The 57671-nt window shown below is 72.4% G+C and carries 54 protein-coding genes, 1 tRNA gene, 1 pseudogene and 1 riboswitch (1 of these 57 running past the window's edge); of the genes and pseudogenes, 19 read left to right on the top strand and 37 right to left on the bottom strand.

The features are described from left to right. A protein-coding gene (locus KBX63_RS36095; RefSeq protein ID WP_305798348.1) for a LuxR C-terminal-related transcriptional regulator crosses the window boundary here: on the top strand, positions 1 to 2096 show its 3' portion. 652 nt of this gene lie to the left of the window's left edge; only the last 2096 of its 2748 coding nucleotides appear in the window; its start codon lies beyond the left edge, outside the window; the stop codon is at positions 2094 to 2096. A gap of 292 nt (positions 2097 to 2388) precedes the next feature. On the opposite strand, the gene KBX63_RS28595 is transcribed toward KBX63_RS36095, so the two are convergent. Then, positions 2389 to 2697, bottom strand: coding sequence for a hypothetical protein (locus KBX63_RS28595; protein WP_210916592.1), 309 nt, complete (start codon positions 2695 to 2697; stop codon positions 2389 to 2391). A 119-nt stretch (positions 2698 to 2816) separates the two neighbouring features. On the opposite strand from KBX63_RS28595, the gene KBX63_RS36090 reads away from it, so the two are divergent. Beyond that, entirely contained in the window at positions 2817 to 2945 is a 129-nt protein-coding gene (locus KBX63_RS36090; protein WP_256443186.1) for a hypothetical protein, read from the top strand. Between the two features lie 442 nt (positions 2946 to 3387). On the opposite strand, the gene KBX63_RS28590 is transcribed toward KBX63_RS36090, so the two are convergent. After that, positions 3388 to 4362: a helix-turn-helix domain-containing protein gene (locus KBX63_RS28590; protein ID WP_210916591.1), complete on the bottom strand. Its 975-nt coding sequence runs from the start codon at positions 4360 to 4362 to the stop codon at positions 3388 to 3390. 316 nt (positions 4363 to 4678) lie between these two features. Between KBX63_RS28590 and KBX63_RS28585 the strand changes: the two genes are divergently transcribed. The 4 genes and pseudogenes from KBX63_RS28585 (at position 4679) to KBX63_RS28570 (ending at position 13532) form a co-directional block, all read left to right on the top strand. After that, the gene (locus KBX63_RS28585) at positions 4679 to 7921 is read left to right on the top strand and encodes a S8 family serine peptidase (protein WP_210916590.1); all 3243 of its coding nucleotides are present in this window, start codon (positions 4679 to 4681) and stop codon (positions 7919 to 7921) included. A gap of 305 nt (positions 7922 to 8226) precedes the next feature. Then, positions 8227 to 11433 (top strand): S8 family serine peptidase, encoded by a 3207-nt coding sequence (locus KBX63_RS28580; protein WP_307871871.1) that lies wholly within the window; start codon positions 8227 to 8229, stop codon positions 11431 to 11433. Between the two features lie 133 nt (positions 11434 to 11566). Beyond that, a pseudogene (locus KBX63_RS28575) lies at positions 11567 to 11728 on the top strand (amino acid ABC transporter substrate-binding protein); the annotation flags it as partial. 478 nt (positions 11729 to 12206) lie between these two features. Further along, the gene (locus KBX63_RS28570) at positions 12207 to 13532 is read left to right on the top strand and encodes a DUF4041 domain-containing protein (protein WP_247663495.1); all 1326 of its coding nucleotides are present in this window, start codon (positions 12207 to 12209) and stop codon (positions 13530 to 13532) included. Between the two features lie 79 nt (positions 13533 to 13611). Here KBX63_RS28570 and KBX63_RS28565 read toward each other — a convergent pair whose 3' ends face one another. Further along, positions 13612 to 13776, bottom strand: coding sequence for a hypothetical protein (locus KBX63_RS28565; RefSeq protein ID WP_210916588.1), 165 nt, complete (start codon positions 13774 to 13776; stop codon positions 13612 to 13614). A gap of 112 nt (positions 13777 to 13888) precedes the next feature. On the opposite strand from KBX63_RS28565, the gene KBX63_RS28560 reads away from it, so the two are divergent. The 3 genes from KBX63_RS28560 (at position 13889) to KBX63_RS28550 (ending at position 15756) form a co-directional block, all read left to right on the top strand. Next, entirely contained in the window at positions 13889 to 14125 is a 237-nt protein-coding gene (locus KBX63_RS28560) for a hypothetical protein (RefSeq protein WP_210916587.1), read from the top strand. A gap of 240 nt (positions 14126 to 14365) precedes the next feature. Next, positions 14366 to 15394 (top strand): site-specific integrase, encoded by a 1029-nt coding sequence (locus KBX63_RS28555; RefSeq protein WP_210916586.1) that lies wholly within the window; start codon positions 14366 to 14368, stop codon positions 15392 to 15394. A gap of 200 nt (positions 15395 to 15594) precedes the next feature. Then, a complete protein-coding gene (locus KBX63_RS28550) occupies positions 15595 to 15756 on the top strand; it encodes a hypothetical protein (RefSeq protein ID WP_210916585.1) in 162 nt (53 codons plus the stop codon). A gap of 370 nt (positions 15757 to 16126) precedes the next feature. Here KBX63_RS28550 and KBX63_RS28545 read toward each other — a convergent pair whose 3' ends face one another. After that, positions 16127 to 16708, bottom strand: coding sequence for an AAA family ATPase (locus KBX63_RS28545; protein ID WP_210916584.1), 582 nt, complete (start codon positions 16706 to 16708; stop codon positions 16127 to 16129). 56 nt (positions 16709 to 16764) lie between these two features. On the opposite strand from KBX63_RS28545, the gene KBX63_RS28540 reads away from it, so the two are divergent. Further along, positions 16765 to 17769 carry a tyrosine-type recombinase/integrase gene (locus KBX63_RS28540; protein ID WP_210916583.1) on the top strand — a complete coding sequence of 335 codons (1005 nt, stop codon included), beginning with the start codon at positions 16765 to 16767 and terminating at the stop codon, positions 17767 to 17769. 6 nt (positions 17770 to 17775) lie between these two features. Here the strand turns inward: KBX63_RS28540 and KBX63_RS35610 are convergent, their stop codons facing one another. The 3 genes from KBX63_RS35610 to KBX63_RS28525 form a co-directional block, all read right to left on the bottom strand. Next, positions 17776 to 18432: a fasciclin domain-containing protein gene (locus KBX63_RS35610; RefSeq protein WP_210916581.1), complete on the bottom strand. Its 657-nt coding sequence runs from the start codon at positions 18430 to 18432 to the stop codon at positions 17776 to 17778. A gap of 97 nt (positions 18433 to 18529) precedes the next feature. Further along, positions 18530 to 20638, bottom strand: coding sequence for a M14 family zinc carboxypeptidase (locus KBX63_RS28530; RefSeq protein WP_210916580.1), 2109 nt, complete (start codon positions 20636 to 20638; stop codon positions 18530 to 18532). Positions 20639 to 20811: 173 nt separating this feature from the next. Then, entirely contained in the window at positions 20812 to 21591 is a 780-nt protein-coding gene (locus KBX63_RS28525) for an endonuclease/exonuclease/phosphatase family protein (RefSeq protein ID WP_210916579.1), read from the bottom strand. A 195-nt stretch (positions 21592 to 21786) separates the two neighbouring features. Here KBX63_RS28525 and KBX63_RS28520 point away from each other — a divergent pair, with 195 nt between their 5' ends. Then, entirely contained in the window at positions 21787 to 22560 is a 774-nt protein-coding gene (locus KBX63_RS28520; protein WP_210916577.1) for a sulfite exporter TauE/SafE family protein, read from the top strand. Positions 22561 to 22570: 10 nt separating this feature from the next. Continuing rightward, the gene (locus KBX63_RS28515) at positions 22571 to 23341 is read left to right on the top strand and encodes a GNAT family N-acetyltransferase (protein ID WP_210916574.1); all 771 of its coding nucleotides are present in this window, start codon (positions 22571 to 22573) and stop codon (positions 23339 to 23341) included. An 11-nt stretch (positions 23342 to 23352) separates the two neighbouring features. On the opposite strand, the gene def is transcribed toward KBX63_RS28515, so the two are convergent. Beyond that, the gene (gene def / locus KBX63_RS28510; RefSeq protein ID WP_210916571.1) at positions 23353 to 23862 is read right to left on the bottom strand and encodes a peptide deformylase; all 510 of its coding nucleotides are present in this window, start codon (positions 23860 to 23862) and stop codon (positions 23353 to 23355) included. 31 nt (positions 23863 to 23893) lie between these two features. Further along, a complete protein-coding gene (locus tag KBX63_RS28505; protein WP_210916569.1) occupies positions 23894 to 25087 on the bottom strand; it encodes a chorismate-binding protein in 1194 nt (397 codons plus the stop codon). Between the two features lie 123 nt (positions 25088 to 25210). On the opposite strand from KBX63_RS28505, the gene KBX63_RS28500 reads away from it, so the two are divergent. Continuing rightward, a complete protein-coding gene (locus tag KBX63_RS28500) occupies positions 25211 to 25411 on the top strand; it encodes a DUF5999 family protein (RefSeq protein ID WP_074310192.1) in 201 nt (66 codons plus the stop codon). A 123-nt stretch (positions 25412 to 25534) separates the two neighbouring features. On the opposite strand, the gene gcvP is transcribed toward KBX63_RS28500, so the two are convergent. The 3 genes from gcvP to KBX63_RS28485 all read right to left on the bottom strand — a co-directional run bounded on the left by gcvP (position 25535) and on the right by KBX63_RS28485 (position 30576). Further along, positions 25535 to 28357, bottom strand: coding sequence for an aminomethyl-transferring glycine dehydrogenase (gene gcvP / locus KBX63_RS28495; RefSeq protein WP_210916566.1), 2823 nt, complete (start codon positions 28355 to 28357; stop codon positions 25535 to 25537). 72 nt (positions 28358 to 28429) lie between these two features. Next, positions 28430 to 28528: riboswitch (glycine riboswitch) on the bottom strand. A 62-nt stretch (positions 28529 to 28590) separates the two neighbouring features. After that, positions 28591 to 29448, bottom strand: a complete 858-nt coding sequence (locus tag KBX63_RS28490) for an NAD-dependent protein deacetylase (protein ID WP_210916564.1) — start codon at positions 29446 to 29448, stop codon at positions 28591 to 28593. Between the two features lie 60 nt (positions 29449 to 29508). Then, the gene (locus tag KBX63_RS28485) at positions 29509 to 30576 is read right to left on the bottom strand and encodes a MerR family transcriptional regulator (RefSeq protein ID WP_210916561.1); all 1068 of its coding nucleotides are present in this window, start codon (positions 30574 to 30576) and stop codon (positions 29509 to 29511) included. Positions 30577 to 30705: 129 nt separating this feature from the next. Between KBX63_RS28485 and KBX63_RS28480 the strand changes: the two genes are divergently transcribed. Both KBX63_RS28480 and KBX63_RS28475 read left to right on the top strand, forming a co-directional pair. Beyond that, a complete protein-coding gene (locus tag KBX63_RS28480) occupies positions 30706 to 31395 on the top strand; it encodes an NAD(P)H-binding protein (RefSeq protein ID WP_210916557.1) in 690 nt (229 codons plus the stop codon). 39 nt (positions 31396 to 31434) lie between these two features. Beyond that, positions 31435 to 31713 (top strand): DUF1905 domain-containing protein, encoded by a 279-nt coding sequence (locus tag KBX63_RS28475; protein WP_210916556.1) that lies wholly within the window; start codon positions 31435 to 31437, stop codon positions 31711 to 31713. Positions 31714 to 31774: 61 nt separating this feature from the next. Here KBX63_RS28475 and KBX63_RS28470 read toward each other — a convergent pair whose 3' ends face one another. The 15 genes from KBX63_RS28470 to KBX63_RS28400 all read right to left on the bottom strand — a co-directional run bounded on the left by KBX63_RS28470 (position 31775) and on the right by KBX63_RS28400 (position 43561). Continuing rightward, positions 31775 to 32473, bottom strand: coding sequence for a DivIVA domain-containing protein (locus KBX63_RS28470; RefSeq protein WP_210916555.1), 699 nt, complete (start codon positions 32471 to 32473; stop codon positions 31775 to 31777). A gap of 108 nt (positions 32474 to 32581) precedes the next feature. Continuing rightward, positions 32582 to 33760 carry a globin domain-containing protein gene (locus KBX63_RS28465; protein ID WP_210916554.1) on the bottom strand — a complete coding sequence of 393 codons (1179 nt, stop codon included), beginning with the start codon at positions 33758 to 33760 and terminating at the stop codon, positions 32582 to 32584. Between the two features lie 2 nt (positions 33761 to 33762). Then, positions 33763 to 34161 (bottom strand): group 1 truncated hemoglobin, encoded by a 399-nt coding sequence (locus KBX63_RS28460; protein ID WP_210916553.1) that lies wholly within the window; start codon positions 34159 to 34161, stop codon positions 33763 to 33765. A gap of 363 nt (positions 34162 to 34524) precedes the next feature. Further along, positions 34525 to 35121: a MerR family transcriptional regulator gene (locus tag KBX63_RS28455; RefSeq protein WP_210916551.1), complete on the bottom strand. Its 597-nt coding sequence runs from the start codon at positions 35119 to 35121 to the stop codon at positions 34525 to 34527. 196 nt (positions 35122 to 35317) lie between these two features. After that, the gene (locus KBX63_RS28450; RefSeq protein WP_210916549.1) at positions 35318 to 35782 is read right to left on the bottom strand and encodes a bifunctional nuclease family protein; all 465 of its coding nucleotides are present in this window, start codon (positions 35780 to 35782) and stop codon (positions 35318 to 35320) included. A gap of 185 nt (positions 35783 to 35967) precedes the next feature. After that, positions 35968 to 36669 carry a MerR family transcriptional regulator gene (locus tag KBX63_RS28445; protein WP_210916625.1) on the bottom strand — a complete coding sequence of 234 codons (702 nt, stop codon included), beginning with the start codon at positions 36667 to 36669 and terminating at the stop codon, positions 35968 to 35970. 50 nt (positions 36670 to 36719) lie between these two features. Further along, entirely contained in the window at positions 36720 to 37172 is a 453-nt protein-coding gene (locus KBX63_RS28440) for an FHA domain-containing protein (protein WP_007071101.1), read from the bottom strand. A 214-nt stretch (positions 37173 to 37386) separates the two neighbouring features. Next, positions 37387 to 37767, bottom strand: coding sequence for a glycine cleavage system protein GcvH (gcvH, locus tag KBX63_RS28435; RefSeq protein WP_210916546.1), 381 nt, complete (start codon positions 37765 to 37767; stop codon positions 37387 to 37389). A 60-nt stretch (positions 37768 to 37827) separates the two neighbouring features. Next, complete coding sequence (locus KBX63_RS28430; protein WP_210916545.1) at positions 37828 to 38826, bottom strand: DUF881 domain-containing protein; 999 nt, start codon at positions 38824 to 38826, stop codon at positions 37828 to 37830. A gap of 11 nt (positions 38827 to 38837) precedes the next feature. Beyond that, positions 38838 to 39170, bottom strand: coding sequence for a small basic family protein (locus KBX63_RS28425; RefSeq protein WP_007460356.1), 333 nt, complete (start codon positions 39168 to 39170; stop codon positions 38838 to 38840). Further along, the gene (locus tag KBX63_RS28420; protein WP_210916544.1) at positions 39167 to 40108 is read right to left on the bottom strand and encodes a DUF881 domain-containing protein; all 942 of its coding nucleotides are present in this window, start codon (positions 40106 to 40108) and stop codon (positions 39167 to 39169) included. Before KBX63_RS28420 ends, KBX63_RS28425 begins: the two co-directional genes overlap by 4 nt. Further along, positions 40105 to 40737 carry a CDP-alcohol phosphatidyltransferase family protein gene (locus KBX63_RS28415; protein ID WP_210916543.1) on the bottom strand — a complete coding sequence of 211 codons (633 nt, stop codon included), beginning with the start codon at positions 40735 to 40737 and terminating at the stop codon, positions 40105 to 40107. Before KBX63_RS28415 ends, KBX63_RS28420 begins: the two co-directional genes overlap by 4 nt. 295 nt (positions 40738 to 41032) lie before the next feature. After that, the gene (locus KBX63_RS28410; protein WP_210916541.1) at positions 41033 to 41500 is read right to left on the bottom strand and encodes a MarR family transcriptional regulator; all 468 of its coding nucleotides are present in this window, start codon (positions 41498 to 41500) and stop codon (positions 41033 to 41035) included. 53 nt (positions 41501 to 41553) lie between these two features. Continuing rightward, entirely contained in the window at positions 41554 to 42732 is a 1179-nt protein-coding gene (locus KBX63_RS28405; RefSeq protein ID WP_210916538.1) for a PP2C family protein-serine/threonine phosphatase, read from the bottom strand. An 82-nt stretch (positions 42733 to 42814) separates the two neighbouring features. Then, positions 42815 to 43561, bottom strand: a complete 747-nt coding sequence (locus KBX63_RS28400) for an SAM-dependent methyltransferase (RefSeq protein ID WP_210916536.1) — start codon at positions 43559 to 43561, stop codon at positions 42815 to 42817. Between the two features lie 116 nt (positions 43562 to 43677). Between KBX63_RS28400 and KBX63_RS28395 the strand changes: the two genes are divergently transcribed. The 3 genes from KBX63_RS28395 (at position 43678) to KBX63_RS28385 (ending at position 45316) form a co-directional block, all read left to right on the top strand. Continuing rightward, complete coding sequence (locus tag KBX63_RS28395; RefSeq protein ID WP_210916533.1) at positions 43678 to 44559, top strand: universal stress protein; 882 nt, start codon at positions 43678 to 43680, stop codon at positions 44557 to 44559. A gap of 71 nt (positions 44560 to 44630) precedes the next feature. Beyond that, positions 44631 to 44843, top strand: a complete 213-nt coding sequence (locus KBX63_RS28390) for a hypothetical protein (protein ID WP_007460364.1) — start codon at positions 44631 to 44633, stop codon at positions 44841 to 44843. Then, positions 44840 to 45316, top strand: a complete 477-nt coding sequence (locus KBX63_RS28385) for a hypothetical protein (protein ID WP_210916531.1) — start codon at positions 44840 to 44842, stop codon at positions 45314 to 45316. The genes KBX63_RS28390 and KBX63_RS28385 overlap by 4 nt, the downstream gene beginning before the upstream one ends. On the opposite strand, the gene KBX63_RS28380 is transcribed toward KBX63_RS28385, so the two are convergent. Further along, on the bottom strand, positions 45313 to 45519 hold the full coding sequence (locus KBX63_RS28380) for a hypothetical protein (protein ID WP_210916530.1): 207 nt from the start codon (positions 45517 to 45519) through the stop codon (positions 45313 to 45315). The genes KBX63_RS28385 and KBX63_RS28380 overlap by 4 nt on opposite strands. A 133-nt stretch (positions 45520 to 45652) precedes the next feature. Here KBX63_RS28380 and KBX63_RS28375 point away from each other — a divergent pair, with 133 nt between their 5' ends. After that, positions 45653 to 46300 (top strand): hypothetical protein, encoded by a 648-nt coding sequence (locus KBX63_RS28375; RefSeq protein WP_210916529.1) that lies wholly within the window; start codon positions 45653 to 45655, stop codon positions 46298 to 46300. 5 nt (positions 46301 to 46305) lie between these two features. Here KBX63_RS28375 and KBX63_RS28370 read toward each other — a convergent pair whose 3' ends face one another. From KBX63_RS28370 to fdh, 9 genes are all read right to left on the bottom strand, one after another. Then, entirely contained in the window at positions 46306 to 46491 is a 186-nt protein-coding gene (locus KBX63_RS28370; RefSeq protein WP_089022156.1) for a hypothetical protein, read from the bottom strand. A gap of 91 nt (positions 46492 to 46582) precedes the next feature. Beyond that, positions 46583 to 47860: a hemolysin family protein gene (locus KBX63_RS28365; protein WP_210916528.1), complete on the bottom strand. Its 1278-nt coding sequence runs from the start codon at positions 47858 to 47860 to the stop codon at positions 46583 to 46585. An 84-nt stretch (positions 47861 to 47944) separates the two neighbouring features. After that, entirely contained in the window at positions 47945 to 48142 is a 198-nt protein-coding gene (locus tag KBX63_RS28360; RefSeq protein ID WP_089022155.1) for a hypothetical protein, read from the bottom strand. Between the two features lie 204 nt (positions 48143 to 48346). Then, positions 48347 to 50101 carry a selenocysteine-specific translation elongation factor gene (gene selB, locus KBX63_RS28355; protein WP_210916527.1) on the bottom strand — a complete coding sequence of 585 codons (1755 nt, stop codon included), beginning with the start codon at positions 50099 to 50101 and terminating at the stop codon, positions 48347 to 48349. Positions 50102 to 50103: 2 nt separating this feature from the next. After that, positions 50104 to 51408: an L-seryl-tRNA(Sec) selenium transferase gene (gene selA, locus KBX63_RS28350; RefSeq protein ID WP_210916524.1), complete on the bottom strand. Its 1305-nt coding sequence runs from the start codon at positions 51406 to 51408 to the stop codon at positions 50104 to 50106. A 22-nt stretch (positions 51409 to 51430) separates the two neighbouring features. After that, a tRNA-Sec gene (locus KBX63_RS28345) sits at positions 51431 to 51526 on the bottom strand. Positions 51527 to 51564: 38 nt separating this feature from the next. Continuing rightward, positions 51565 to 52737, bottom strand: a complete 1173-nt coding sequence (gene nrfD, locus KBX63_RS28340; RefSeq protein WP_210916522.1) for an NrfD/PsrC family molybdoenzyme membrane anchor subunit — start codon at positions 52735 to 52737, stop codon at positions 51565 to 51567. Next, positions 52734 to 53897 carry a 4Fe-4S dicluster domain-containing protein gene (locus KBX63_RS28335; RefSeq protein WP_210916623.1) on the bottom strand — a complete coding sequence of 388 codons (1164 nt, stop codon included), beginning with the start codon at positions 53895 to 53897 and terminating at the stop codon, positions 52734 to 52736. Before KBX63_RS28335 ends, nrfD begins: the two co-directional genes overlap by 4 nt. Continuing rightward, complete coding sequence (gene fdh, locus KBX63_RS28330; RefSeq protein ID WP_256443185.1) at positions 53890 to 57162, bottom strand: formate dehydrogenase; 3273 nt, start codon at positions 57160 to 57162, stop codon at positions 53890 to 53892. The genes KBX63_RS28335 and fdh overlap by 8 nt, the downstream gene beginning before the upstream one ends. Positions 57163 to 57671: the final 509 nt, after the last annotated feature.

The raw sequence follows: 57671 nt of genomic DNA, 5'->3' as shown, positions 1-57671 counted from the left end.
GCGTGCGGGGTGAACGTGCCGTACCGCTGGGCCCGCTGCCGCTGGCGTCCGACGCCGAGCGACTCTTCATCGACCGCGCCACCGCCGCGGACCCCGGGTTCGAGGCGGACCCCGTGCTGATCGCCAAGCTGTGCGCGCAACTGGACGGAATGCCGCTGGCCATCGAGTTGGCCGCGGCCCGCAGTGCCACCCTGGGCGAAGACGGATTGATGGCCGCGCTCGATGACCAGCTACGGCTGGTGGCCGGCGGTAGGGGTGCGGACGAGCGGCACCGCTCGCTGCGCGCGGTCATCGGCTGGAGCCACGACCTGCTCGATGACGAGGAACAGGCACTGTTCCGGCGGCTCGCCGTCTTCGCCGGCGCGTTCAACCTCACCGCCGCCGCCGCCGCGGTGAGCCCTGCCGGAAGCACCCGCGGTGCGGTTGCCGACGTGCTTGGCAGGCTGGCGGACAAGAGCCTGGTCAGCGTGCACCGTCGGGTCGGAGCGGCCCGGTGGCGACTGCTGCAGACGGTGCGCGCGTTCGCCATCGAACGGCTGGACATCTCGGGCGAGCGGCCGGAGATCCAGGACCGGCACCTGCGCTGGGCGGCGGACGTCGCCACCGAGCTGGAGACGAGGCTGGACGGCGACGAGTGGTACGAAGAGTTCGACGGCGTCGCCGACGACCTGAGAGCCGCCCTCGCCGTCGCCCCCGAAGGCCCCGGTGAGCTGCCGCACCGGCTGGCCCAGGCACTGGCACACCTCGCCTACACCCGGCGGTTCCTGATGGAATCGCTCGGCCACTACCGGACCTCCGCCGAACGGGCCCCCGCTCCGGGCGAGGCCGCAGCGGACCTGTACGCCGCCTCCGCCGTTTCCCATGCGATCGGCGACGACGGTCAGCGGCCCTTCGACCTGCTGCTCGCCGCCGCGCAGCGGGCCCGGGCGGCCGGGGATCGTGGGGCCACCGCCACCGCGCTGGCGCAGGCGGTCACCACCGCACGGCGGCACCCGGCAGGGTTCACCGCCGAGGTTCCGTACGAGCGCCTGCGTGACCTCCTCGACGAGGCGGCGTCGGCAGCCGACGGGTCGAACGACGCCGTGGTGGCGGCCCGCCTCGCCGAGGCGGCGGCCTGGGCCGCGACCTCCGACAGGTACGAGGCCGACCCGGCGCTCGCCGAGGCCGCCGTGGCAGCCGCCCGGGCGACCGGCGATCCGGTGCTGATCAGCGCGGCTCTGGACGCGATGGCCACCGCCGACATCGTGGCGGGGAGGGGCGCGGACGTTCGCCGGATCATGGACGAACGGTTGACCCTGCTGCCCGCGATGTCCCGGCACGACCCGAACGCCGCCCCGGAGATCGTCGACACGTACCGGATGGCCCACCTGGCTGCCCTCGGCGTCGGTGACCTGCCGGCCGCCCTGTCGATCGGCCAGCGGACCATGGACGACGACCTCGCCGGCAGCTCCTACCACTCGGCCGCCCTCCTGATCACGCCGCTGGTGCTCAGCGGACGCTTCGACGAGGCACTGCGGATGGCGGGCACCGCGTGGGAGGGCTGGCGGCGGGCCGGCCGTCCGCGCACCGGCACGATGTCGCCGCCGATGGCCGCGGTCGCCCTCGTCCACGGGCTGCGCGGCGACGACGACGCGTACGCGCTGTGGCGTTCCCGCGCGATCGAGGTCATCGGCGAGCTACCCCCGCACTCCACGTTCGTGTCGATGGTCGACGCGCGGCTCGCCGTCCACGCCGGGCGGGTCGAGGACGCTGCCGCGCTCGTCCGCCTGACGTTCAACGGCACCCGCAGCTGGTCCCCGCCCTACTCGCGGGCGGCGGGCGCCGAGCTGGCCGTCGTCGCCGGGCTTCCCGACGCGCCGGAGCTGCTGTCGGCCGCCGAGCGGCAGGAGAGCGCGTGGGCCGCCGCCTGCACCGCCCGGGCCCGAGGCCGCCTCGACGGCGACACCGCGGCCCTCACCGCCGCCGTGGCGGGGTGGGAGCACATCGGCGCCCGGTTCGAACGGGCATCCACGCTTCTGCTGCTGCCGGACCGTGCCGCCGAAGGCCGCCGGGAGCTCGGGGCCCTCGGCGTCGAGCTCCCGGCTCAACGAGTATGACAAGCGTCCCGTTCGGGCGCAGATCCGCGGGAACGAATGCCTGAGCAGGGCGTCATGCCGGTGTCGGGCTCCCACTCGGGGGAGGATCGCCACCGTGCTGATCACCCCACGGCGCGGCGTCGACCGACAGTCTGCAGGCCCGTCCCGATCCGGCGCTCGGCACCGATCCGGCATCCGGTGGCGAAGAGGCGTACGAGCAGGAAGCGAACAGCACCATGCAGCCGGGCTGGTTGTCTCTGGACCAACACAGCGAGGAAGTGCGCGACCAGGCGCGGGCTTCGATCGACGCGCTTCAGCCCGCGCTTCCCGAGGAGCTACGCGAGGCCGTCGTCGTCGCCGGGGTCACCTGCACGACCTCGGCAAAGCGCACCCCGCTTGGCAGGACGCGCTCTGCGCACTCGCGGACGACGGTGATCGCCAACGGGTCGAAGCCGGACGGCCGTGGGCCAAGTCCGGCAGCCCACGATCCCTGTGCTTCCCGCGCGGTCAGGCGTTCCGGCAGGAAATGGCCTCGCTGGTCCTGCTCGACGGGCCGCTGCGGAGCCTGCTCGATCAGGTGGTGGAGCCCGACCTCGTCCGCTACCTGGCGCTCGCCCACCACGGTCGGCTCCGTATCCAGGTTCGGGGTCCAGACGACACGGACGACAAGACCCTCCTCGGACTCCGCGACGGGGAGATGGCCGCTATCCCTCCGCTGGTCAGCCCGCGTCCGAGCTGACTGTGGAACTCGATCAGTTCAGCCTCGGCGGACGGCGGTCGTGGACGCGTACCGCACTGGCGCTGCGTGACCGGCTTGGGCCGTTCGTCCTGGCCTACAGCGAGTTGGCCTACCCACGCTGGTCGCAGTGAATCGCGGTCGGCAAGGTGATCGGCACAGGATGCTCTTCGACAAGGGGGGAAACCCGCCATGATCACTCGTCTGCTCCGTCGCTCGGCGTACGCCCTCGGCGCCCTCGCGCTCGCCGGCGTGCCGGTCGGCTCGCTCGGCACCGGCCCGCTGCACGCGATCTGCTGACGACGGCACCTCCAGAACCCGGGGGCCGGGGTGAGAGGAAGGGATCTCGCCCCGGCCCCCGCTTCCGTCTATCCCAACCGGCGCAGCCCGGTGACGCTGGCGGCCAGAGCCCAACTCCCGATCGCTGGCGACGAACTTCGTTAGAACGCCGAGTGGCTGTGGAGCAACCGGTTGGGCGAAGGCACGCCGCAGGAGATCTTCGACTTCCTGTACGCGCAGCCGCCGGACGCCGGCTGTTCAGTCCAACAGCCGGACGGCGGAGTCACCGCACGACACTCACGCCTCGGGCAACCAGCCACGCTCCCGGGCACGCCAGCCCAACTGCAGGCGCGACTGCGCCCCCGCCGTCTCCATCAGGTGCTGCACCCGGCGAACGACGGTGCGCCGGCTCATCCCGAGGCGCGCACCCGCCGTCTCGTCGGTCATCCCGGCAACCAGCAGCGACAGCAACTTGCGGTCCTCATCCGAGATCTCGCCCCGCGCGGTAACCTCACCGGCGCCCGACAGGCCCAAGGGACTCGCTGTCGACCACACGCCCTCGAAGAGTGCGACGAGCGCGTCGAGCAGCGCGCACGGGTGGACGAGCACCGCCGCATCCTGCGCCGCATCCGTCAATACCAGAGGGAGCAGGGCCAGCGTGCGATCTGCGACGGCGAGCTTTGTCGGCACGCTCGGCGCGAGGCGCGCTATCTCGCCATTGCGGACGTGCTCCCCGGCCGCCGCCAGGGCGGCCGGATCGGCGAGCGCGTCGATGGTGTAGACGACGCGGTAGGTGATTTCCCGCCCGCGCTCCATCTGTACGCGGTTGACTTGCTCGGCCGCGGCGTACGGCGGCGCGACCAGCATCCGCATCGTTGCCTTCGCGACACGCTGTACCCGGTCGAAGGCACGCTGCACGCTTGCTTGCCCTTGGACGATCTCGATGAGTTCACCGGTACGCCGTCCGGCGGTACGGTCGCGGGTCTGGGCCGCCAGCGCGTGCGCCGCCTCGCGGACCCGGTCCAGCTCGGCGTGCTGGCGCTGGATCAACTGCTCGATCGCCTCGTCTGGCGGAACCGGCACGACCAGGCCGTGCGGCGGTGGCGTGCGGTGCACCATTCCTTTGCGGTGCAGGCCGGCCACCGCCCGGTTGATCTGCGTGGTGGGCCGTCCGGTGCGTCTGGCCAGCTGATCCACGGTGGCGCTGCCCTGCCGCAGCAGCCCAAGGTAGGCCGACTCCTCGGCGGTGGTGAGTCCGGCGGGCTCGAGCATGCTGGGCCTCCCATCGAGCGGCGGTGTGGGACGGGACCGGTGGCGAGGCCGGCGGTTCCGGGACGTGTGATCGGCGGTGGCGCACCTGAGTCACGACTCATCTGCGCCCCTGAGTGATCTAGCCCCGGGTGGTGCCAAGTGTGACACTCGGCCGAGCTCGATTCCACGATCATCCGGGAGACCCGCGGTCGGGAGGAGGGCCCTGTCGTGAGGTCGCTACAGGGTCAAGAGCGGCCATTTGAAGAAAGGGTCCATGTCTGTGCATCCTTCCCGGCCACACCGGCGTACTGCCCTGACGGCGGTATCCGGTGCCCTCATGGTGGGGCTCGCGGCTCTGGCGGCCATGCCTCCGCCACCGGCGCTCGCCTCGCCGCAACCTGCCACCGAGCCTGGCCCCGCGCAGCAGCGCGCCGAACACCACACGATCACCCTTGTCACCGGCGATACAGTGGCCGTCACTCGTGGACCGAAGGGCATCATTTCCTACAGCGTCACCCCGGGCCCTGGCCGCCAGGACGTGACGTTCCTGACCCGATCGGCCAGCGACGGCGCCGTCTCGGTAATCCCCTCCGACGCGCTGAACCTGCTCTCCGCCAACCAACTGGACCCCCAACTGTTCGACCTGGGCGCGCTGATCGACAGCGCGCCCGACGACGGTGGCGAACTGCCGCTGATCGCCCAGTACGCCAAGGCGGCCACGGCCGGGCCCTCCAACCGGGTGGGGGGCGTGCTCGCCGACGGTGCCCGGACCACTCTCGCCCTGCCCCGGCTCGGGCTGAACGCGGTGCGCGTCCCCCCGAACAACACCGGACGCATGTGGCGTGCAGTCACCGGTGGAGAGAAAGCTGCTCAGCGTCTGCGCGGTGGCCTCGGCAAGCTCTGGCTGGACCGCAGGATGAAGGTCTCGCTGGAGCGCAGTGTGCCCCAGATCGGCGCCCCGACTGCCTGGCAGGCGGGGCTCACCGGGACCGGTGTCACCGTGGCCGTTCTTGACACTGGCTACGACATCAACCACCCCGACCTCAAGGACGTGGTCGTCGCGTCCGCCGACTTCGTCGGCGAGGGCACGGTAGACGACCACGTCGGGCACGGCACCCACGTGTCCTCGACCATCGCGGGCAGCGGAGTGGCCTCGAACGGGCTGCGCAAGGGCGTGGCGCCCGGCGCGAAGCTGGCCGAGGGCAAAGTTTGCTCCGAAGAAGGCTGCCCATGGTCGGCGATCCTCGCCGGGATGCACTGGGCGGCCAACGAGGTGCATGCGAAGGTCATCAACATGAGCCTCGGCGGGCTCGACTCCGCTGGTATCGACCCACTCGAGGCCGCGGTGAACGACCTGTCGGCCCAGACCGGAGCCCTCTTCGTCATTTCGGCGGGCAACAACGGCTGCAGGTATGGCGCCCGCCCGGTCGGCTCGCCCAGCACGGCTGACGCGGCGCTTAGCGTGGCCGCGGTCGACCGGACCGACTTCATCGCCGACTTCTCCAGCTGCGGTCCACGCATGCTCGACGACGCGCTGAAGCCGGAGATCAGTGCGCCAGGAGTGGGCATCGTCGCGGCCGTCCCCGGCGGGGGCTACGGATCCTTCAGCGGCACGTCCATGGCCGCCCCGCACGTCACCGGCGCGGCGGCGATCCTGGCCCAGCAGCATCCCGACTGGACCGGAGAGCAGCTGAAGGCCGGCCTGATGAGCAGCGCCTCCGAGCCCCGCTGGGAGAGCATGCCATCGCCCCGCTACGGGTCCGGCCGTGTCGACGTGGCGCGGACGGTCGCCGCTCAGGTCACGCCGAGCGTCGGTGGTCTGAACATCAACCAGCCCTGGCCGCGTCCCACAGCGGGCGTCACCCGCACGGTCAGCTATCGCAACGTCGGGACTGAGCCGGTCGTCCTCGATCTGGCCGTCTCGTCGATCGCGGCCGCGCTGGTCACGCTGAGCACCCAGCGGTTGACGGTGCCCGCCGGAGGCAGCGCCTCGGTGACGCTCACCGTCGGCAGCGAGGGCGAGGCAGAGGCGTACCACCTCGGCGCCCTCACCGCCACCGTCGACGGCGCCCCGGTGGCCCGGACCGCGCTGACCTACCACCAGGACGCGCGGTACGACGTGTCGGTGAAGCTGGTCAACCGGCTCGGCGCGCCCGCCGAGGGCAGTGTGGCTGCGGTGAACGGCGACACCGGCGCGGTGACGTACTTGACGGTCAATGGGGGCACGGCACGGGGGATGCTTCCCACCGGCCGGCACTACCTGCTGACCACGGTGTTCCCGGGCGGGCCGGAGGACATCGCCTTCACCTACGGGATCGTGCCGGTCACGGTCACCGACGATACGGCCGTCCTGCCGGTACGGGTCGACGCCCGCCGCGGCAGGCAGGTCCGGCTCGAGGTCTCCGACCGCTCGGCCGAGCATGTCGTCACGTCCGTGGACCTGACCCTCGACGTGGCCGGCACCCGGATAGCGCACGGCGGCTCCTTCGGCGTGCAGGGCGCGAGCTACGTGCTCCCGGTCGAGGATCCGGCCGTCACCTATGGCGCCCGGGCGGTCTTCGACAAGAAGGGTTCGAGCGAGCAGTCGCCGAGCCCCTACCACTACCGGATCGCCGACACCCGCGCCGGCATCCCCACCGACCCGGTACGCACCGCGGCCAGGGAGGACCTCGCCCGGGTCGTCATGGACTTCAAGGCTCCCGGCGTCGCCTCCAGCGGATCCGCCGCCGTCGGCATGATCACCGACGACAGCCTTCCCACGCTCACCATCGAAGGGCCGGTCGACTTCCCGTCGAAGGTGATCGACTACCGGGCGCCGGGGCGGTACGAGAGCGAGATCCGCATCGGCGACAACTGGATCACGGCACCGGCCCGAACCGTCAGCCTGGCTGAACCCGGCCGGGAGACCTGGAACAACGCGCTCCTCGGGCCGACGCTGGACAGCACCACCGGGCTGAACGGAGACGGCTTCATGTCGATCCCCGACATCCCGTGGTTCGTCGACGCCGAGACGCACGACTTCGCGTACACCCCCGCGTCCGGCACCCTGACGCTGAAGCGGGAGGGGGAGCAGGTCGCGCAGTGGCAGGCCGGCCAGTGGGGCTACGCCTACGGGCTGCCCGTGGAGAAGGCCACGTACACCCTGCAGGCGAGCGTCACCCGGTCGGTGCCGTTCTCCACCCTGTCCAGCCGGATCGACGCCGAGTGGCGGTTCACCACGGCAGGCACCACGGAGTGGCTGGCCAATCCACTCATGGTGCCCCGCCTGGCAGCCGTCGGCCTCGACGAGTACAACCGGGCCGCCGGGAAGGCACCCACCAAGGTGCTGATCGGCGTCAGCGGCCAACCCGCCGGCGGCATCCCGGCCACCCGGGTCACCCGGGTGGAGGCGTCCTTCGACGAGGGCCGCACCTGGAAGTCGCTGAAGGTCACCGCTGGGCCGGACGGGACGCTGGGCAAGGTGATGGTCCCCAACCCGCCCGCAGCGGGCCACGTCGCGCTGCGCGTCACGCTGACCGACCGGGACGGCAACCAGGTCACGCAGACCGTCCACCGCCCCTACGAGGTGCGGCCCCGGTAACCGAGCGAGGCCGGGCCCGAGCGGCTGCAGCCGCTCGGGCCCGGCCTTCTTTCCGACCCTTCCAAAATGGACGGCTGCACTGGTCCTGCCTTCGGCAGGCGCGGCCGCCCCTCAACCCCGGGAGCGACATGCCCAGACGAATTCGGTGGCTGTTGGCGACCATCACAGTGGTTGCGACGCTGTAAGCGGTCCCGGGAACCCCGGCGCTGGCCGACCCGACCCCAGACCTCACCACCCCGAACCCCGCCACCGCGGCCCCGGCCGGCAGCGGTGAGACGCACACCGTCACGCTGCTCACCGGCGACGTGGTGACCGTCGAGGCCACCGGGTCCGGCTGCCCCCGGGTCCGCGTGCAGCCCGTCGACCCGGCCGGTGTGATCCGGCGCAGCTGCGGCGCCGACGGGCACATGAAGGTCATCCCGGCCACGGTGGCGGCCCAGGTCGGCACCGTGCTCGACCCGGACCTGTTCGACGTGACCACGCTGATCGCGGACGGCTACGACGACGAGAGCACCACCGGGCTGCCGGTGATCGTGCAGCCCGCCGAGAACCAGCGGACGACGGCGCTCGCCGACGTCCGGCCACTGTCGAGCATCGGCGCGGTCGCCGGGGCCCTGCCGAAGCAGACCGCGGCCAACGCCAGGGCAGCCACCACCACCCTGCTCACCGGTGCGCGCAAGGTCTGGCTCGACCGGAAGGTGCACGCGACCGGGATCACCGCCGGCAACCACGGCGGCGAGAAGCCCGGCGGCTCCACCGGTCAACTCGACCACAACATCAGCCAGGTCTCCGCGCCCCAGGCGTGGCAGGCCGGCTACACCGGCAAGGGCACCCGGGTCGCCGTGCTCGACACCGGCGCCGACTTCAGCCACCCCGACCTGGCCGGCCAGGTCGTCGACCGCGCCGACTTCGTCACCCCGGGCGGCGACGCGGCCGACCACAACGGGCACGGCACCCACGTCGCGACCACCATCGCCGGCACCGGGGCCGCCTCGCACGGCCAGCGGCGCGGCATCGCGCCCGATGCGCGCCTGGTCATCGGGAAGGTCCTCGACGACTTCGGCTCCGGGTTCGACTCCGACATCATCACCGGCATGGAGTGGGCCGCAGCCCGCGCCGACGTGATCAACATGAGCCTGGGCGGCGCCATGCCGGACGACGGCACCGACCCGATGGCGGTCGCCGTCGACAACCTGACCGCGCAGACCGGCGCACTCTTCGTCATCGCCGCCGGCAACAGCGGCGGCGCGATCGCGTCCCCCGGCTCGGCCGGGCGCGCGCTGACCATCGGCGCGGTCGACTCCGACGACGAGCGGGCCGACTTCTCCAGCCGGGGACCGCTGATCAACACCTGGGCGGCGAAGCCGGAGCTGGTCGCCCCCGGCGTCGACATCGTCGCCGGCCGTGCCGCCGGTACCACCCTGGGCACGCCGTTCGACGAGCACCACACCACGCTCTCCGGCACCTCCATGGCCGCCCCGCACGCCGCGGGGGCCGCCGCGCTGCTCGCCCAGCGGCACCCCGACTGGACCGCGGACCGGCTCAAGGCCGGGCTCGTCGGCGCCACCGACCCGCTGCCCGACGCCGAGCCGTACACCGTCGGCGCCGGTCGGCTCAACGCGGCACGGGCACTCACCGGCCCGGTGAGCGACCAGCCGGTGGTCAACCTCGGCACCTTCAGCTACCCGCAGTCGGGAACCAGCGAGGTGCGGCTGAGCTGGACCGGCGACCGGACCCCGGCGACCGTCCCGCTCGACCTCGCCGTCACGGTCGCCAACCACGACGGGACCACCGCACCCCGCCGGGTCGCGAAGCTGTCGACCACCCGGGTGACGCTCAAGGGCGGCGTGCCCGGCACGGCGACGCTGCGGCTCGACCGCGCGGCGCTGGCGAACTCGCCCGGTTACTACCTCGCCACGGTCACCGCCCGCACGCCGAACCACGCGTTGGTCGCGACCACGCCGGTCGCCTTCTACGTGGAGCCGCGCAGCTACGACCTGACGATCCAGACCCGCCCCATACCGGACACCCCGGTGAACGGGTACAGCGCCGTCGGGGTGGAGGTGACCAACCTCGCCGACCCGCTGCTCTACGGCGGCGGGGCGTTCCTCACACCCGGCAAGTCGGCCACGCTGCGGGTCCCGGCCGGCCGTTACCAGGTCACCGCGGCGTTCACCACGTACAACGACGAGACCGGAGCGCAGACGGGCGCGTTCGTCGGGGACAGCGACATCGCCGTCGACGGCCCCCGGACGGTCATCCTCGACTCGACGCAGGCCAAGCCGTCCACCGCGACCGTGTCCGGGAAGCCCACCCAGGCCCTCGCGAGCGACTTCCTGTACGTGCAGACGGCAGGGAACGGTCTCTCCTGGTGGCAGGCCATCGCCGCGTGGGGCGACTCGGCCACCGTCGCGGTCGGCCCGGTGACGCTACCCGGCGTCGGGTCGCTGCGGATGTACGGCGGCTGGGGGCTGGACTCGCCGGCGGGTACGGCCGCGCCGTACCACTACGACCTGGCTCACGAGTACACCGAGGGAGTGCCGGCCGACCCCACCTACCGGGTCACCGCCGCCGAGCAGGCCCGGCTCGCCCGGATCGACCAGCGGTTCAACCAGCTGGACCTGGCCGGGATGGTGACCTCGATGCGCCGCGCCGGCTTCACCCTCGACGGGTTCTACCTGACTCAGAACCCCACCTACGACCTGCCGGCGACGCGTACCGACTACGTCTCGCCGGGGTTCCTCTGGCAGGACATCGGGACCTACGGCGGGCTCCCGGCCCAGGAGGCGCCCCGGGACTACGCCCCGGGTAGCCGGCAGACCAAGATCTGGGCGCGGCAGCCTCTGCGCTCCGACTGGTTCGACGACCCGGCCGGTGGGGAGTACAGCTGCGCCGGCGCGCCGTGGCGGACCAGCGGCAACCTGCACGTCGACCTGGCCATGCTCGTCGACCAGCACCAGCGGGCCGACTGCCTGCAGCCCGGCGCGGTCGGCATCACGCGAACGCTGGCGCTGTACCGGGACGGCCAGCTCGTCGACGAGCGCAACGCCGCCCGGACCGACTTCAGCGTGCCGGCGAAGGCGGCGGACTACCGGCTCACCTTCGACGTCGACACCAGCCGGATCCTGCCGTTCTCGACCCACGTCAACACCGCGTGGACCTTCCGGTCGGCCGGACCGGCCGGCACGGCGCGCAGCGCCCTGCCGCTCCTGTCGGTCGACTACGCCCTGCCACTGGACGCGGCGAACCATCCCACCGGTGGTCCGGCCACGTTCACGGTCCGGCAGGCCCAGGGGGCGCCGGCTCAGCGGGTGACGACGTTCCAGGCCTGGACCTCGACCGACGACGGCGTGACCTGGCAGCCGACCACGGTCGACCGGGACCGGGACGGCTACCACGCCGCGCTGCCGACCGTGACGGGCGGGCAGGCGGTCTCGTTGCGGGTGAAGGCCACCGCCGACGGCGGCAGCGGCATCGAGCAGACGATCATCCGGGCGTACTGCGCCGGCTGACCGTCCCGATCCGCCGTACCTCCACCGAGGCGCGGCCCGGTGCCGACCGGGTCGCGCCTCGGCGCGTTTCAGGCGGCTGGCTCAGGACGAGAGGGCCGCGTCGGCGAGGAACTCCCGCTCGGGTTGAAGCTGACTGACCTCCGACCCGGCGGAGGACGCTTTGGCTGTCGATTTCACGGCCGGCGCTGCGGAGATCAAGAGCTTCGGGGCGGACGCTGTGCTGATCATCGGCTTCAGCGAGTCAGCCACGGTGATCCGCGCGCTGGCGGACGCGGGCGTGCTGCTGCGGCATTGAGCCACTGAACCTCCAACGGAGAGCGGCCGCACCGGATGGCCGGAGCGATCCGCCTGGTCCCCCTGGCAGCAGAGAGGTCTCCAACTTCATCCGAAGATCCGTCTGCCAATGGAGGCTCGGATGAAGACCGAGGTTAGAATCGCCCCGGAATCCTCCGGAGGGGCGGGAGGCGGATGCGGGTCGTCGGGCGGCCGATTGACCAGTTCATCGAAGACCTCCACGCTTGATCAGTTCGCTTCCGTCCGGCCCCCCACGGGCCGGCGCGGTGGCTGACTGGTATGCGGCAGCCGGAGAGGACACACGACCCCCCATGGCGACGCGATACAACCCACCGCCGAACTGGCCCGCGCCCCCGGCCGGGTGGACGCCCCCGGCCGGCTGGACGCCGGACGCGGCGTGGGGCCCTCCGCCTCCTGGGTGGCAGCTCTGGGTCGACGAGGAGATCCCCCTGTTCGGGGCCCGCGGCAAGGCGCGAGAGTTGGCCGCCGAGAACGGTGAGCTGCAGAAGAAGCTGACCGCGTGGCATGCCGAGGCCACCAAGCTGCAGGGCCAGCTCAACCAGCGCCAGGGTGAGCTCACCCAGCTGCGAGGCGAGCACGACCGTCTGCAGTCCGAGATGCGGCGCCTGGGACAGATGGCGGCGTTCGAGCTGGAGCAGTACCGCGACCGGCTGACGCAGCAGACAGCCGAGCTCGAACAGCGAGTGGGCGCGCTGAGCCAGCAGGTGGTCGTCACCGAGGAGACCGTGCTGCTGCAGGAAGCCGGGGTGTACGAGTACCGGCACCCGCTGACCGACGCCGTCGCCTACCAGGGCAAGCTCGCGACCGTCCAGGACCGGATCAAGGCTATGGCCATGAAGGATGGCGGCGCCGTCCAGGCGGACACCCGCGTAACCATCTCCGGTTCCGAGGCCAAAGGACGGGCCATGGTCCGGGACTACTCGAAGCTCATCCTGCGCGCCTACAACGCCGAGGCCGACAACCTGGTTCGCGGCCTCAAGCCCTACAAGGTGGACTCGGCCATCGAGCGCCTGAACAAGGTGGCGGAAACGATCGCGCGGCTGGGCAAGTCGATGGACATCCGGATCTCCAACGACTACCACCGCCTGCGCAGGAAGGAGCTCGAGCTCACCGCGGACTACCTGGCGAAGGTTGCCGAGGAGAAAGAGCGGGAGCGGGAGGAGAAGGCGCGCCTGCGCGAGGAGCGGAAGATCCAGCAGGAGATCGAGCGCGAGCGCGCCCGCCTGGAGAAGGAGAGGCAGCACTACGCCAACGCGCTCGCCGCACTTCAGGCCAAGGGTGACGCCGAGGGCGCCGCCCAGATGCAGGAACGCCTCGCCGAGGTCGAGGCGGCGGTCGACGCCGTGGACTATCGGGCCGCGAACGTCCGCGCCGGGTACGTCTACGTGATCTCCAACATCGGGGCGTTCGGCGAGCATATGGTGAAGATCGGCATGACCCGGCGACTCGACCCGCTCGACCGGGTGCGAGAGCTCAGCGACGCCTCGGTCCCGTTCAACTTCGACGTGCATGCCCTGTTCTTCTCCGAGGACGCCGTCGGCATCGAGACCCAGATGCACACCCGCCTGGCGGACCGTCGCGTCAACCTCGTCAACCAACGCCGCGAGTTCTTTCACGTCGCCCCTCAGGAGGCCAAGACGCATTTGCTCGCGCTGACCGGCAACCTCCTGCAGTACGACGAGGTGCCTGAGGCCCTGGAGTACCGGCAGAGCCTCACCAGCGCGCGGGTGGAGCCGGTGAGCGGCACCACTAGCGCGGCAGCCGGCGACGGCCCCAACGCCTGACCGGCCAGCTTCGCCCGGCTCCACTAGCCGCCGCCCGCGCCCTGCCCGCCGGCCGTGCGTTGGCGGGCAGGGCGCGTGTCTACGGCTCCCCGAAGTAGCCCTCCTCCTCGCCGAGCAGCAGCGGCACGTCGTAGACCGACATGTCCGGCCGGGCCCGCGCGTACCGCACCCGGTGCCGCCACCGCCCGTGCTCGAACGCGACGTCGGCGTTGATCTCTGCCACCACCGTCGGTTCCATCTGCACGTACCGCAGCGGATCCGGCCGCTCCAGCTGCCCCGACCAGGACACGGACGGGCAGCAGCAGCCGCGGCGGCGACGTGAGCGCGAGTCGAAGGGTGGCGCGCGAGACGCCGAGGTGGAGGGCATCCGTGACTCTGCTGAGCGGGCCGTGCGGGCCGGTGAGCTGATCAACGTCCGGCATCAGTCGATTGGCTACCTATCCCGGATCCGGCGGGAGGCCATGGACGAGATGGTGGCCGCCGGGCTGAACCACAGCCAAATCGCTGACCGGACCGGCCTTACCCGGCAGCGAGTCGGGCAACTGCTCGCCGCGCCGCCGGCGGAGCCGATTCTGGTGCCCGAAGACGAGTGATCACGGAGGCGGCCAGTAGGGGAGCGGTGGACGGATCGTCGCCTCTCGCCGGCGACCGGCCGGCCGTCGCGGTGTTCGAGGTGCCGACCCCGCATCGGGTCGGCGCGCGGCTGCGCTACAACGGCGGGCCTCGACGAGATCTGGCTAGCGGTGCGCGTTTTGGCGTCGTTCGACAAGCCGACCAACTGACGAGCGTGTCGCGCCGGAGTGCGTCACTCATTCACGATAACGTTCCTTCTCGTGAATGAGATTGAGGCCCGGGGGAGCGCCGAACCAACCACCTTCATCGATCCGGACGAGCAACTGTCGGAAGCGGCGCGGCGGCGCATCCGCGAGTCGGTGCCCGCGTCGACGCGGCGGGCCTACGCCGGGGACTGGCGCCGCTTCACCCACTGGTGCGACGACCACCAACGATCACACCTGCCGGCCACCGCGGCGACCCTGGCCGAGTACGTCTCGCACCTCGCCGACGAAGGCAAGGCCGCGTCCACGATCGAGCGCGCAATGGCGGCCATCACCGTCGCCCACGCCGCCGCCGACCTCCCGCCGCCCCACACCCGGCCGGCGCGCGCGGTGCTGCGCCGGCACCGCACCGAACTCGCAGAGGCCGGCCGAGGCGTGCGCAAGGCCAAAGCGGTCACCGTCACCGCGCTGCGGGCGATGGTCGACACCCTCGATAGGACCACCCTTGCCGGAGTGCGCGACCGGGCCCTGATCGTCGTCGGCTTCGCCCTCGGCGCCCGCCGCAGCGAACTCGCCGCACTGAACATCGCCGACCTCACCTTCACCAGCGAGGGCCTGCACGTCACCATCCGCCGCTCCAAGACCGACAAGGAGTCCGTGGGCCGCAGCACCGCCCTGCCCTACACCTCCCGACCAGCCACCTGCCCCGTACGCACCATGCAGGCATGGCTCGACGCCCTCGCCGCCCACGACCAAACATCCGGACCGGTGTTCCGGCGCATCGACCGCCACGGAACCCTCGGGCGCACCCCCCACGGCCGCGGCGACACCACCGGCCGCATCACCGGCCAAGCCGTCGCCATCATCGTGCGCCGCACCGCACTACGCGCCGGCCTCGACACCGCCAGCGCCTTCACCGGCCACTCCCTGCGCCGCGGATTCGCCACCGAAACCCACCGCAGCGGCAAGAACCCCCTGCGCATCGCCCGCCACGGCGGATGGAAAGACGGCTCCGCCACCCTCGCTGGCTACATCGAAGACGCCGACCAGTGGCAAGACAACGCCCTCACCGACGTCGGCCTCTGACCCGTCGCACCGCACTGGTCTCGACCTGGCGCACCGCCGACGACACGAACTGCGGGAACAACCAGCAGAGCCAAGACAGCAGCTCCCACAGGCACCAGCACTACTGCCCGCTCATCACCACGGTCAAGTCCGGCGCTAGACACGGCACGTCACACACTCGATCCCGCCGGTTGTCGGGGCCCTGCTCTGGGGCCCGATCCATGACCGATACCCTGCTGCGCTCGCTCCGCGAGCGCATGCTCGACGAATCCGAGCCGCTTGCCGGGCTGCTGCGTAAGTGCCTTCTCCTCGGCGCCGAGACCGGTTCCGAGACGCCGCGACTGGGCGCGCAAGGAACTCAACGGCTACGCGTCGGAGGCTGACGCCAAGGATGCCGTGCAGGAGACGATGTACAAGGCCGACCGGCGGTGGGGGACCATCAACAACCCCGAGGCGTCGGCACGGGTGACCCGCATCCCGCGCGTAAGCCGCGCGCGTCGGCACGCTAGACACGATTCCGGTCGACGACAGCGCGGAGCACACCCCGCACCGCGCGTGCAGCCGAATCGTCACGCCGCCACGGAAGGTGCAGGGGGCCGGGCCGGATGCAGCTTCGGTGGCCCAACTTAATGAGAAGACTAGAGAGATGGCCCAAGTTATTGAGAATGGCCCAGGTCAAGTGAGAAACGACACCTCCTACCGAACGCGGTAGAGGCCAGAAAACCCCCGCCGCTTCTGATTCGATAATGTACATTATGTAAAGTCACGTGATCTGGAGGTCCCCTCCTCGGGGGCGGACAGGTGCTGCTCGATCAGCGCGACCCGCTCGTGCACCGGGCCGGCCGGCACGTCGACCAGCCGGTGCCCGTACGCCGCGTACACCTGCTCGTGCATGTGGGCGAAGGCCAACGACTCGGCGTAGTCGATCTGGCGTGCGGCCGTGCGCGTGACGAAGCCCAGCGGGCCGATCAGAAACACCAGCGGCTGGTACAGCTTCTGACGGAGGATCAGATCCAGCTCGGCGGCGAGGGCGGGCCCGACCGGCCGTCCCAGGTGGCGAGCCAACGCGAGGGTGCACAACGGTGACCGGTCATGGATCTGCAGGTCGCCGTTCGCGTCGGCCGCAACGCGGCGGCGGCGCTGGAGTCGGGCGACGGCGTCGACGAATTCCGGCTCCCGCCAGGGTTCGACGCATCCCTGCGCCTGTCGGGCCGCGATGATGTCGGTGGCAGCCTCCGGGACCACCAGGTGCCCACGGCGGCGCAGCGCCTGGATCAGTGTGGTCTTGCCGGCTCCTGGGGCTCCCGTCAGGACATAGCGCCTCGGTTGGGCCACCGCGCTCCCCCTCTCCCCCTTGCCAGTGAACGCGAAAAAGCTGCATAATATGCCTTATGCATGACAAACAGGACGACTCGCTCGAGGTGCTGATCGAGGAGTTCCTGACCGCACGGGCGACCCGCAAGCCCTCCCCGCACACCCTGGCGGCGTACCGGCGGGACCTGCGGGCGGTGGCCGCCCTGATCGCCGAGGACGTCACCACTCCCCTCCCCCGTGCCGCGCTGTCGATCACCGATCTGTCCCCCCGGGTGATGCGGGCCGCGTTCGCCCGGTTCGCCGCGCCCCGCGCGCCCGCGTCGGTACACCGGGCCTGGTCCACCTGGAACAGTTTCTTCACGTTCCTGGTGGCGGACGGGGTCGTGGCCGGCAATCCGATGCCGGCGGTCGGCCGGCCCCGGGCCCTGCTCCCCCAGCCGAAGCCGCTGCGCGGGGCGGACACACCCGAGCTGCTGCTGGCCTCGGCCGCGCGCGACGACGGCCGGCAGCGCGACCCGTGGCCGGAGCGGGACGTTGCGGTGCTGGCGGTGGCGCTCTGCGCGGGGCTGCGGCTGTCGGAGCTGCTGGCGCTGCGGGTCGGCGCACTGGCCGGTCGGCCAGGTGAACGGCGAATCGAGGTGGTCGGCAAGGGTGGGCGGCCCCGGGTGGTGCCGATCGAGGCGGACCTGGACCGGGTGCTGGTGGACTACCTGGACAGTCGGGTCCGGCGCTTCGGGTCGCGGTCGGTACGCCCGGACTCGGCGTTGCTGGTGGACCGGCGGGGCGAGCCGTTGCGTCGCGGTGGGCTCCAGTATCTGGTGGAGTCGTGTTACCGGCGGGCGGGGATCGGTGACCGGGTGCCGCGCGGTGCGCGGTTGCACGCGCTGCGGCACACGTTCGCGACGCGGCTGGCCGAGGACGGTGCGAGCGCGGCGGAGATCATGCGGTTGCTGGGGCACGCGTCGTTGGCGTCGTCGCAGACGTACATCGAGGTGACGGCCGATCAGCAGCGTGACGCGGTGCGGGCCAACCGTACCAACCGGGCGCTGGCCGCCCTGGTGCCGGTGGACCAGGCGCGGTGAGCGCCGTCAGTGGGCCCGGTGGTCGGTGTCGTTGGCGGTGGTGGGCAGTGGGCCGAGCACCGCGTTGATGATGTGGATGCGTGCGTTGGTGGCCTGGTAGTCGGCGCACACCGCGTCGGCCCGGTCGGCGAGGCGGGCGGTGGGTCCGGTGCGGGTGACGGTGGCGGTGGCGCCGTCGAGGGTGGTGGTGGCGCCGGCGGTCACCAGTTCGTCGATGGGGTGGGCGCCGGCGATCAGGTGTGCCTTGAGCAGGGTGCGCAGCTGGTCGGTGTGGCGGGCCATCAGGTCGTCCCAGTTGTCCTCGGAGAACTTGGCGGCGAAGGCGTCGTCGGAGGGCGCCAGGATGGTGATGCCGGTGCCGGTGGGCAGGTCGGCGAGGACGCCGCTGGTGCGCAGGGCCGCCTCGAACGTGGTGAGGGTGGGGATCCACCGCAGCGCCTGGTCGACGGGTTGGCCGGCGAGGAACGTCGGGTTTCCGGGTTCGGTGCCGGTGGGCAGGGCGGCGCAGAGTGGTCCGGTGACCTGGGGTGCGCTGGTGTTGTGCGGTGGCTGCACGTCCGTTGTGGACCCGGCGGGGGTGCCGGTGCAGGCGATGGTGGCCAGCAGCAGGGCCGGCACGAGGAGGCGGAGAGCGCGAGACCGGGGGCGGGTTGTCTGCGGCACGGCGGACTCCACGGGTCGGGGGTTGGCGGGTGCGGTGTGCCGGCGGCGCGGGGCGTGGTGCCCGCACCGCCGGCACACCGGCTCGGCTAGCTGACGGTCACAGTGCCGCGCACTGGGTGGTGCGCGGACCGTGCACGGTGTTGGCCACGCCGAGGTTGATCGGGGCGGGGCTGTTCGCGGTGCAGCTGAGCGGGCCGCGGATGGTGCTGCCGGCCAGCAGGGGTGCGTCGGTGCCGGTGGTGTTGCCGGACAGGCTGACCGGGCCGGCGATCGTGACGTCGATGATGGAGACCGCGTCGGTGGTGCTGGTGATCTGGACCGGGCCGTTGACGGCGCTGTCGGCGAGGACGATGCCGGCGGCGCGGGTGGCGCTGACCGGGCCGCTGATGGTCGTTCCGGTCGCGACGAGCGCCGCACCGGCCCGGACGGTGACCGGGCCGTTGATGGTGGCGTCGGCGGCGCAGGTGAAGCCGGAGACGACCAGTGGGCCGTTGCGTCGGCCGGTGAGGGTCGGGTAGATGCGTTCGCCGTCGGTCAGCTTCTCCACGCCCTTGGTGTCGAGCAGCAGTGGGATCAGGCCGCGTTCGGGCTGGTTGAGGGGTACGTACCAGCCGTCGCCGGTCTTGATGACCTTCCAGCCGTGTGCGGCGATGCGCTGTGCCACGGTGGTGCCCACGCCGCCCGGTCCGTCGGTGCGTGCGCCGTTGTACTGCTCGTCGGTGAGCCTGTAGGCGCACGGGGCGTTGTCGAGGATGAGGTCGGCCCGGGGCGCGTCGAGCGGCGGAGGGCTGTCGCCGGGGTGCGGGGCGGGGTGGGCGGGGATCGGTCGGGAGCCGCGGAAGACGAGGCGGCCGGTGTTGGCGGCCTGGATCTCGATGGCTTCGGCGCGGGAGGTGAGGATCTGGCCGCGGTCGGCGCGGTGGTAGTCGAGGAACTGGTGGAAGGTCCACAGGGCCGAGTAGGTCTTGCGGCGCCGGTTGTTGGCGGTGTTGCCCTCGTCGGGTCGGGTCTGGCCGCCGGAGCTGCGCAGTTCCAGCAGCGAGTTGGCGACGTTCTTGAGCCCGAGGGTGTTGCGCAGGATGGTTTCCTCGCTGAGGCCGACGTTGCCGCCGCCTTCGCAGCCGTAGGGGCAGGCCCACCAGCCGGCTTCGGCGCCCTTGGCGTACATGTGGCCTTCGATCATGTCCTGGGACTGGTCGAAGATCGGTTGGGCGACGTTCTGGTGTCGGGGCGGCAGCATCGGCAGGTCGCCGGCGCGGGAGTTGCCGTACTCGTGGCCGTCGTAGCCGGCGACGGGTCGGTAGTCGCGGACCATCTTGATGTACGCGGCGGTCTCGGGTTGGCGGATCAGTGAGTAGTCGCGGTTGAGGTCCTGTCCGGTGGAGTTGCCGCGGGTGTTGGCGGCCCGGCCGTCGCCGTTGATGGTGGGGACGATCAGGACGGTGGTGTGGCTGAGCAGGTCGGTGATGCGGGGGTCGGTGCTGAAGGCGAGTTGCCGGGCCATGATGAGGCAGGCCTCGCGGTCGCCGGGCTCGTTGCCGTGCACGTTGCAGTTGATGGCCACGGGTGCGGTGGCGGCGACGGCGGCGGGGGTGGCCGGCGGGGTGGGGTGGCCGATGACCAGCATGTTGACGGGTCGGTTCTGGACGGTGCGGCCGAGTTCGACGACGCGGACGCGGTCGCTGAGGGCGTCGATGGCGGCCGTGTAGGCGTACTCGTCGGTGTCGCTGGTGTACTGGGCGGCGTGGGTGGTCTCCCACTGGGTGCGCAGTTGCTCGCCGGGGGTGCCGGGGTTGCCCCAGGGCACGGTGGTGGCGGCGACGACCGGGGCGGAGTAGGGCTGTTCGGTGGTGCCGGCGCGGGCGCGTACCCGCCACTGGAACGTGTCTCCGGGGTTGAATCCGGAGTCGGCGAAGGTGGGTGACCCCTGGTTGATCTGGCGGTTGGGGCGCCAGATGCCGACGATGGTCGGTGCGCCGGTGGGGGTGCCGTTGGCGTCGACGGCGGTGCGTTCGATCTGGTAGTCGGTGGCGCCGTCGACGGGTTGCCAGGCGAGGGTGGCGTACCCGTCGGCTTGGCGGACGGTGAGGGCGGCGACCTGGTTGGGTTCTGCCGCGCTCTGGGCGTTTGCGGGGCTTGGTGCGGTGGTGAGGGTGACGGCGAGCAGGGCGGACACGGCGATGAGGGTGGACCGCTGGGGTCTCATGTGGCCTCCGACTGGTTGATCGTGGCGCGCGTATCGATCAGCATTCTCGTCGGAGATCGTCAATGCAAAGATCTTGAGGGAATCTTGCGGCTGGGCCCGGGCTCGGCGGCGGTGTCGGTGAGCCCACCCTAGACACCGGGACCGCCGTGGTGGGGCCGTACGGGGTGACGGTCTCAGCCCAGGTCGACCAGCAGGGGCCGGTGGTCGGAGATGGTGGACAGCGGAGTGGTGACCGCGCGTACCGGTGGGAGCTGATCGAGGGCGTGCCGGTCGGCGAGGATGTGGTCGAGTTGGACGCGGGGTTGCCCGGCGGGGTAGGTGGGGCGCCGGCCCAGGGGGTGCCAGCCGGAGATGAGCCGGGCCGCGCCGGCGGGCAGGTTGAGATCGCCGAGCAGGACGTGGGGGGCGGGCAGCGCGCGTAGGGCGCGGACGGTCTGCCGTAGTTGGCGGGCGTTCCAGCCGGGGACGAAGGACAGGTGGGTCGCGGCGACGGTGAGCGGGCCGTGCGGGGTGTCCAGGACGGCGGCGAGCACGACGCGGGGTTCGTCGTGCAGCAGGACGAGGCCGCCGCCGGGGCCGGGCACGTAGACCGGGGAGCGTACGGGTGCGGGCTTGAGCCGGGTGACCTGCCAGCTGCGGACGGGGTGGCGGCTGATCAGGCCGATGCCGTAGCAGGGTTCGCCGTGGCCGTCGTCGTCGTGGCGCAGGGGGCGGAACCGTTCGCCGGGGGTGCCGACGACGGCGGCGGCGAAGCGGTGGTGGGGTGCGTCGAGGGCGCGGGCGGCGATGGCGGTGAGGTCGAGGTTGCCGCTGCGGCTCTGGTCGCGGTCGACCTCCTGCAGGGCCAGCACGTCGGCGTCGAGGGCGCGCACGGCGGCGGTGAGTCGGTCGGGGTCGACGAGCCCGTCGGTCAGGGATCGTCCGTGCAGCACGTTGAAGGTGGCCAGGCGCACTCCTGCACCCTACGTCCCCGTGGCAGGGTTGCCGGGTGGTGAAACTGCTGCTGTGTTCGGTGCTGGTGTTCGTGGCGATGGGCGCGTTGGGGGTGTGGTTGCGGCGGGCGCGGGGTCGTTGAGGTGCGGGCGCGGGAGTGAGGCTGGCCACTTCGGTGCGGGCCGGGCGGGTGGGGGTGGGGAGAATTGCCGCCCGTGGACGCCGTATCGCTGAGCACTCTCCTGGCCGCCGCGGCCCTGGCCGGCTGGGTCGACGCCGTGGTCGGTGGTGGTGGTCTGCTGCTGTTGCCGGCGTTGCTGGTGGCCGCGCCCGGGCTGCCGGTGGCCACCGCGCTGGGCACCAACAAGCTGGCCGCTATTTTCGGCACGGCCACGGCGGCGGCGACGTACGCCCGGCGCACGAAGGTCGACTGGCGGGTGGCGGGGCCGGCGGCGGGGCTGGCGGTGTTCAGCGCCGGGGTGGGTGCCGCGCTGGCCGGTGCGGTGCCGGCGTCGGCGTACCGGCCGGTGGTGCTGGTGGTGCTGGTGGCGGTGGCGGTGTTCGTGCTGCTGCGGCCGCGGCTGGGGGTGGTGGCGGTGCCGCAGCGGCGGACGCCGGTGCGGGTGGCGGTGGTGGTCGCGGTGGCCGGGGTGGGTGTGGCGCTGTACGACGGGTTGATCGGTCCGGGCACCGGCACGTTCCTGGTGCTGGCGTTCACCGCGCTGGTGGGTGCGGACTTCGTGCACGGCTCGGCGATGGCGAAGGTCGTCAACGCGGGCACGAACCTGGGTGCGCTGGTGGTGTTCGGGGTGACCGGGCACGTGTGGTGGCTGCTGGGAGCGGGGATGGCGGTGTGCAACATCGCCGGCGCGGTGCTGGGGGCGCGGATGGCGTTGCGCCGCGGGTCGGGGTTCGTGCGGGTGGTGCTGCTGGTGGTGGTGGTGGCGTTGGTCGCCAAGCTCGGCCACGACCAGTGGTTGGCCCGGTGAGCCGGCGCTGATGGCGGTGCGCGCGGAGCACGACCGGGCGGTCCTGGCGGAGCTGCTGGGGCGTGATCCGGTGCTGCACGCCTACCAGTTGGGCGACCTGGACGACTTCTTCTGGCCGTACACCTCGTGGTTCCGCCGGGGTGAGCAGGTCGCGTTGCTGTATCACGGGGTGGATCCGCCGACGCTGCTGGCGTTCGCGGCGCCGGCGGACACCGCGCCGCTGGCGGCGTTGCTGGCCGAGGTGGCGCCGGTGCTGCCCGCCCGGCTGTACGCGCACCTGTCCCCCGGGCTGACCGACGCCCTGGCCGGGTCGTTCCGGCTGGAGTCCGGTGGCCGGCATCATCGGATGGCGTTGACCGACCCGGCCCGCCTCGCGCTGGTACGCCCGGCGGGCGTGGTGCTCGGCGCGGCGGATCTGCCGCCGCTGCGCCGGTTGTACGCGCGGGCGTACCCGCAGAACTGGTTCGATCCGCGGATGCTGGACACCGGGCAGTACGTGGGGGTGCGTGACGGCGGTGAGCTGCGGGCGGTGGCCGGGGTGCACGTGTGGTCGCCGGCCTACCGGGTGGCGGCGTTGGGAAACGTCACGACCCATCCGCGCTGGCGTGGGCGGGGTCTGGGCGCGGCGGTGGTGGCGGCGCTGTGCGTCCGGCTGCGCGAGTCCGTCGAGCACGTCACGTTGAACGTGAAGGCGGACAACGCGGCGGGTGTGCGGTTGTACGAGCGGGTGGGTTTCACCCGGGTCGCCGAGTACGACGAGTACACGCTGACCGCCTGGTAGGCGGCGGGAGGTCAGCGGCGGCGGCTGGGTGAGTCGAACCGGCCGGCGCGGATCTCGCGCAGGGCGCGGCGGCGGATGTCCCCGCGCAGGGTGTCGACGTAGAGGGTGCCGCGCAGGTGGTCGGCCTCGTGTTGCAGGGCGCGGGCGAGGAAACCGCTGCCGGCGATGGTCAGTGGCTCGCCGTGCTGGTCGACGCCGTGGGCGGTGGCGTGCATGGCCCGCTGGGTCGGGAAGTACAGGCCGGGGATGGACAGGCAGCCCTCCTCGTCGTCCTGGCGTTCCTCGGACAGTTCGATGGTGGGGTTGATGAGGTGGCCGCGGTGCCCGTCGGCGTCGTAGACGAACACCTGGGCGCTGACCCCGATCTGCGGGGCGGCGACGCCGGCCCGGCCGGGTGCGCCGAGAAGGGTGTCCATCAGGTCGGTGACCAGGGCGCGCAGTTCGGCGTCGAAGGTGGTGATCGGCTCGCACGGGGTGCGTAGCACGGGGTCGCCGATGATCCGGATGGGCCGCATGGTCATGTGGGTCAGCGTATCGCCGGTGGCGGCGGGGTCAGCGTCCGGCCAGGGTGGCGCGGATCGGGGCGGTCTTGGCGGCGGCCTCGGCGACCTCGGCGGTGGGGTCGCTGTCCCAGGTGATGCCGCCGCCGGCCCAGGTGTGCATCCTGGCGCCGTCGGCGGCGGCGGTGCGGATGGTCAGGCCGAGGTCGATCCGGCCGGGGGCGACCCAGCCCAGCGCGCCCATGCTGGCGCCTCGGCCGACGGGTTCGAGGGCGTCGATCTGGGCCAGGGCGGCGAGTTTCGGGGCGCCGGTGACCGAGCCGCCGGGGCAGGTGGCGCGCAGCAGGTCGGCCAGGCCGAGGCCGTCGGCGACGGTGGCGCGGACGGTGGACTCGGCCTGCCACAGGTCGCACCAGCGGCGTACGGCGAACAGGTCGTCGACGCGGACGGTGCCGGTGCGGGCGATGCGGGCCAGGTCGTTGCGTTCCAGGTCGACGATCATGATGTGTTCGGCGCGTTCCTTCGCGCTGGCGAGCAGTTCGGCGCGGCCGGCGGCGGTGGCCGGGCGGGTGCCTTTGATGGGTCTGGTGGTCAGTTGCCCGCCGGTGACCTCGACGAGGGTCTCCGGGGAGGCGCAGCCGATCGCCCAGCCGTCGCCGGTGAGCACGCCGCCGTAGCGGGCGCCGGGCAGCGCGCCGAGGCGGCTCAGGGCGGGCAGCGGGTCGCCGGTGTATCGGGCGGCGGCGTGGCCGACGAGGTTGGTCTGGTAGACGTCGCCGCGGCCGATGGCGGCGCGGACCGCGTCGACGGCGTCGGCGTGCTGGCGTGGGGTCCAGCTCTCGGTCCACGCACCGAGCCGCCAGGGCGCCGGCGGGCCGGGTGGCGTGGCGCGGGTGGGGCCGTGGTCGTAGACGACGACGGCGAGGTCGGGCAGGGCGGGCGCGGGGTCGGGCGCTTCGGCCGGGGCGCCAGCCAGCTGCGCTCCGGCGGCGGCGGACAGGTAGAGCGCGGCGCCGTAGGCGCCGGTGGCGGGGTGCGCGGTGACGGGCCGGGTCAGGTCGTGCAGCGCCAGGCCGTGCGCGGCGAGGAACTCCTCGGCGAGCGCGGCGGGGTCGCCGCCGTCGGCGCGGCGCCACTGCAGGCGGGCGCGCTCGACGAGCGCGCCCCGGCAACCGGGCGGCGCCGCGGGTGCATCGACCAGCACCTGTGGGAGCGTTTCCACGCCGTATGGCCCAACCTTCCTCATCCGTTCAGTGGATTTCCGGTGGACCGGACCGGCACCTGCTCGATGCTGGACACTTTCGCTTGGTACTGTGCGTCACTGGTCATGTGAACCATGACACAGTGCCCCCACAGTCCGGAGAACCCGATGTGCCAGCACCAACCGACCTGCCCCTCCGCCGAAGCCATCGACCGGGAAGCCGCCCGCGTCCTCGCCTGCTTCCCTGAGCAGGGCTGGAGCCTGCTCTGCAACGGTGTCATCGTGTTCGAGGACACCGGCGAGCTGCTCCCCGACGGCAGCAGCATCGCCCCGCACCGCGGCCCCGCCCGACACGCCCTCGTGGCCTGATCGACCACCCAGCGTCACCGAATCGCCGCCGTCGACCCAGGCTAGTCCCCCGGTACGGGACGTCCCCGCCCAGGTCGGCGCGGCTGCCGGGGCGGCCACACCGCCCACCCCGGCACCCCGCCGTCAGTCCTCGAAGGCCTCCGGCGACGGGCACGAGCAGACCAGGTTCCGGTCGCCGTACGCGCCGTCGATCCGCCGCACCGGCGGCCAGTACTTCCCGGCCCGGTCCACCCCGGCCGGGTACGCGCCCACCGACCGCGGGTACGGGTGCGGCCACTCGTCACCGCTGACCATCGCCGCGGTGTGCGGCGCGTTCGCCAGGGGGTTGTCCCCGGCCGGCCACCGCCCCGAGGCGACCTGGTCGATCTCCGCCCGGATCGCGATCATCGCGTCGCAGAACCTGTCCAGCTCGGCCAGGTCCTCGCTCTCGGTCGGCTCCACCATCAGCGTCCCGGCCACCGGGAACGACATCGTCGGCGCGTGGAAGCCGTAGTCGATCAGCCGCTTCGCCACGTCGTCCACGCTCACCCCGGTCGCCTTCGTCAGCGGCCGCAGGTCCAGGATGCACTCGTGCGCCACCAGGCCCTTGTTGCCGGCGTACAGCACCGGGAAATGCCCGCGCAGCCGCGCCGCCACGTAGTTCGCGGCCAGCACCGCCACCCCGGTCGCCCGGGTCAGCCCGGCCGCGCCCATCATCCGCAGGTACGCCCACGGGATCGGCAGGATCCCCGCCGACCCGTACCGCGCCGCCGAGATCGCCGGCGTGGCGTCGACGTGCGCGCCCAGCGGGTCACCGGGCAGGAACGGCGCCAGGTGCGCCCGCACCGCCACCGGACCCACACCCGGACCGCCGCCGCCGTGCGGGATGCAGAACGTCTTGTGCAGGTTCAGGTGTGACACGTCCGCGCCGAACTTGCCCGGCTTGGCGAACCCCACGAGAGCGTTGAGATTCGCGCCGTCGACGTACACCTGCCCGCCGGCGTCGTGGACCTTCGCGCACAGTTGCGCGATGCCCGTCTCGTACACCCCGTGCGTCGACGGGTACGTCACCATGATCGCGGCCAGCGCGCCCCGGTGCTTGTCGATCTTCGCGTCCAGGTCCACCAGGTCGACGTTGCCGTCGTCGTCGCAGGCCACCACGACCACCCGCATGCCGGCCATCACCGCCGACGCCGCGTTGGTGCCGTGCGCCGAGGAGGGGATCAGGCACACGTCGCGGTGCGCCTCGCCGCGGCTGCGGTGCCAGGCCCGGATGGCCAGCAGCCCGGCCAGCTCACCCTGGGAGCCGGCGTTGGGCTGCACGCTGACCGCGTCGTAGCCGGTCACCTCGGCCAGCCACGACTCCAGCTGCCCGATCAGCTCCCGGTACCCGGCGGTCTGCGCGTCCGGGGCGAACGGGTGGATGTGCGCGAACTCCGCCCAGCTGACCGGCTCCATCTCGGTGGTCGCGTTGAGCTTCATCGTGCACGACCCGAGCGGGATCATCCCCCGGTCCAAGGCGTAGTCGAAGTCCGACAGCCGCCGCAGGTAGCGCAGCATCGCCGTCTCCGAGTGGTGACTGCGGAACACCGGGTGGGTGAGGAAGTCGCTCGTGCGGCGAAGACCGGTCGGCACCGCCGGGTCGACGCCGCCGTCGAACGTCGGCACGCCGAACGCCGCCCACACCGCCGCCAGGTGCTCGACGGTGGTCGTCTCGTCGCAGGAGACACCAACCCGGTCGGCGTCGACCAGCCGCAGGTTGACGCCACGCTCGGCGGCGGCGGCCACCACCTCGGCGGCCGCGCCCGGCACGGTCGCGGTGACGGTGTCGAAGAACGCGACATCGGCGACCCGCACCCCGCCGGCGCGCAGCCCGGCCGCGAGCCGCGCCGCCATGCCATGGGTACGCTCCGCGATGTCCCGCAGCCCGTCCGGGCCGTGGTAGACGGCGTACATGCCGGCCATCACCGCGAGCAGCACCTGCGCGGTGCAGATGTTGCTGGTGGCCTTCTCCCGCCGGATGTGCTGCTCGCGGGTCTGCAACGCCAGCCGGTAGGCAGGGTTGCCGTCCGCGTCGCGGGACACCCCGACGAGACGCCCGGGCAGCATCCGCTCCAGGCCAGAACGGACCGCCAGGTAACCGGCGTGCGGCCCACCGAAGCCCATGGGTACGCCGAAGCGCTGGGTGGTGCCGGCGGCGATGTCCGCGCCGATCTCCCCCGGCGCGCGCAGCAGCGTCAAGGCCAGCAGGTCCGCCGCGACGGTGACCAGGGCGCCGACGGCGTGCGCGGCCTCGACAAGCGCCGCGTGATCGCGTACCGCGCCGGACGCCCCCGGGTACTGCAGGTGCAGGCCGAAGAACTCACCGGGCAGCTCATCGCGCTCCACGTCGACGACCCGCACCTCGATGCCGAGCGGCTCCGCCCGGCTGGTGATCACCGCGATGGTCTGCGGCAGCGCGTCGGCGTCGACCACGTACACCGCGCTCCTGCTCTTCGACGCGCGGCGGGCCAGGGTCATCGCCTCCGCCGCGGCGGTGCCCTCGTCGAGCATCGACGCGTTCGCGGTGGCCAGGCCGGTCAGGTCGGTGACCATGGTCTGGAAGTTCAGCAGCGCCTCGAGGCGGCCCTGGCTGATCTCCGGCTGGTACGGCGTGTACGCCGTGTACCAGGCCGGGTCCTCCAGCACGTTGCGGCGGATCACCGCCGGGGTGTGCGTGCCGTGGTAGCCCAGCCCGATCATCGACACCGCGACGGTGTTGCGCGCCGCCAGGGCCCGCAGCTCGGCGATCGTCTCGGCCTCGGTGGCCGGGTCCGGCAGGTCCAGGGTGCCGTGCCAGCGGATCACCTCGGGGATCGCGGCGTCCATCAGCTCGTCGATCGAGCCGTGCCCGACGACCTCCAACATCCGGCGCTCGTCGTCCGGGCCGGGACCGATGTGACGGGTGGCGAACTGCTCTACGGTCATGGGGGGCGCTCCCGGGACGAGGTCGACGGATCGGCCTCCCCCTCTGTCGCACCCGCAGGGTGCTCCACAGTGCCTGCCCACGAGGTCCTTTTGCCTGAGAGGTTCCGGGGAGGATTTGCCCCTTCGGCGCCGCCCCGGGTGCTGTCGGGCGGTCTCTCCCACGTGGGTGGTACCGGCATGGTCAACGCTACCAGCGCCGGTGTTTCCGGCAGATGTCCGACCCCGGGCCGGCGTCACACCCCGGCCGGGGTCACCACCGCCGCGCCGCCGGTGACCCGTTCGGCCAGCGCCGGCAGCAGCGCCCCCAACGGCGCGTCGACGCGCAGGGCGCCGTACCCGTCACCCCGGGTCGGCCCCTGATTGACGATCGCCACCGGAATGCCCCCTTTCGCGGCCCGGATCACGAACCGACGCCCCGACATCACCGTCAACGACGACCCGAGCACCAGCACCGCCCGAGCCCGCTCCACCAGCGCGAAGCAGTGCGCCACCCGCTGCGGCGGCACCGTCTCACCGAAGAACACCACGTCCGGTTTCAACATCCCGGTGCCGCAGATCCCGCAGTCCACCGGCCGGAACGCGGCCACCTGCTCATCGGGGAGATCCACGTCACCGTCCGGGTTCACCGCGGCGACCCGGGCCACGAAATCCGGGTTGGCCTCGCGCAGCCGCCGGTCCACCTCCTCCCGGGAGGTCAGGTTGCCGCAGTCCAGGCAGGTCACCTCGTCCAGGCGGCCGTGCAACTCGACCACCGACCCGCTGCCCGCCGCGCCGTGCAACCCGTCGACGTTCTGCGTGATCACCGCGTCGACCAGGCCGGCGTGCTGCAGCCGCGCCACCGCGCGGTGCCCGGCGTTCGGCGCCGCCCGGGCGATCAACCGCCACCCCAGGTGGCTGCGCGCCCAGTAGCGCCGCCGCGCGACCGGATCACGGGTGAACGCCTGGAAGGTCATCGGGGTGTGGCGGCGGGCCACGCCGCTGGGCCCCCGGTAGTCCGGAATGCCCGACTCGGTGGACAGGCCGGCCCCGCTGAGCACCACCACCTGACCACCGGCCAGCAGCGAGGTCAACGCGTCCAGGCTCTCCGTCACCCCACCATGCTGCCTCAACGCACCCGCCGCCGCCGAACCCCCGCGGGCCTGTGGTGGTGACTACACCGCGACGATGTCGGCGATGACGCAGGCGATATTGTCCGGCGCCCCTGCGGCGTGAGCCAGATCGATCAGTCTCCGCACCGTGTGCTCGGGATCGGTTGCCGCGCTCAGCGTCGACCGCAGATCGGCCCGGTCGACGACGGCGGACAGCCCGTCGGAGCACAGCAGGTACCGATCACCGGGCAGGGCGGTGCGAAGCGCAAGATCCGCTTCGACCCGCGGGCCGCCACCGAGGGCACGCACCAGCACAGCGCGCTGAGGATGCGCGGCGGCCTGGTCGCGGTCGAGCCTGCCCTGATCCACCTGGGCCTGCACCCAGGTGTGGTCCTGGGTCAGCAGGGACAACTCGCCGTCGCGCAGGAGGTAGGCCCGGGTGTCACCGATGTGCACGAGGGCCAGCTGTGAGCCGCTGCGCAGCAGCGCGGTCAGCGTGGTGACCGGCTGGTGGTCACCGGTCGCCAGCCCGCGCACGGTGCGGTCGGCGTCGGTGACCGCACCGGCGAGCATCGTCAGCAGGTCAGCAGCCGGCGCATCGGCGAGTTCCAACGGTTTGATGGAGTCGATGGCGGCAGCGCTGGCGGCAGCGCCGCCCGGTCCTCGCATGCCGTCAGCGACGGCAAGCAACCGCTCGCTGGCGTACGCGGCGTCCTCGTTGCTGTCACGCACGATCCCGGTGTCACAGCCGGTGGCGTAGCGGACGGCAACGGTGGAATTCGGTTGACACATCGTGGTGCCCCCTTCGGACAGGTGGTCCACGAGGATGGTGGCGAGCCGGGCGCGAGCCGCGGTGTCGGCCGACACCTGCTGCCAGTACGCGGTGATCGCCTCAGCCGCGGCCGTGGGCTCCAGGCCACAGACGACGCGGATCTCCGCCAGTGGCATGCCGATGCGACGGAGCTGGGCGACCAGCCGGGCCAACGGCAGCTGAGCCGGGTCGTAGAGCCGGTATCCGGACTCGGGATCGACCGCGGCCGGCGGCAGGACCCCCACCTGGTCGTACAGGCGCAACGCCTTCGGCGTCAGTCTCGCCGCCTGGGCGAACGCCCCGATGGTCAGCAGCCCCACGTCGACATCCTCCTCGTGCCGGTCTCGGCGACCGGCACACACCAGGCTGGGGGTTGCCCGAAGGTCAAGGTCAAGGGACCTCAGCCCACGAACCCGACTCGCTCAGCACCCGCCGGTTAGGTTGGGCGCATGCGTGTCGTCATCGCCGGAGGTCACGGCAAGATCGCCCTGCTGCTGGAGCGTCACCTCGCCGCGCGCGGCGACACCGCCGTCGGCCTGATCCGCAACCCCGAACAGGCCGCCGCGCTGCGCGCCGCCGGCGCCACCCCGGTCGTCTGCGACCTGGAACACACCGACGTCACCGACCTCGCCGCGCACCTCGACGGCGCCGACGCGGTGATCTTCGCCGCGGGCGCCGGCCCCGGCAGCGGCGCCGCCCGCAAGGACACCGTCGACCGGGCCGCCGCCGCGCTGCTCGCCGACGCCGCCACCCACGGCGCCGTCCGCCGCTACCTGCTGGTCTCCTCCATGGGTGTGGACGCCCCACCGGCCGCCGGCAGCGACGACGTGTGGGCGGCGTACCTGCGGGCCAAGCGGGCCGCCGAGGACGACCTGCGCGACCGCGACCTGGACTGGACGGTGCTGCGACCCGGCCGGCTCACCGACGACGAACCCACCGGACGCGTCACCCTCGCCGCACACGCCGGGCGCGGCGCGGTCACCCGCGCCGACGTCGCCCTGGTGCTCGTCGCGCTGCTCGACGAACCACGCACCGCCGGCGAGACCCTGGAACTCGTCAACGGGCCGACACCGACCGCCGACGCCGTCCGTGCCATCACCGCCGCAGGCGAACCGGACGCGCCACTCGGCACACCCTGACGTCGGGCCCACCGCCGTCACACCGACGTGAGGAGAGCAATGACCGCGCAGCCACTCGACCACCACTTCACCGCGCCGATCGAGAAGGACGGCGCCTTCACCACCTACGTGACGGTGCCCGACTCCGCGGAGCTGCTCGGCACCCGCCGCGCCGTCAAGGTCACCGGCACCATCGACGGTCACCCGTTCAGCGCCACCCTCATGCCCTCGGGCACCGGCCCGCACTGGCTGCCCATCCGGGCCGCCCTGTGCAAGCTCATCGGCAAGAGCGAAGCCGGCGCCCAGGTCAGCTTCCACCTCGACCAACGCCTCAGCTGACCACGGCCCGGCCGGCGCCACCCGGATGGGGTCCGCCACGCGGCGAACCCCATCCGAGGAGTCACCGCGGCTGCTGGTGACGCGGCAGCGCCGCCTGCCCCGCCGCGCCGACGGCGAACGGCGCCCCCGGCGTCTCCTTCGCGATCCGGTCCATCGTGCGGGCCAACTGCTCGCTGCCGTCGTCGAGATGACGCGCCGCCGCCTGCATGTGCGACACCATCATCTCGCCGAAGATCCGCAGCGCCTCCCGGGTCGCCACCGTGTCGTCGAAGCTCGACCCGGCCGAACTGCGGTAATCCGTCACCGCCCGCTCGGCCTCCTGCTTCGCCTCCTCCGCCGCCGCCTGCATGTAGCTCTCGTACTGCACCCGGGCGTACTCGGCGACCCGCCGCGCGTAGTCGTGCGCCTGCGCGATGATCTGCTCCGCCTCCCGTTGCGCCGCGGAGAGCAGATTCACCTCCTTGGCCGCCGGCACCTTCGCCGCCGCGCCCGCGCTCGGGATCACGCCGTGCCGGTGCAACTCCACCCGGTTGTTGAGCCGCTCGTTCTCCGCGCGCAGATGCGCGACCTGCGTCGCCAACAGGTCCAGCTCATCGGCGACCTGCACCCGGAACCGGTCCACGTCGGCGTTGTCATAACCGCGCCGACCAAACGACGCCGAGCCGAACTCCCACCGCCGGACCCGGTCCGCGGTCATCCGCACCTGCACACCGCCGGCGACCTGCACGCCGTCGTACCGGCTGATCGGGGTAGCGCTCACCGGACCCGCCTCTCGTTCGCGACTGCGGGGCTCGCAAGCTCACTCCTCGCGCTCACCGGACCCGCCTCTCGTTCGCGACTGCGGGGCTCGCAAGCTCACTCCTCGCGCTCACCGAACACCTCCGGAAGTGTCACCAGCGGTCGACTGCTCCACCGCCGTACGCCAGGCCGGGCCGTACCAGTGCTTGCCCAGGCCCTCGTGGTGCACCTGATCCGAGTGGTAACCCGCCCGGACCAACGTCTGCACCGCATGCGAAACCATCTCGTCCGACCCGCACACGTACACGTGCCGCGAGCGCCAGTCACCGTCGGCCAACGCCCGGTCCACGGCGTGCACGAACTCCCCCGACCGGTTCATGTCGGCACCCACCACGTAGGTCACCGTCAACCACGGGCACGACGACGCCAACTTGTCGATCGCGTCGCTGTCGTAGAACTCGCTGCGTGAGCGGGCACCCACGTACAGGTCGACCCGCCGGTGGGAACCCTCCGCGGCGACCTGCTCCACCAACGCCTTCACCGGCGCCCAGCCGGTGCCCGCCGCCAGCAACAGCAGATCGCTGGAGCCCGCCGACCACAACGACAGCCGATCCCCCACCGGCGCCGCCAGGTGGACGCGGTCACCCACCGCCGAGCCGTACACCAGCCGCGAGGACACCGCACCACCCGGCGCGGCCCGCACGTGCAACTCCAGGGTGCCGTCCGCGCGCGGGGCGTTCGCCGGTGAGTAGTACCGCCACGAGCGCACCGACGGATGCGACACCCCGATGGACTGACCCGGAGTGAACGGCAGCAGGTACTGCGGGCGCAGCGTCAGCACCGCCACGTCGAACGCCCGCCGCTCATGCGCGACGATCTCCGCCACCCACCACGGCGGATTCACCGTCTCGGCGGCCTGCGCGGCCTCCATCATCACCTGCGCGACCAGCCCGTACGCCGCCGCCCAGTCCTGCGCCAACTCCTCGGTCCACTGCTCGGCCAGGAAATGCTGCAACGTCGCCAGCAGCGCCTCACCGACCGCCGGGTAGTGCTCCGCGCGGACCGCGAACTTGCGGTGGTCCGCGCCGAGGTCCCGCAGGAAACCCACCAGATGATCCACCTGGTCCACGTTGGACACGATGTGCCCGAGCGCGGTCACCAGCCGGTCCCGCTGCCCGGCCATGTTCGTCGGGAACATCTGCCGCGTTTCGGGATGGGTCAGGAACAACGTCGAATAGAAATAGAGCGGCACCTGGTCGCCGTGCCCGGCGACCAGGGACCAGCTCTGCTTGAGTCGAGCCGCGTCCACGGTCAGACGCCCGGACGGTTCCCGGCGGCCACCACCTGGTCCTGCACCTGCCCCAGCACCGTCTGCACGTCGGCCAGGATGTCCGCCGGCACACCCAGCTCAGCCAGCGTCACGGTCAGGTGCTCACCCACCTTGACGTAGTGCTCCACCGGGATGTTCAGCGGCTGGTGCGCCTCGGCCAACCCGCGGCCCGCGTACTCGTTCGGACCGCCCAGTACCACGGTCAACATCAACGTCAGGTGCCGCCGCTGACCCGGCATGTTCACATCGGCGAAGTAGCCCGCCAGGTCCGGGTCGGCGAGCACCTTGTCGTAGAACAGCTCGACGGCCGCCTTGACCGAGCTGGCGCCGCCAATGCGGTCGTAGTGCGAGGCGGGAGCGGCTTCTTCGGTAACCGTCACGGTCGTTCCTTCCGGGATGGAGGGTCGCGCGGGGTCGGCGCGGAGGGGCGGCGGCCCACCGGAGCGACATCGTCATGCCACGGCGACACACCGGGGACCGTGACGGACCATAGCGTGTTGGCGTTTTCCGGTCAGCGCCCCCCTATCGGATTCCTGACAACAGCCCGACACACGGCGTCACCGCGACTGGCGCGACCATCCACAATGGGCAAACACGACGGCACCCACTGTCATCAACAGTAGGTGCCGTCCGCTCCACGACGCCAACAGACACCCGCCGGCCTGACCGTCAGTCACCGACCGGCGTTGGAAACCAAACGTGAAAACCGGGTGCGTCGACAGCCCGGACGGCACAACCGACGCTCAGCCAGCCCGCCGCCGCGCCCGCCGCGCCGCCAACTCGTCGCCCACCGGATCCGACCCGGACGCCACCACCGGCTCCGCCGGGCCGCTCGCCGCCGGCTCCGCCGGCAGATGCGACAACGAACCCTGGATCTCCTTGAAAGCCCCGCCGATCGCAATCCCGAACACGCCCTGGCCACCCTGCAACAGGTCGACCACCTCCTCCGGCGACCGGCACTCGTACACCGTCGTCCCATCGGAGATCAGCGTGATGCCGGCCAGGTCCTCCACACCACGCGACCGCAGCGCCTCGATCGCCTTGCGGATGTTCTGCAGGGACACCCCCGCGTCCAACAACCGCTTCACGACCTTCAACACCACCAGGTCGCGGAACGAGTACAACCGTTGCGTCCCCGAACCCGAGGCGTCACGCACGCTCGGCACCACCAGCGCCGTCCGCGCCCAGTAATCCAGCTGCCGGTAACTGATGCCCACCGCGTGACATGCCGTCACACCCCGGTAGCCCACCGAACCGTCACCCTCAGTCGCCACACCCGGCGACGCCACACCCGGCTCGTTCAACTCCGTACCCGGATCAGGATCCCGCGGCTCGTGCATCCGGACAACCTCCCCGTCAGTGTGGCGACGCGTCGTTTCCGGGACGCGCACCCCTCGACACGGCAACCCTATAGCCACCTTCAGGGGTTACCACGGAGGAACCGACGCGACACGCCGCGCAGCCACCGAGAAAGATCACCAGAAGCGCCACGGATCACCCACCGTGACGCCCCGAGAAAGGGCCGGGCAGACCGGCTCAGCCCGCGAAGTCCTCCGGACGCACCTGCTCCAGGAACTCGCGGAACTTCTCCACCTCGTCCTCCTGCTCATCCGGGATGACGATCCCCGCTTCGCTGAGGACCTGCTCGGCACAACGAATCGGCGCACCGACCCGCAACGCCAGAGCGATCGAATCGCTCGGCCGCGCCGACACCCGCACCCCGTCGCCGATCAACAGATCCGCGTAGAAGACGTTCTCCTTGAGCTCGGTGATCTCCACCGCCTGCAAAGGCGCCTGCAACGCCGTCAACACGTCCCGCAGAAGATCATGCGTCAACGGTCGGGCCGGCTTGACCCCCTGCTGCTCATAAGCGATAGCCGTGGCCTCGACCGCGCCGATCCAGATCGGCAGATAGCGGTCCCCCTCGACCTCCCTGAGCAGGACGATCGGCTGGTTGCTGGGCAGCTCCACCCGAACTCCGACCACGCTCAGCTCGCGCACCGCCGCCTCCGTGTCGTTGTCACCTACGCCGCACCGCGCCCTTCCCTGCACGGTACACGGACCGCGACACGGCCGTCCCATGCGCTACAGCACCACGCCCGCGCCAGAAAGGGGTTACCCCGGCAAGCCTACGGCACGCTTCCGGAAAGAGATCTTTCCGCTCAGCCGCCACCCGCCGGGCACCCTCACCGACCCAACGTCGAGCGCAACCCCACCCGCACCAACGCGGCGTGCAACTGCTCCGACAACGCCACCAGCTCCCGCGCCGTCTCCGCCGCCCGCGCCCGCGCCGCCGGATCACTCTGGCGCGCCAACGGCGCCACCAACTGCGCGAACAACCCGACCTCACGGTCCGCCGCCGTCCGGTAACCCCGCAGATGCCGGGGCTCCAAGCCGTACGCCGCCAACCCCGCCACCGCCGACGCGATGATCAACGCATCGCCGTCATACCACCCAGGCGGATCCGACACCAGCACACCGAGGCGCTCCAGCTCGACCAACGTCGACTCGTCGATCCCGCTGCGGGCCACCAGTTCAGCCCGGCCGAGCCGCACCTGCGACGACTCGGCCGGCTCCACCGGCTCCCGACCCGGCACCGCACCATCGGGCCCCACCGCGACCAACGCCGGCCGCGACCGGCCCGGCTGCTCACCGGACGAGTCCCACTCCGCCAACTGCTCACGGATCACCCGCAACGGCAGGTACTTGTCCCGCTGCGCGGTCAACACGAACCGCAACCGCGCCACATCGTCCCAGCTGTACTTCCGGTAACCCGCCGCCGTCCGCTGCGGCTCAACCAGCCCCTCGGCCTCGAGAAACCGCAGCTTCGAAATCGTCGTGTCCGGGAAATCCACCCGCAACTGCCCCAGCACCTCACCGATGCTCATCAGCGGCTGGGACCGGGCCGCCCCGGGTGGCGTGGAGGCCGCAGGCTCGTTCACCCCCGGCCGGCCTCCTCCTCCGGGCGCGGACCGGCGATGAACACCACCCGGAACTTACCGATCTGAACCTCGTCACCATTGCTCAAGGTGGCCGCCTCGACGCGCTCACGATTCACATACGTGCCGTTCAGGCTGCCGACGTCCCGCACCGTGAACGTGCCACCGTCACGGTGGAACTCCGCGTGCCGCCGCGACACCGTCACGTCGTCGAGGAAGATGTCACTGTCCGGGTGCCGGCCACTCGTCGTCACATCGTGGTCCAACAGGAACCGGGCACCCGCATTCGGGCCGCGACGAACCACCAGCAGCGCCATACCCGGCGGCAACGAACCGGACATCCGGCTCGGCACCACATCGGTGTCCGGCCCCTCCAGCACTTCGTCGAGCGAACCGAGATTGAGCGTCGAAGTGACGTCGAGCGGGGGGAACTCGTCGTCTGGGCGCGTCATGGGACCACCTCACGGATCTGTTCGGTCGGCGTCGGGTAATGGCGGGTCTGGCCGCCGGGCACTTGAACACCCGGCGGCTGGCTCCCCGTGCCCGGGAAGGCAATTCCGCAACGCTCAACTATTGGGTTCTCGGTCGACTGGGCGAGCCTAGCCAGCGCCGAAATGCAAGGCAACCGGACGCGCGCAGACATCCCACGCACCGGATCAAGCACACTCAGCCTTCGGTGATCTTGCGGTACGCGCCCGCCGTCAGCAACCCGTCCACCGCCGTCGGATCATTCGGGGTGATCTCCACCAACCAACCCGCGCCATACGGCTCCGTGTTGATCAGCTCAGGCGTGTCGCCCAGCGCGTCGTTGCGCGCCGCCACCGTACCGGCCACCGGCGCGTAGATCTCCGACACGCTCTTGGTCGACTCGATCTCACCCAACGAGTCACCTGCCGCCACCACGGCACCAGCCTCGGGCAACTGCACGTACACGATGTCACCCAACGCGTCCTGCGCGAAGTGCGTGATGCCGACCCGGACCGAACCGGTGCCGTCACCCGCCACCCACTCGTGCTCGGCGGTGTATCGAAGATCCTCGGGAATCACCAGACGCGTCCTTCATCCATCGGTGCCCCGGACCACCCGGGCCCGGCGCGGCCGCGCCGGTCAGGAGACCGGACGGGCGTGTTCCAGCTTGATCGGCGCGTGCAGCGCCGAAACCTCGACAACCCCACGCTCCTCAACGGTCACGTTACCGCCGACACCCTGGACCGACGCGACCACCCCACCAGGAATGTTCAACGCCGTACGCATCGTCGCCGGGTCACCGATCACCGTGATCGTGTACGGCGCCGCCAACCGACGCCCCTCCACCACCAACGACCCGTTCTCCCCATCCAGGAAGAACGTCGACGCGATGATCCGCACCGTCGCCCGATCACTCCCGGAGATCTGCATCGCCTCCGCGCCGGCGCCCCGCAGCTCCTGCACCGCGTCCAACACCTGGTTCGCCGAGATCGGCTTACCGCCGCCGGCAGCGAACCGCACGGTCAAGCCCGGCCCCGTCGCCGGCAACGTGCCCGCCAGGATGCCCAACTCGTCCGCGCGCCGCGTCGCCTCGTCCAGCGCCGCCTGCCGCCCCTGCTCACCCGAGCGCAGCTGCCGCTGGCTGTCCTCCAACGCCCGGATGTCCTGCTGCAACCGGTTCTCCCGGGCATCCAGGTCCGACAGGATCCGCACCAGGTCCTCCTGCCGCGTCGCCCCCAGCGTCGGATCCGTCGACGTCGTCTTGAACTGCACCACCAGCGTGAAGCCCAGCAACGCCAACAGCGCCACGATCATCACCCCGGCCGTGCTCCACCGGAACCGACCCAACGCCAGCGACCTCGGCGCGGCCACCGGCTCCTCAACCGGCCCCGTCGACCCGTCCGACCGCGACACACCGCCCAGGTCCACCGTCGCGCCCTCGTCCACCGGCGCCGCCCCGGACTCCTCGGCCGGCTGCTCCGGCTCCCGCTCCGCCGGCCCATGCGGCGCCAGCGGGCTCAACTCGTCCGGATCCGGCGCGTCCGGTCGCGGATCCGGCTCACCCGCCGGCCCGCCCGGCCGCACCGGACCCGCCGGCTGCGGCCATCCGGTGCCTGTCTCGGTCTGCTCGTCGCTCATCGCCGTCAAACCTACGCCCGGAACAGGTGCCGACGGATCGCCGCCACGTTGCCGAAAATCCGCACCCCGAGCACGACCACCACACCGGTGGACAACTGACCGCCCACCCCCAACTGGTCACCGAGATACACGATCAGACCAGCGACCAGCACATTCGAGATGAACGACACCACGAACTGCTTGTCGTCGAAGATCCGATCCAGCTTCGCCCGCACCCCACCGAACACGGCGTCCAACGCGGCCACCACCGCGATCGGCAGGTACGGCTGCAACGCCGCCGGCACGGTCGGATCGAGCCACACGCCGAGCACCACACCGGCGAGCAACGCCAGCACCGCGATCATCGGCCACCTCCGGAGGGGCTAGAGGTCGGCCCCGAGCCGGACGGCCCGGGACTGCCGGAACGGCCACCCGACGCGGAGGGGCTCGGACTGACCGACGGCTTGGCGTAGCGTAGCTGCGGCTCCGGAGCGGCCGGCAGGGTGAGGTCCTCCGCGTCCCGCACCCCGAACGACAGGCCCGTCTTCCGCGCGACCTCCTGCATCAGCGCCGCGCTCCGGCTGTCCTCGAACCGCCGCTGCAACGAGCCCGGGCCGATCGCCGACACCTCGTACGGACCGGTCACCGGCCGGAAGTCCACCAGGATCGCCTCACCCGCCAACCGGATCGTCGACGTCGAGGTCAACCGCTGCCCGTTGATGGCGATCGCCTCCGCGCCCGCGCTCCACAACGCGTTCGCCACCCCCTGCAGGTCGCTGTAAAGCACCCGCGGTGGCCCCGCGCCCGCGCCGGTCACCGCGTCCTGGTTACCCGGCGCGTCGGCCAGCCGCACCACCACGCCGTCCCCGCGCACGCGACCCAGCCCGGTGCTCGCCTCCAGGTTGCGCAACCGCGCCGCGGCCGAACCGCTCAGCGCCGCGTCCCGCTGCCGACTGACCTCCTCGCGCAGCTCGTCGGCGCTCGCCGAGAGCCGGTCGGTCTCGCTCACCCGATCCTTGATCTGCGCCACCAGCCCGGAGCGTGCCTGGCTGCGCCCCGGCTCGTCCGCCATCGTCTGCCGGTACGCGACCGCGAAGAGGAAGCCCAGGACCACCACCACGACCAGGCTGACCGAACGCGCCGGCCAGGCCCGCCACCCCTGCGGCGCCTCGGCCGGACGCGACCGCCTGGCGGCCGCCGCGTCGGCGTAGCCCGGGTCGAGCGGGTTGCGGAACAGTTCGGTGAGGAAGTCCGGCGCGTACACGCGTTCCGGTCGGTTACCCCCGGGCCGTGGCGCGCTCATGCCGCCGCTCCCGGGCCCCGTGCCGCGCGCACCAGCCGGGCCGCCTGCACCACGTACATTCCACCGGCCACCCAGTAGAGCACCAGCCCCCACCAGGCCAGCCCCCAGCCGATCGCGGCGGCCGCCGTCGCCACACCGGTCGACGCGGTGGCCAGCAGCAGCACCGGGAACGCGGCGAGCAGCAGGAACGTGGCGGTCTTGCCCACGTAGTGCACCGGCGGCGGTCCGTACCCGTAGCGGCGCAGCACGGCCAGCGAACCGAGCAGCAGCAGCTCCCGGGCCAGCAGCGCCGCGGTGAACTGCCACGGCACCACCTCCCGGGCGGTGAAGGCGATCAGCGTGGCGAGGATGTAGAGCCGGTCGGCGAGCGGGTCGAGCAGCTCCCCGAGCCTGCTCACCTGGCGCAACCGGCGGGCGATCCAGCCGTCGACCCAGTCGGTGGTGCCACCGACGGCCAGCACGACGACCGCCGCCACGTCGGCGCGGGCGACCAGAAACAGGTAGAGGAAGAGCGGCACGCCCAGCAGGCGCCCGAAGCTGATCAGGTTGGGCAGGGTGAGCACCTGGTCACCGGGAGTCTGGTCACCGGTGTCTCGCGGATGCTCTGCCCGAGCCGGCCGACGCGACACCGAACCTCCTCCGCGGCACGCCCCGGGCCCGGCCGACGTCGGGCGCGGCGGAGGTCGTACGCGCTGTCGGGCCGGCCACCGCCGGCTCCCCTGCGGCCCCGGTCGGGACCTCTTCCCTGACGCGGCCCGCGATCTCGATGATCACGGGCCGGGTGAGTGCGCTGCCACTATATCGGGCTCTCGCCCGCGCCCTGGGTGCCGTCGCGTGGCGTTCGGTGCGGCTGTGTCGCGCTGTGGTGTGGATCACCACGCGTAACGCGTCCTAGGATGCTAGTAGAAGAGCTTTGGCGCGGAGTCAGGCGGTGCGCACCGCGGAGTCGGTCTGCTGGTCCGGCACCGTCGCCTGCGTCGCCGCCCTTCCGAACGCGAGCAACGCCAGCAGCAGATCGTGCTGCATCCGGGGTGGCATCCGGTCCAGCACGACCTGTACCGCGCGCTGCCGTCGTTCGGCCAGCTCCCGCAGCAGGGTCTGCGCGGCGGCGGTCGGCACCAACCGCACCTCGCGCCGGTCGCGCGGATCGGCCACCCTGCGCAGCAGCCCGGTCGCCTCCAGCCGGTCGCAGAGGCGGCTGGCGGAGGAGGGCACCACGTCCAGCAGCTCCGCCAACCGGTTGACGTTGGTCTCCGCCCGGCTGCTGATCAGCGTCAGGACCCGCAACTGGGTCGGCGGCACCTGGTGTCGCGCCGCCGCCGACTCGAGCACGGCGATCAGCGTCTCGGCCGCCGTGTCGATCGCCGAGGCGAGATCCGCAGGTCGCTCCACCCGATGTCCCCTGCCGTCGTCGCGCTGGTGCCCGCCCGGTGGAGCGGCGACTCTCACCCGCCGTCCCGGTCGCGCGGACCGTGCCAGTCCAGGCAGACCACGACCGCATCGTCGCGCAGATCGGAGTCCACGTGGTAGGCATGCAGTTCGCGCATCACCGTACCAACCGCCTCGGTCGCCGGCTGCAACCGCGTAGCGCGCAGGGAACGGGTCATCATTCGCTGCCCGTACGGCTCCCGGCCCGCCGGCTCGGCGGCCCACACCCCGTCGCTGACCACGAAGACGCGGTCCCCCGGCGCGAGCTGGAACTCCTGCAGCTCGTAGCGGGTCTCGGCGAACATGCCCAGCGGCAGCTGCTGCTCCAGCTTCAGCGGCTCGACCGTCGCGCCCCGCAGCCGGAACATCTGTGGCGAACCGGCGTCGACGGCCCGTATCCGCCCGGTGCCGGTGTCCAGCTCGAGCAGCAGGGTGGCCACGTGTCGGCGACCCCGGTGCTGGTAGAAGACCGTGTCCGAGGCCAGTTCCGCCTGCTCCACCAGCCCACCGCCGGAGCGGCGCGCGTTGCGCATCGCGTTCACGGTGACCGCGGTCAGCAGGGACGCTGCCAGGCCGCTGCCCTCACCGTTGAGCACCGTCACCGTGAGCCGGTCGCTGTCCAGTGACCAGTCGAAGTGGTCCCCACCGACGGTGTACGCCGGTTCGAGCTGGCCCGCCAGATGGAACGTGCGGTGCGCCGCGCTGCGCCCGGGCAGCAGGTCCCACTGCATCTCGGCTGCCATGCTCAGCCGTTCGCGGCGTCGGACCCGGCGGTACCGGTCGGTCTCCCGGTCCGCGGCTCGCATCGCCATCGCCAGGGCGCCGGCGATGTCCGTTGCGACGCCGGTGACGCCCGGACCCGGTACGGCCGGCAGCTCGATCAGCAGCACGCCCAGCCGCTCCCCCCACACCGTCAGCGGCAGGTAGAGGCGGCAGGCGCCCTCCTCGGCGGCGTCGCGCACCGGTTGCTGGCTGCTGAAACAGCGTTGCGCCATGGTGTGGCAGGCCAGGACGCCGGCAGCCGGCAGGTCCGGATCCAGCACCGGCCAGAGCCCGCTGATCCGGTAGTCGGCGACGAACACGTTGCTGCGCACCGCCCCCAGCGTCGAGCGGATCGCCCGGTCCGCAGCCTCTGCCAACTGGTCGGGCGGGGCCTCGCGCAGCGCGCGCGACACCACGTCCGGCGCGTCCACCATGGTCGTCCTCTCCAGAAGCTTGCTACAGGGCAAGCATCATACGGACGCCCGCGGACAGGGCCGTCGGCGCGATCGCCGGGGCTCAGTCGCTGCCGCGGGTCGCCAGCCCGCCGTGGAACGCGTCGGGCACCGGTGCCGGCGGACCGTCCGACCGCCACCGGCTGACCGGGACGATGCCGTCCGCCGTCGGCGCCCATCGACCCAGCAGCGGCGCGAACGCGGCCGGCGCGCGCATCCGGAAGGCCGGCCCCATCATCGCCAGCGCCTCCGGATGACCGGCCAGCTCCTCGGTGTCGAAGTCCACGGCGAGCATGCTGCCCGGCGCTGCGGCGGCGTACAGCTCGTCGAGGGTGCGGGCCAGCGTGTCGTCGTCGAGGAACGCGGCAAGCCCGAGGAAGATCACCCCGACCGGCCGACGGCCCCAGCCCGGGACGAAGCGGTGCAGCTGCGCCGGGTCGACGGTGCCGATGTCGGTGGCGTCCCCGTAGCCGTAGCCGGCCCGGTCGCTGCCGGCGAGGATGCGCTGCCCCAACCGGATGGTGACCGGGTCGACGTCGGTGTAGAGCACGGTGGCCTCGGCGGCGACCTCGTGCACGTTGCCCATCGTGGGCACTCCCGCGCCGAAGACCAGGAACCCGTCGACGCCCTGCCCGGCGATGGCCCGTACCGCCCGACCGAGAAAGGCCCGCAGCTCACGGAACACCGGCGCGCACGGCCCGTACGCCTGCTCGAACGCGGTCGCGGCGGCCACGTCGACGGGGAAGTGGTGATCCCCGCCGAGCCAGAAGTCGATCATGCGGGCCGTGCTCGGCTGGTCCGGTTCACCCATCGACGACGCTCCCTCCCGGCTGGTCGTCGCCAGCGTACCGACCCGGACGGTCTGGACGGTATCGCTCCGCCGGGCCGTCCCCGGCCGCGATACTGGCCCCGGCGGGAGGTGGCCCGGTGAACTCGGCGAACAGCGCGGCGGTGGTGGTCGGCGTGGACGGCTCGGAGCCGTCCCTGCGCGCGGTCCGCCTCGCCGCCACCGAGGCCGCCCGCCGACGCCGGCCTCTTCGCGTGGTGCACGGGTTCATCTGGCCACTGCTGCACGTGCCGGTCTCCCCCGCCCCGGGCGCCCCGGCCGGCGGCGGGCTGCGCCACCAGGCTGAGGAACTCGTCGCCGCCGCGGTGGCCGAGGCCGACGCCACGGCACCAGGGCTGTCGGTGTCCGGCGAGATCATCGACGGCGAGGCCGCCGCGGTGCTGGTGGGCGAATCCCCCACCGCCGCGCTCATCGTGCTCGGCGACCGGGGGCTGGGCGGCTTCGCCTCGCTGGTGCTCGGCTCGGTGGCGGTGCAGGTCGCCGCGTACGCCGACTGCCCGGTGCTGGTGGCCCGCGGCGCGGAACGTCCCGACGAGCCGGTGCTGGTCGGTATGGACGGTTCGGCGGCGTCCCGGCTCGCCGCCGAGTTCGCAGCGGAGACCGCAGTGGCGCGGGGCGTGCCACTGCTGGCGGTGCACGCCTACCGGCACCCGCCCAGCACCGGCCCCGGCGACATGCAGCCCCTGGTGTACGACCAGGCGCGGCTGAACGGCGAGGAGGATCGGGTGCTCGCCGAGTGGCTGGCCGGGCTGACCGAGCGGTGGCCCGAGCTGCGGTTGACCTGGCGGGCGGTGCACGGCCGGGCCGGCGCCGTGCTGGCCGAGGCGTCCGGCTCCGCCCAGCTGGTGGTCGTCGGCGGGCAGGGGCGCGGCGAGGTGACCGGGTTGCTGCTGGGGTCGGTGAGCCAGTCGGTGCTGCACCACGCGCGGTGCCCCGTCGCCGTGCTCCGCGGTCCCCGTTGACCCCCGGGGTTGGCCCGCTGCCAGACGGGTAGACGGCCGCGGTACGCCAACGGCGACGAAGGAGGCAGCAGATGCCAGGACCACGGCCGGGCAGCAACGCCTACGACAAGCAGCGGGCGCGGATGCGCAACGCGATCGACGACTCCGGACGGCGGGTGCCCGACGGCAAGGCCAACCAGGTCGCCAACCGGATTCTCCAGGAGGATCGCGGTCAACGGGGCGTGGTGCGCGGCGAGCGCACGTACGGACCCAAGAGTGAGCGCGAACCAGGCGACCCGAAGTGAGGAGGGTCGACCTGGCCGACGGCGCCATCGCGGGCGCCGTCGGCAGCACCGCACTCAACGTGGTCACCTACCTGGACATGGCCCTGCGGGCCCGGCCGGCGAGCGAGACCCCGGAGCAGACCGTCGACCGGGTGGCCGGGATCGCGCACGTGGACCTCGGGTCCGGGGCTCCGGCGGCGAACCGCCGCTCGGGCCTCGGAGCCCTGGTCGGCTACGCACTGGGCATCACCGCCGGCGTGGGGTTCGCGCTCTACGCCCGCGGCCGGCGGCAGCCACTGCCGATGGCCACCGGCGTGCTCGGCGCCGGTGTGATGACGATGACCGACGGGTCCATCACGGCCCTGGGCATCAGCGACCCGCGCACGTGGCGGCGCGCCGACTGGATCTCCGACATCGTGCCCCACCTCGCGTACGGGCTGACGGCCGCCGCCACCTGGAACAGGTTGCGGCGGCCGTCACGTCGCGGTCGTTAGATCCGGTCGTCGCTCTCGTCCTCGGCCACCGGCTCACCCGCCGGGCCGTACGGCGACACCTGGCCCTTGGGCACCGGCCGACCCTCGTCTCCGCGCGACGAGCCGCGGTTGAGCGGGTGCCCAGTGGGCTTGGGCCCCTTGCTGTCCTGACTGGTGGCTCCCTTGGCGTTGCGCCGGAACTCCTCCTGCTGCGGGTTGACCACGGGTGTCTCCCTCCGGTACGGCAGGCGGCATGTGACCGCCTCCACCACAGGCATACCCGCCCGACCCGGCGGCATTCCGGACCCGCTCACCGCCGACAGGGCTAGGCCACGAAGGGGCGGGTACCCACCGGACGTGGGCAACGACCGAACCGTGGCGCAGGTCCTGCTGAAACGGAGCAGCCGCACCTACGCGGAGGACGCCGGCATCCGGCTCTCCGACCGACCCGGGCCGCTGTACCAGCTGCTGGTGCTGGCCACCCTGCTGAGCACCCGGATCCGGGCCTGCGTGGCGGTGGACGCCGCGCGTGAACTGTTCGTGGCCGGCTACCGCACACCACAGGCGATGGAGGCGGCCAGCTGGCAGGAGCGGGTCGACGCGCTGGGCAGGGGCCACTATCGCCGCTACGACGAGCGGACGGCCACCATGCTCGGCACCGGCGCCCGGCTGTGCCTGGACCGCTGGCACGGTGACCTTCGGCGGCTGCACAGGGAGGCCCGCGGTGACCCGGCCGGACTGCGCCGCCGCCTCACCGAGTTCCCCGGCATCGGGCCCACCGGCGCGGACATCTACCTGCGCGAGGCGCAGACGGTCTGGTCCGACCTGCGCCCGTACGCCGACCGCCGGACGTTGGCCGGGGCGAAGCGGCTGGGCCTGCCGGGCTCACCGGACGGGCTGGCCGGGTTGGTCGACGAGCCGGACTTCGGCCGGCTCGCCTCGGCGCTGGTACGGGTGGCGCTCGGCGAGGAGTCCGCAACCGAGGTCACCCGCGCTGCCCGCTGAGCCGCTCACTTCACCGTCTTGTCACCCGGCCGGGTCAGGTGCCACACCAGCAGCGCGGCGAGCAACGCCAGCACCACCAGCCCGCCGGAGATGCCCCGGCCCTCCTCGGGGCTGCGGCCGGCGGTGCCGAAGTAGATCACCGCGAGGCCGGCCAGCACCGTGACGAACGTACGAAACCCTCGATCCTTCACGTATCGCACCGTATGCGGCGCAGATCCGGCGCGGGCGGATTCGGTGGGGCTGTCCCCCGTCCGGGTGGCGCCCCGGAGGCTGATCGCACCGTCAGGACTCGGCGGTGAACCCGCGTAGCCGCACACGGCGGACCGCCCGGTCGGCTATCTCCACCACCTCCAGGGTCAGCCCGGGCAGCCGGACGGTCTCCCCCGGCTCGCCGGGCAGGTGACGCAACCGGGCCAGCACCAACCCGGCCACCGTCGTGTACTCCCGCGACAGCGGGAAGCTCAACCGCACCCCCAGGTCGGGCAGGTCGTGCAGCGGAAAGTCACCGGGCACCAGCAGCGACCCGTCCGGCTCCCGGATGACGTCGCGGACGTCCCGGTCGGTCTCGTCGTACAACTCGCCGACCACCTCCGCCAGCAGGTCCTCCAGGGTGACGATGCCGTCGATGCCGCCGTGCTCGTCGACCACCAGAGCCAGCTGCTGGTGCTCCAGACGAAGCTGGCGTAGCGCGTCGGCGACCGGCAGCGTGACCGGCAGCAGCAGCGGAGGCCGGACCCGCTCCCCCACCGTGCCGTCGCCGGCCCGCACCAGGTCACGGATGTGCACCACCCCGATCACCTCGTCCAGGCCGCCCGGACCGGTGACCGGCGCGCGGGACCGCCCAGCGCCGGCGAGCCGCCGGACACCCTCGCCAGCGGCCAGGCTGGCCGGCAGCGTCGTCACTTCCCGCCGGGCCACCAGGATCTCCCGCAGCGTCCGTCCGGCGATGTCGAACGCGCCGGTGAGGATCTCCCGCTGCTGGGCCGACAGGCCGCGCTGGCTGACCAGCATCTCCCGCAACTCCTCCTCGGTGGTCTCCTCCCGGCTGGCCTTCGGATTGCCGCCCGCGAGCCGGACCACGGCGTCGGTGGTCCGGCTGAGCAGCCACACCGCCGGCCGGGACAGTCGGGCGAGCAGGTCCAGCGGGCCGGCGCTGAGCAACGCCCAGCGTTCCGCCCGCTGCATGGCCAACCGCTTGGGGGCCAGTTCCCCGATCACCAGGGTGACGAAGGTCAGCGCCACTGTCACCAGCACCACCGCGGTGGGTCGGGCCGCCGCGCCGAGGAAACCGAGCGGGGCGACCAGCGGCTCGGCCAGCGACACCGCGGCCGCCGCCGAGGCGAGGAACCCGGCCAGGGTGATGCCGAGCTGGATGGTGGCCAGGTAGCGGTTCGGGTCGCGGGAGAGCCGCACCAGCCGGTCGCCGGCGCCGCTCCGCCGGCCCAATCGCCGCAACTGGCCCTCGCGCAGCGTCACCAGCGCCATCTCGCTGCCGGAGAGCGCGGCGTTGATCAGAATGAGCACGGCCACCAGCACCAACTGCCCGAGCTGGGCGCCCATCGCGTACCCCCGTCCGCCGCCTGAGGCCACTCAACCGCAGCGGGGGCCGGCTGTGGGCCCGGTTTCCGGCCGGCCGGCCCCCGCTCAGTCGGTCTCCAGGTCGTCCAGGGAAATGGCGTGGGTCATCAGCCACCGCGCCAGCGCCGACATGCCGAACAGCCAGAGCGGGGCGGACTCGGTGGGGCCGTTGGTGGCGTAGATGGCGAACCGCAGGTCCGGGGCGCGGTACGCCTCGATCCGCCACCGGTGCTGCCGGTCCCGCCAGACCGCCGAAGGGTCCATGGCGTCACCGTAGGTGACCGTAGCCGCCCCGGATGCCCATTAGCCCGGCACCACCGCGTCAGCGACGTAGTGCCACCGGCCACCGAACGGCCGCGACGGGGACAGCTGGGCCATCCCTTCCCCTCGCGTCACACGGCGTCAACCGTCGGCTCGGGATTCCCGACCCCGAACACGGGCCCGCGGTGCGGGTGGCGGACGGTCCGCTCAGGTGACGACGATCCGGGCGTCGTCGGGCAGCCGGCGGGTCGCGCCCCGGCGGTCGAGCAGCTCCAGCAGCGGCACCGCCACCCGGCGGGTGGTGTCCAACGCCTGCCGGGCCGCGGAGAGGGTGAACGGCTGGGGCAGCCCGGCCAGCACCCGGACCGCCTCGTCGAGCGCGTCGGGCAGCAGCACCACGGTGTCGGCCAGCCGCAGCAGCGCACCGGCGCGCACCGCGGCCCCGATCTCCCGGGGGCCCAGCCCCAGGTCCACGAGGCGGTCAGCTTCCGGGGCGCGGAACGGTCGGTCGGCGTACTCGGCGCGGACCCGCTGCACGGCCCGGGCCAGCGGCTCGGGCAGCACGCCGGTGCTCGCCGCACCGACCCGGCCGGCGTGGATCCGCAGCGGCGGCCGGACCAGCGCCTCGACCAGCACCCGGTCGGGCAGGGCGAGACGCTGGCGCAGGGCGTCCACGGGCATCCCCGGCTCCAGCGGGTGCTCCCGGGCGTAGCGGGCCACCTCCTCGGTCAGCTGGTCGCCGAGTCGCCCCCAGTGCCCCGGATCGGCCAGCCAGTCACCCGCCACCGGCGCGGCGTGCACCGGCACACCCATCCGGATCAGCGTGCCGGCCCGGACGAGCCGGCGGCGACGCAGTTCCCCGGCCAGGTCGGGCCGGCCGTCCAGGGCGGCGAGGACCTGCGCGCGGGCGGCGGCGGCGCCACGGCGGGCCAGTGGCGGCGGGGCCACGTCCAGCACCCGCACCCCGCCGGCCACGTGGTGCCGGCCCGGATCGCGCAGCAACGCCCGGTCGCCGACCAGCAGGGGCAGCGGGCGGGCCAGCCGGAGCCGGACCGTGTCCGGGCCGAGCGGGCGGACCCGCACCGGCACCGCCGCCGACCCCACGTGCAGGGTGAGGGTGGCCGGCAGGCCGGCCGCCGGGTCGCCGCTGAGCCGGACGTCGACGAGGTCGGTGCGGTGGAACCGGCCCGGGGTGAGCAGCGCGTCGCCGCGGCCCAGCCGGTCGCGGGGCGTACCGCGCAGGTTGACCGCCACCCGGGCCACCGCCGTCGCCTCGGGCCGGGCCTGGCCGAGCGAGTGCAGGCCGCGGACCCGGACCGGATCGTCTCCGCCGGCCAGCTCCAACTCGTCGCCGACCCGCAACCGACCCGCGCCGAGGGTGCCGGTGACCACGGTGCCGCTGCCCCGCACCGTGAAGCTGCGGTCGACCCAGAACCGGACCGGATCGTCCACCGTGGGGGCCGGCAGCCGGGCGGCGAGCCGATCCAGGGCGGCGCGCAGCTCCGGCAGGCCGGCGCCGGTCAGCCCGCTGACCGCCACCGTCTCCACCGCGCCGAGACTCGTCGCCGCGATCTCGGCCCGGGCCCGGGCCGTCGCGGACCCCGGATCGGCCAGGTCCGCGCGGGTCACCGCCACCAGGCCGTACGAGACGCCGAGCGCGTCCAGCGCCGCCAGGTGCTCGGCGGACTGCGGCATCCATCCCTCGTCGGCGGCCACCACGATCAACGCCGCCGGCACGGGGCCGACCCCGGCGAGCATGTTCGGCACGAACCGCTCGTGCCCGGGTACGTCGACGAACGCGACCGTGCCGCCGGACGGCAGGGTCGTCCAGGCGAAGCCCAGGTCGATGGTCATCCCCCGGCGGCGTTCCTCGGCCCACCGGTCGGGCTCCATCCCGGTCAGCGCCCGGACCAGGGTCGACTTGCCGTGGTCGACGTGCCCGGCGGTGGCGACGACGAACACGGTCAGTCGTCCCCGGGTACGCGCAGCACGGCCGCCCGGACCGCCTCGTCGTCGGCGGCGGGTACGCAGCGCAGGTCGAGCAGGAGCCGGCCACGCACCACCCGGCCGAGCACCGGTTGGTCGCCGGTGCGCAGCGGCGCGGCGTACCGCTCGGGCAGGCTCAGCGCCCACGAGTCCAGCTCCACGCCGGGGGCGCCGCCGCCGCCGACCACGGCGACCGCCGGCACCACCTCCGCCTTGCGGCCGTCCGCACCGAGCCGGTCACGCAGCCGCTCCACGCGCTGGCGCAGGGTGCCGGGGTCGGCGTGCAGCGCCGTCCGGGTCGGCGTGTCCGGGCGGTGCAGGGTGGCAGCCAGGGCGGCCAGGGCGAGTTTGTCCACGCGCAGCGCCCGGGCCAGCGGATGACGGCGCAGCCGGTCGACCAACTCGGCGTCGCCGAGCAGCAGCCCCGCCTGCGGGCCGCCGAGCAGCTTGTCGCCGCTGGCGGTGACCAGCGTGGCGCCGGCACGCAGGGTGCCGGCCGCGTCCGGCTCGTCGGGCAGCAGTGGATCCGGGGCGAGCAGCCCGGAGCCGATGTCGGCGACCACCGGCACGCCAAGGGTGGCCAGCTGCCGTACCGGGGTGGCCGAGGTGAAGCCGGTGACCTGGAAGTTCGACGGGTGCACCTTGAGCACGAAGCCGGTCTGCGGGCCGAGCGCGGCGGCGTAGTCGGCGAGCGTGGTGCGGTTGGTGGTGCCCACCTCCCGCAGCCGGGCACCGGTGCTCTCCAGCAGATCGGGCAGGCGGAAACCGTCACCGATCTCGACCAGCTCGCCCCGGCTGACCACGATCTCCCGGCCGGCGGCCAACGCGGTGGCGGCCAGCACCAGGGCGGCGGCGCCGTTGTTGACCACGTGCACGGCGCCCGCGTCCGGTACGGCAGCGGCCAGCGCGTCGAGCGCGTCGCGGCCGCGGCGGGCCCGCCGCCCGGTGCTCAGGTCCAGCTCCACATCGGTGTGCCCGGCGGCGGCCACGACCGCGGCGACCGCGGTGGGCGACAACGGCGCCCGGCCCAGGTTGGTGTGCAGCACGACGCCGGTGGCGTTGAGCACCGCGCGGGGGCCGGGCGCCGGCAGCGCGGCGACGGCGACGTCACGAACCTCGTCGGGGCCGATCTCGCCGTGGCGGGCCCGCTCCTGCGCCCGGCTGACGACCGCCTTGACCCGGTCTCGGCCGAGCGTCGCGATGGCCGCGGCCAACCGGGGGTCGGCGAGCAGCGTGTCGGTGCGGGGCACCCGACGTCGCGGGTCCACCGGGCCGTCGCCCATCGCGTCATCTCCTGCCGCCTGTTGGCGGAGACGGACGGGAATCGAACCCGCCTGGCCCGGGTCCCGGACCACACCGGTTTTGAAGACCGGGAGGGGCACCAGCCGCCTGAACGCCTCCATCGGACATTCGATCACAGCACGAGCGGGGCCGCCCGGTCAGGTGACAGATCCGCCCCGGGTCCGCCGGGCTTCGAGCCGCTCGCGCTGCGGCACCACCGTGTAGCGAGGGTCGCGGGCGGAGGCGACGCCGCCGTAGAAGATGCCGAACCGGGTCGCGACCGAGGCGGCCAGCAGCGTGGCGCCGGAGAACGCGCCGACCACCCGGCTGCGCCGCCCGAGCAGCGCGCCGACCACCCCGGCGGCGGTCAGCAGTCGACCGGCGCGCAGCAACCGACCCGGCCGGCCCCGCCGGTAGGGCTCGCTGAGCAGGCCGAGGCGGGTCTCCACCCGGTGCGCGCCGAACAGCTCCAGGGCCGCGCCGGCCACCGCCATCCGGCGGGCCGGCCCGGCCTCGGCCGGCGGCGCGGCGAGCAGACCCACGCCCGCGCCGCTGGCCAGCGCGCTGCCCGCGAAGATGACCGGCAACTCCGGGTACGCCTCGTGCCACGACGGCACGGCCGTGTCGGCGAGCAGCACCCCGGTGTACGTGGCCAGCGCGGGCGCGGTGCCGGCGGCGAGCAGCCCGGCGGCGTGCCCGACTGGCGGCAGCGCCCGACGGACCAGTCCGAGCGGCCCGTGCCGGGGCAGCCAGCCGGCCGCCTCGGCGATCGCGGCGACCCCGGCCGCCGGCCCGAAGGCGGTGAGGATCCAGGTGCCCATCGACATCGGCGAGGTCGGCTTGGCGATCCGGAGCATGTGGTGGAACCGGGCCGGTCGGCCCAGGTCCCTGACCAGGAAGACGGCGCTGGCGCTGACGGCTGCCAGCGCGGTGACCCGGCCGGCACGGCGCAGTGTCGGTCGGCCGGTGAGCTGCCCACCCGCGGCGAGCAGCGACGAGCCGGCTGCCAGGCCGCCGGTGAACAGGTACGCGGCGATGTCCCATTTCCAGACCGGCGCCTTCAGCACCGGCCGGCCGTAGTACGAGGTGAACTCGGCCTCCGGCACCCGCAGCTCCTCGCCGCCACCGCGACGACCGCCCCGCCGGCCCGTCCGCCGGCCGGTGTGCTCGGCGTTCCGCTGCGGCTGCGCGGTCAGGCTCGCGTCGGTCGGGCCGTCGTGGACGCGCGCCTCCGGCCGCGCCGGGAGGTCCAGCCGGTCGCTGCACTCGGCGGCCAGCCGGTCGCGGAAGCGGCGGAACAGGTCGCCCACCTCGGGGCGGTGCGGACTCACGAGGAACCTCCGACGAACGCGGCGACGGTGGCCGCCGCCATGGCGAGGGCCGCGAGGCCGGCGCGTTTCCACATGGCCGGCAGGTCGCGGGTGGTCACGATCGGGTCCGGCGGCAGGCCGTACACCTCCGGCTCGTCCAGCAGGAGGAAGAACGCCCCGTCACCACCGACGCCGTCGTTCGGGTCGTGCCCGTACAGCCGCGCCTCGGGAACTCCCCGTTCGTGCAGGGTCGCCACCCGCGTCGCGGCGCGCTCCCGCAGCTCGTCGAGGGGCCCGTACTGGATCGACTCCGTCGGGCACGCCTGCGCACACGCCGGGGTCATCCCGGCGCCGAGCCGGTCGTAGCAGAGCGTGCACTTCCACGCCCGACCGTCGTCCTTACGCTGATCGATCACCCCGTACGGACAGGCGGAGATGCAGTAACCACAGCCGTTGCAGATGTCCTCCTGCACCACCACCGTGCCGAACTCGGTCCGGAACAACGAGCCGGTCGGGCACACGTCCAGACACGCCGCGTGCGTGCAGTGCTTGCACACATCCGACATCATCAGCCAACGGAAATCCGTACGCCCCTCCGCGCCGGCACCCCGACCCGGCGGCTGCGCACCCGGCATGCCGAGGAACTGCGGCCCCGAGCTACCGTCGCCCAGGTCGGCGGCGATCGGGCCGTTGTCCCCTGGGACTGCGGCGATCGGGCGACCGCCTCCGGGCCCAGCGGCGATCGGGGCGCCGAGCACGTCGGTCGGCCCACCCCTGGCCATCCGGGCGGCGGCCGACGGTGCACCGGTCGGCAATCCAGGTTCGGTGCCGGTGCGCCCGCTGGTGCCGGCCGCCACGGCCGCCGACGCGGCGCTGACCGGACCGTCGGTCGGCGTCCCCTCGAACGGCGGCGTGCGGTGCCTGGCCGGGCGGGGCTGCTCGATGAACGCGACGTGCCGCCACGAGTTCGCGGTCAGCGCGCCGGTGTTGTCGTACGACATGCCCAGCAGGTCCAGGCCGGAACCGGGCACCCCGTTCCACTCCTTGCACGCGACCTCGCAGGCCTTGCAGCCGATGCAGACGCTGGTGTCGGTGAAGAACCCCATCCGTGGCGGCGCGGTCGACCAACCGGCGTCCGGCGCCGGGTCCAGCGGCCCGTACAGGCTGTTCGGATCAGGAATCACCGCGCCCCTCCCCGTAGCTGTCGGTGGTGACCACCGGGGCGTTGCGGCCCGGGGTGATCCCCGCTCGCCGCTGATACTCGGCCACCAGGTCGAGCAGCGCCGTCCCGGTGGGCCGGCGGCCGGGCCGGACGTCGCAGGTGCCGACCTTGCTCTCCTGGATCAGGACGTTGGGGTCGAGGCTGATGCCGAACAGGTCGTTGGCCGAGTCGCCGGTCACCAGACCCTCGAACCCGAAGTGGTACGGCAACCACACCTGGTGGATGATCCGGCCATCCACCCGCAGCGGCGTGAGCCGGTCGGTCACCAGTACCTTCGCCTCGATCACCGCGCGGCCGCTGACCAGGTGCGCCCAGTCCAGGTGCGCCAGCCCACGTTCGGCCGCCAACTCCGGGGACACCTCGACGAACATCTCCGGTTGCAACTCCGCTAGCGGACGGACCGTCCGGCTCATTCCGCCGGCGGTGTGGTGTTCGGTGAGCCGGCTGACCGTGAACACGTACGGGAAGACCTGACTGTGCTCCTCCGGCGGGCTCGGATTCACCGAGTTCACCGGGTGCGCGTACGTCTTGCGGGTCGGGTTGGCCTGCTGCCGGTACAGCGGGTTGCGCACCGGCGACTCCGCCGGCTCGTAGTGGGTCGGCATCGGCCCGTCCAGGACTCCGCTCGGCGCGTACAGCCAGCCCTTACCGTCGCCCTGCATGATGAAGGGGTCGTCGCCGGCGATGCCCTCCGTGCCAGACGCGCCGGGCGGCGGCCGGTACGACGGTGGTTTGGTCTTCTCGAAGTCCGGCACGTCGTAGCCGGTCCACTCGCCCTTGTCCGGGTCCCACCAGACGTACCTCTTGCGCTCACTCCACGGATTACCGTCCGGATCGGCGGACGCGCGGTTGTAGAGGATCCGCCGGTTCGCCGGCCAGGCCCAACCCCACTCGGCGGCCACCCAGTCCTGCTCGTGCCGCGACTTGCGCCGGGCGGCCTGGTTCACCCCGTCGGCGTACACCCCGGTGTAGATCCAGCAGCCGATCGCGGTGGAGCCGTCCGCGCGGGCCTCACCGAACGAGGACAGTGGGCGGCCGGTCGACACGTCGTACCCGTTGATCTCGCGCAGGACCGACTCGGCGCTCGGCTCCGCGTGCGGGCCGTGCGTCGGGTAGTCCCAGGTGAGGTCGAGCAACGCCCGGTCGCGCGGCAGGTCCGAGCCGGCCAGCTTCTCGCGCAGCTTGCGGCCCAGGTGGTAGAAGAACCACAACTCGGAGCGGGCATCGCCTGGTGGCTCGACGGCCTTCTCCCGCCACTGCAACAGCCGCTGCGTCTGGGTGAACGTGCCCTCCTTCTCCACGTGCGAGGCCGCAGGCAGGAAGAACACCTCCGTACGGCACTCTTCGGGCACGATCTCGCCGGTGGCCACCTCGGGGCCGTTCTGCCAGAACGTGGCGCTCTCGATCATGAACAGGTCGCGGACCACCAGCCAGTCGAGGTTGGCCATGCCGAGGCGCTGCGCGCGACCGTGCGCCGAGCCGACCGCCGGGTTCTGGCCCAGCAGGAAGTACCCCTTGATCTTCCCATCGATCATGTTCAGCACCTGTTGGTAGGTGCCGTGATCGCCGGTCATCCGGGGAAGGTAGCCGTAGCAGTAGTCGTTCTCCGGCGTCGCCGCGTCCCCCCAGTACGCCTTCAGGAGACTGGCGGCGAACGAGCGGGCGTTGCCCCAGAAGCCCTTCTGCCCCGGGTGCCGGATGCTGTCCACCCACTCGTCGAACGTGGGGTGGTCGGCGTGGTGCGGCATCGGCAGGTAACCCGGCAGCAGGTTGAACAGGGTCGGGATGTCCGTCGAGCCCTGGATGCTGGCGTGCCCCCGCAGCGCCATCACGCCGCCGCCCGGGCGACCCATGTTGCCGAGCAGCAGCTGGATGATCGCGCCCGTGCGGATGTACTGCACGCCCACACTGTGCTGGGTCCAGCCCACCGAGTAGATCAACATTCCGGTGCGTTCCCGACCGGAGTTCCGCGTCCACGCCTCGGCCAGCTCCAGGAACTTCTCCTGCGGAATGCCGCACACCCGCTCGACCATCTCGGGCGTGTAGCGGGCAAAGTGCCGCTTGAGGATCTGGTAGACGCAGCGCGGATGCTGCAACGTCTCGTCACGACGGGTCTGCCCGCCCACCTCCGCGCCGTGCGACTCGTGCTCCAGCCCAGCGGCGCTGTCCCGCTCCTTGGCGGTGTGCCCGCTGCCGGACGAGTCCTCGTGCCCCTCGTACTGCCAGCTGTCCTGAACGTAGCTGCCGGTCTCGGGATCGAAGCCGGAGAAAAAGCCGTCGCCGTCCTCGGTATCGGCGAACTGCTCGCTGACGATCGTCGCCGCGTTGGTGTACGACAGCACGTACTCACGGAAGTCCAGCTCGTTGTCCAGGATGTAGCGCACCACCCCGCCCAGCAGGGCGATGTCGGTGCCCGCCCGGATCGGGAGGTACACGTCCGCAACCGCGCTGGTCCGGGTGAACCGCGGGTCGACGTGGAACACCTTCGCGCCGCGCCGCTTGGCCTCCATCACCCACTGGAAACCCACCGGGTGCGCCTCGGCCATGTTGGAGCCCTGGATGACGATGACGTCAGCGTTGGCGATGTCCTGCTGGAAATCCGTCGCACCGCCACGACCGAAGCTGGCCCCCAGACCGGGGACGGTGGCGGAGTGTCAAATACGGGCCTGGTTCTCGATCTGGAGCGCCCCCATCGCGGTGAACAACTTCTTGATGAGGTAGTTCTCCTCGTTGTCCAGCGTCGCCCCACCCAGACTGGAGATACCCAACGTCCGGTTGAGCGGCCGGCCCTCGCCGTCGACGTCCTCCCAGGTCTGCTCGCGGGCGGCGAGCATCCGGTCGGCGATCATGTCGAGCGCGGTGTCGAGCTCCAGGTCCTCCCACTGCGTCGAGTACGGCCGGCGGTAGCGAACCTTCGTCTGCCGCAGCGGGCTGGTCACCAGGCTCTTGCTCGCCGCGCCCTTCGGGCAGAGCCGACCCCGGGAGATCGGGCTGTCCGGGTCGCCCTCGATCTGGCTGACCTGCCCGTCCTTGACGAACACCCGCTGACCGCAACCCACCGCGCAGTACGGGCAGACCGAGCGGGCCACACTGTCGGCGCCCTCGGTGCGGGCGGTCAACCCCGCCGACCGAGCAGACTGCGCCGCGGTGCCCCGGCCCAGTGGGTCCGTGCCGGTGAGCTGCCGGTAGACCGGCCAACCCTCGATGAAGGTCCGCAGACCCATCCCCGGCACCCCCTCCCACGCGAGCGACCCCATGAACATAGGTCAACCGAGGCATGTACGCGAACCGAGGTACCGGCAACTGGCACAGACAGCGCCGCCCCCGGCCGGTGGGCTGGGGGCGGCGCTGGTGTCGGTGTGCAGGTCGCCTCTCGGCGAGTGGCGCGACGCGGCTCCGGCCAAACGGTATTCCGCGACGGCAATATTAGGTGAGGCCCGGGGACACTGAGTCACACCGACACTGTCCACAACCAGCCGACGGCCCCCGTCATTCCCCGGCCAGCACCCAACCCCTGACCGGAACTCCTGGACAGTCTCCGGTCGGTTCGGTGGTGCGCATGCCGCTGGCCGGCGCCCCGGGGGTGGGGTGCCGGCCAGCGGTCACTGTCACGCAGGTGCTGCTTGGGTCAGCTGTTCCAGTGCTGGGCGACCAGGTCGGTGGCCTGCTGTTCCCACTGGGCGTAGGCGTCGGGGTAGGCCGAGACCTGCACGGTCTGCGCGGCGTCGGTCAA

The organism is Micromonospora sp. U21, assembly GCF_018070045.1.
GTDB lineage: Bacteria > Actinomycetota > Actinomycetes > Mycobacteriales > Micromonosporaceae > Micromonospora.
The sequence above is the reverse complement of the archived record's forward strand: the minus strand, read 5'-3'. Positions and strand labels throughout refer to the sequence as shown.

Excerpts from the sequence above, each read along its gene's own strand:
- KBX63_RS28515 (WP_210916574.1), top strand. The coding sequence starts at position 22,571 with ATGGCGGTGCGCGCGGAGCACGACCGGGCGGTCCTGGCGGAGCTGCTG.
- KBX63_RS28500 (WP_074310192.1), top strand. The coding sequence starts at position 25,211 with ATGTGCCAGCACCAACCGACCTGCCCCTCCGCCGAAGCCATCGACCGG.
- KBX63_RS28505 (WP_210916569.1), bottom strand. The coding sequence starts at position 25,087 with ATGAGGAAGGTTGGGCCATACGGCGTGGAAACGCTCCCACAGGTGCTG.
- KBX63_RS28360 (WP_089022155.1), bottom strand. The coding sequence starts at position 48,142 with ATGGACCCTTCGGCGGTCTGGCGGGACCGGCAGCACCGGTGGCGGATC.
- KBX63_RS28405 (WP_210916538.1), bottom strand. The coding sequence starts at position 42,732 with ATGGTGGACGCGCCGGACGTGGTGTCGCGCGCGCTGCGCGAGGCCCCG.
- KBX63_RS28365 (WP_210916528.1), bottom strand. The coding sequence starts at position 47,860 with ATGGGCGCCCAGCTCGGGCAGTTGGTGCTGGTGGCCGTGCTCATTCTG.
- KBX63_RS28585 (WP_210916590.1), top strand. The coding sequence starts at position 4,679 with ATGGTGGGGCTCGCGGCTCTGGCGGCCATGCCTCCGCCACCGGCGCTC.
- KBX63_RS28400 (WP_210916536.1), bottom strand. The coding sequence starts at position 43,561 with ATGGGTGAACCGGACCAGCCGAGCACGGCCCGCATGATCGACTTCTGG.
- KBX63_RS28530 (WP_210916580.1), bottom strand. The coding sequence starts at position 20,638 with ATGAGACCCCAGCGGTCCACCCTCATCGCCGTGTCCGCCCTGCTCGCC.
- KBX63_RS28440 (WP_007071101.1), bottom strand. The coding sequence starts at position 37,172 with ATGACGCGCCCAGACGACGAGTTCCCCCCGCTCGACGTCACTTCGACG.
- KBX63_RS28445 (WP_210916625.1), bottom strand. The coding sequence starts at position 36,669 with ATGAGCATCGGTGAGGTGCTGGGGCAGTTGCGGGTGGATTTCCCGGAC.
- KBX63_RS28425 (WP_007460356.1), bottom strand. The coding sequence starts at position 39,170 with ATGATCGCGGTGCTGGCGTTGCTCGCCGGTGTGGTGCTCGGCGTGTGG.
- KBX63_RS28480 (WP_210916557.1), top strand. The coding sequence starts at position 30,706 with ATGCGTGTCGTCATCGCCGGAGGTCACGGCAAGATCGCCCTGCTGCTG.
- gcvP (WP_210916566.1), bottom strand. The coding sequence starts at position 28,357 with ATGACCGTAGAGCAGTTCGCCACCCGTCACATCGGTCCCGGCCCGGAC.
- KBX63_RS28550 (WP_210916585.1), top strand. The coding sequence starts at position 15,595 with ATGACCGATACCCTGCTGCGCTCGCTCCGCGAGCGCATGCTCGACGAA.
- def (WP_210916571.1), bottom strand. The coding sequence starts at position 23,862 with ATGACCATGCGGCCCATCCGGATCATCGGCGACCCCGTGCTACGCACC.
- KBX63_RS28430 (WP_210916545.1), bottom strand. The coding sequence starts at position 38,826 with ATGAGCGACGAGCAGACCGAGACAGGCACCGGATGGCCGCAGCCGGCG.
- KBX63_RS28475 (WP_210916556.1), top strand. The coding sequence starts at position 31,435 with ATGACCGCGCAGCCACTCGACCACCACTTCACCGCGCCGATCGAGAAG.
- KBX63_RS28455 (WP_210916551.1), bottom strand. The coding sequence starts at position 35,121 with ATGCACGAGCCGCGGGATCCTGATCCGGGTACGGAGTTGAACGAGCCG.
- KBX63_RS28590 (WP_210916591.1), bottom strand. The coding sequence starts at position 4,362 with ATGCTCGAGCCCGCCGGACTCACCACCGCCGAGGAGTCGGCCTACCTT.
- KBX63_RS28420 (WP_210916544.1), bottom strand. The coding sequence starts at position 40,108 with ATGAGCGCGCCACGGCCCGGGGGTAACCGACCGGAACGCGTGTACGCG.
- selA (WP_210916524.1), bottom strand. The coding sequence starts at position 51,408 with ATGGGCGACGGCCCGGTGGACCCGCGACGTCGGGTGCCCCGCACCGAC.
- KBX63_RS28540 (WP_210916583.1), top strand. The coding sequence starts at position 16,765 with ATGCATGACAAACAGGACGACTCGCTCGAGGTGCTGATCGAGGAGTTC.
- KBX63_RS28390 (WP_007460364.1), top strand. The coding sequence starts at position 44,631 with ATGCCAGGACCACGGCCGGGCAGCAACGCCTACGACAAGCAGCGGGCG.